Here is a 57,671-nt window from a genome sequence, read left to right on the forward strand (position 1 = left end):
AACCAAATTAATCGTTAAAGGAGATTTAGCCGTAACATAATTACCTAAATAACCATCTATGATAATCGCTTTTTCTACTTTACCCGTGCCTGCAGTCCAAACATTATTAGATTCATTATTATCAGGGAAAGCATGATCAGGATCCAAAATAATACTTTCAATTTCTTCTGTAGAATTATGTTTAAATGACCAGCTGTTATTACGTTGCCAGATTTCTACTGGTAGATTAACTCTCGTCACTTTTCCGCTTTTTGTTTTCACATCTAAAACAATTGGCATTGGCATTTTATCAAAATTCTCAACTGTAATAATCACTCCTTTTGAAGGGTCATTTTTTACATATTTAATTGAATTGATTCCTTGATCGAATCTCCAATTATTTACATACCAGCTTCTCCAGAACCAGCTTAAATCTTCACCAGCAACATTTTCCATCGTTCTAAAGAAATCATCAGGTTGAGGATGTTTATAAGCCCAACGCTCAATATAAGTTCTAAAAGCAGTATCGAAACGTTCTTTTCCTAAAACCTGCTCTCTTAAAAGAACAAGACCAGCACTTGGCTTAAAATAACACAACATGCCAATATTCTTTTCTTTCATGTTATCAGGAGAACTCATGATAGTCTCTAAATCTGGACGCGTGAAAGATTCTGCTTCTTGGTGTAAATCTGTTGGCTGTTCTTTGTACTCACCGTTATTAAATGCAGCAGTACTTAATGAATTAATAAATGTGTTGAATCCTTCGTCCATCCAAGCAAATAATCTTTCGTTTGACCCCACAATCATTGGAAACCAGATATGTCCAAATTCGTGATCTGTAACTCCCCAAAGATCTTGTCCTTTAGATTTCCATCCGCAGAAAACAATTCCAGGATATTCCATTCCTCCTTCATTTCCAGCTACGTTTGTAGCTGCTGGATAAGGATATTCAAACCATTGTTTAGAATAGTGCTCAATTGAAGCTTTTACATATTCTGTAGAACGGCCATAAGCACCTTGCCCATCGCTTTCAACAGGATAAGCAGACAATGCTAAAGATTTTTTACCGCTTGGAAGGTTAATTTTTGCACCATCCAAAATGAACGCAGGAGATGATGCCCAAGAAAAATCACGTGCATTTTTAATTTTATAATGCCATGTTTTTTCACTTCCTGAATTATTGTTTGCTGTTGCGTTAACCTCATCAGCAGTACGAATCATGACTGTTTTATCGCTATTAGCTGCATCTTTATATCTTTTTAATTGTTCGGCAGAAAACACTTCCTGACCGTTCAACAATTCTCCAGAAGCTACAACATAGTGATTTGCTGGTACAGTAAGTTTCACATCAAAATCACCGTATTCTAAATAAAACTCAGAAGCACCTAAATATGGAGCAGTATTCCAACCTCTCACATCATCGTACACACACATACGCGGGTACCATTGTGCAATTGTGAAGATTTTTCCGTTTTTAGTTTCTAAAACCCCCATTCTATCAGATCCTTCGAAAGGCGCGATGAAAGAGAATTCGATCTTAATTTTTACAGAACCTCCTTTTGCCGCTAATTCCTGAGGAAGAAAAACCTGCATTCTTGTATCTGTAACTATGTATTTAGCAATTGTCTCTGTTTTAGTTTTTCCTCCAGAAATCACTTTTACAGATTTAATTTTGTTTCCGCCATCAAAAACTTGTCCTTGCGCTCCGTTACGGCTTCCTGTCAAAGGCACAACAGCGTTTCCTCTAGAATCATCTTTAAATAAGTTTTGATCTAAATTCAGCCAAAGAAACCCCAGTTTTTCGGGACTATTATTAGTATAAGTAATTTCATCTGTACCTACAATCTCGTTTGTAGTTGCATTTAATTTTGCCGTAATCTGATAATCGGCTCTGTTTTGCCAATATTCTGCTCCCGGTTGACCGCTAGCAGTACGAGTTGTCGTACCATTTTTTGTATAAAAATGAGGACCAAAGGCATCATGATAATTGTAATTGTTTACCGGATTTGTTGTTGTCGCCTGCGTAGTTTGCTGCGCCCAAACTGAAGAAATCCCAAAAAATAAAGCCGCGGTTAAAATGGCTTTTGCAGATTGCTTTTTCATATTTTTTAGCTGTTTATGTAGCAAATTAATGAAAAAAAAAGCTATTTACAGAGAAATTTTAAAACATAAATTTAATTTTAGCAAAATTTTATCAATAAAATAATTTAAGCCTTTTTCTTAAAAAACTAGATTTTATAAAATATATTTACATCTCTAGAAAAATCATTCATTTTATATTCAACATTGTGACTACAACTATTTCAAATTCAATATTAAAAGCTTCGATCAATCATGCTGGAGCGGAATTATTCTCTATAAAGGACAAACAAGACAATGAATATATCTGGGAAGGCAATCCAGATTTTTGGGGCAAACACTCCCCTGTTCTTTTTCCAATTGTGGGAACTTTAAAAAACAATACTTACAAAATCAACGGAAAAGAATATCATTTGCCTCGTCATGGCTTTGCAAGAGATATGGAATTTTCTTTAATTGAAAAAACTGAAAACAAGGCAATTTTCTCTCTTAAATCTTCCGAAGAAACATTAGAAAAATATCCTTTTGAATTTGAATTACAGCTTATTTACACACTAAAGGAAAGCGCATTAGAACTAGAATACAAAGTAATCAATTGCAGCAAAGAAAAAATGCCTTTTTCGATTGGTGCACATCCTGCAATTGCACTTCCAAACAATTTTGAAGATTATGCTTTTCAATTCGAAAAAGAAGAAAACTTAAAATACTATCTTCTTGAAAACGATTTGATTTCATCTAAAACTAAAGTTTTAGAACCAAAAAACAATTTAGTTGCTTTAAATTATGAGCTATTTAAAAATGATGCTTTGATATTTAAAACTTTAGAATCAAAATCGCTAACTATTTTGAATAATTCAAAACCTTATGTAAAAGTTGATTATAAAGATTTTCCAAGCTTAGGAATCTGGACAAAAGAAAATGCACCGTTTATCTGTATTGAACCTTGGTTAGGCTATTCTGATACCGAGGAAAATACAGGCGATTTATACGAAAAAGAAGGAATTTTGACATTGAATACAAATAAAGATTTCAGTGCAAAATTTAGTATTACCATATTATAATAAACAAAATGTTAGATTTTAACTTTACGCCATTTCCAATAATAGAAACTGAGCGTATAATTCTAGATAGAATTACCGACAAAGATGTAAAAGAAGTTTTTGAACTGCGTTCTAATCCTGAAACCATGAAATATATTCCGAGACCTTTAGTAAAAAACCACGAAGATGCCTTGGAACACATCCAGATGATTAATGAAAAAATCGAAAGCAATATTGGAATAAATTGGGGAATCAGACTTAAAAACGATCCTAAATTATTAGGAATTATTGGTTATTACAGAATACAACCCGAAAATTACCGAGCTGAAATAGGTTATATGCTTTCACCAGATCATCATGGAAAAGGAATTATACCGGAAGCCGTTAATCAACTTATAAAATATGGATTTGAAAATCTAAAACTCCACTCAATAGAAGCTGTTATTGATCCAGAAAATTATGCATCTGAAAAGGTCTTACAAAAATGTGGTTTTGTTAAAGAAGCTCATTTAAAAGAGTCAGAATTTTGGGAAGGAAAATTTCTTGACAAGGTAATCTATTCATTACTAGAAAAGTAGAATTTTATTCTTGTTAAAATAATCTTAATACAATTGTACTCAAGCATTATACGTTATATTTGCGCTCGAAAATTAGCTACAATAGCTATTTGAATTCCAAAAACTTTATGAAAAAAATACCTGCCCTACTTGTTCTTTTAGTCAGCATTCAATTACAAAGTCAAACATTTGTAAAATTTAACGGAGCTACTGCATTACTTGCAATTCCAAATATTGGTATAGAAACTAGTATTGGAGAAAAAACCACTTTTAGCGCCGATGTAATGGCTTCTTTCTGGGAATCATTCAACGGAAACAACCCAATGAAATTTGTTACTATTACCCCAGAAATCCGTTATCATTTTAAAGAAAAATATAATGGTTTTTATGTTGGAGCACATATTGGAGCCGATAAATACAAATTACAAAAATGGGATTATTGGGACACTAATAAGTACGAAGATGGTTTCGGTTATAGAATTGGAGCTACAGTTGGTTACAATTTAAAACTAAGTGATAAATTTTTACTTGACTTTTTTGTTGGCGGTGGATGGCACCAAGGATTTTATAAAGGATACTATAACGACGGAACTCCAGGAAGATACGAAAAAGCACCTCATTGGAATAAAAGTGGAGAGTGGCTTCCGTACCGCGGAGGTGTAATGATTTCTTACAAATTATAAAACTCAGCTTAATTTAGGAAGTGTTTTAATGTAAAGTTCTTCTACTTTTTTACGAGCCCAATCTGTTTTTCTTAAAAAAGTAAGACTTGATTTCACACTCGGATTTAAGGTAAAGCATTTAACAGGAATTAATTCTCCTAAAGTATCAAAACCATAATAATCTACTAGAGTTTCGACAATTTTTTGAAGTGTAATTCCGTGTAATGGATCTTTAGATTGGTTTTGCATTTTTATACTTTTTTTTAAATAATATCAAAAGACCGTACTTTTCAGTACGGTCTTCTTTTTTTGCAAAATTACTAAAATAGAATTTTACGTTAATCAAATAAAGAATAAATTAGAATATGAATTTAAATCCTACAGAAATTGGAGATGTCAAGTTTGGATTACTTCCACCTAATGCTGTATTGTAGTAAGAGTCAACATTAGCTACATGAGCTAATCCAAAATTTGTGACCGTTGTTTTCTCTCCATTCTCTGGTTTTAAAGTTGTAGAAGTAAAGTTTGCTAAATCATAAGAAAACTCAACAGAGAAATTCTTAGTAACAAAATAATCAAAACCTCCTGATACAGATACACCAATTTGATTTACCTTTAAGTCACTTTCCTTTTCTTTACCCGTAATAACCGGTATTGCTGCCTGTCCGAAGAAATACAACGAACCAGCTACATTCCAATATTTTCTAACTAAAGGCTGAAAAACAAATAAATCTGTCTTGGCTAGTGTTTTAACATCTGGACTATTATTTTCATATCCATCAGATTTAATATTAATAAAACCAATTCCAGCTCCAACTGCAACAGATGGGGTAACAAATGTACCAACTATTGGCAATACAGATATACTTGTCCCTTTAACATCTCCACTTTTAGTTTGCTGGTAACCAAACTGAGAAGTAGCAAACCAAGCCCCTTTTAACCCTTGAGACGAATCTTGAGCTTTAGCAGTTAAACCAATTAACACCATACTCACTAATGTTACAATTTTTTTCATTTTATTTCGTTTTTTTTTTAATTACAGGACAAACTTATGGGTAAGCTTTTTGCTCAAGACTGATTTAAATCATAGATTAAAAAAAAACTTTAATTATATTTAACTGCCACATTTTTTTCAATTTTGTCTTACATTTGCAATCATGATAAAGTCAGTCAATATACTTAACAAAAGAGCCCGATTCGATTACGAAATAATCGATACTTATACTGCTGGAATTGTTTTGGCAGGAACAGAAATTAAATCTATACGTCTAGGAAAAGCAAATATTACCGAAAGCTTCTGCGAATTTAGCGGGATGGAACTTTTTGCTATTAATACATATATTGAAGAATATTCTTTTGGAAATCAATTCAATCATAAATCGAGAAGCGAAAGAAAATTACTTTTAAATAAAAAAGAATTAAAAACACTTCATAAAAGCGTACAAGCAAAAGGATTAACTATTATTCCTTTGAAATTATTTACAAATGAAAAAGGGTTAGCCAAATTGCAAATTGGCCTTTGCAAAGGAAAGAAGAACTACGACAAGCGTGAATCTCTAAAAGAGCAAGATACTAAGCGAGACTTAGACCGTATTAAAAAAGCTTATAACTAAAAGAAAATTAATTTCCTTATAATGACCTTTTTACAATATTTTATCGTTATTTTTATTACAAAATAATTTAACTGTAAAATATGAAAAAGTACTTCGTTTTGTTTTTCGCTATTTTGGCATTTTCAAGTTGTGGCAGTAATACTTCTATTGTAAACAGCTGGAGAGATCCTGATGTAACCATTACTCAGGAACATTTCAAGAAAGTTTTGGTTGTAGCTTTGGTCAAGGACGAAGCTTCGAGACGAATTACAGAAAATAGAATTGCAGCAAGCAATCCAATATTTAAGACTTCTTATCAATACTTAGATGCAACTTCTCAATTATCACAAGAACAGAAACTAAAGGTTTTACAAGATGAAGGTTTTGATGGCGTAATCAGTATGCGATTAGTCAGCAAAGAAAAAGAAGTTAATTATGTTCCTGGCACTTACACTGGAATGTATTATGGTGGATTTGACGGAATGTACACAGGAATGTATGGTTATGGATTTGGGAATTGGTACGGAATGTACTCGCCTAATTTCTACGATCCTGGATATTATCAAGAAACTACATCTTATATGGTAGAAACCAATGTATTTTCATTAAAACAAAACAAGCTAATCTGGACAGGAACAACAGAATCTCAATATGTTACCGATTTGGGACAAACCGTTGACGCCATAATGCAAGTAGTTGTAAAAGAAATGCGAAAAGACGGCTCACTTCCTCCAAAATAAAATATCAAAAAAGCAGTATTCTAAAATACTGCTTTTTTTTTATTTAAAAAATTGACTATTTTTGTCAAGACTAAATTTTTCATTAAATGAAATCGCTTTTAAAAAATGCTAGAGAACAAAAAGGATTAAAAACTCGCGAGTTAGCACAGCTTGCCGGTATTGATCAGGCCTTGATCAGCAAATTTGAATCTGGCACTCGAAAACCCACCAAAGATCAGATAATCAAACTTTCCCAGCTACTAGAAATTGATTACGAAACTTTAATGATTGCGTGGCTTAAAGAAAAGATTCTTTATGAAATTGGTGATGATGATCTTGCTTTGAAAGCATTAAAAGTCGCAGAAGATGAAATCAAATACAATAAAACGGTTTCGAATCTTAAATTATCTACTTCGTTAGAGAAAATCCTAAAAGAAATTGATTTTTTAAAAGAAAAACTAGACTCTTTTCGCCAATTTGACAGTTTTAAAATTAAACAAGCTCTCGAATTAGAATATACTTTTGAAAGTAATAGAATTGAAGGAAATACAATGACTCTTCGTGAAACCGATATGGTTATCAATGAAGGTTTGACAATTTCTGGAAAAAGTATGCGGGAACATTTGGAAGCCATTAATCATCAAGAAGCTATTGGTTTTATAAAAGAATTAATGAGTAAAAGCAATTCGTTAAATGAGCGTGATCTTTTGTCTATTCATAATTTAATACTTCGAGGAATTATCCCAGAAGGCGCTGGACGTTACAGAAAAGTTCAGGTCATGATACAAGGAAGTACTCATATGCCTCCCCAAGCGTTAATGGTTCCTCAAGAAATGGAGGAATACTTTATTTGGTACGAAATCAATAAAAATAAATTGCATCCTGTTATCCTTGCTGCCGAAATGCATGAACGTTTAATTACTATCCATCCTTTTATTGATGGAAATGGCCGAACTTCGAGATTAATAATGAATTTAATTCTAATGCAAAAAGGTTATCCGATAGCCAACATTAAAGGAGATTATGAAAATCGAATGCAGTATTATCAAGCCTTAGAAATAGCGCAAACTAAAAAAGACAAGGAAGACTTCTTTCTCTTTATTGCTCAAAGAGAAAAAGAAAGCCTAGAAAGATACATTTCAATTCTTACTCAATAGAAAAAGCCCGTTTAAAAACGGGCTTCTTATTAATTTTTATCTTCTAATAAAGGAACAAATCTAAATTCTCCAAATTCATGTTTTTCGAATTGAGTTTCATTTTTCCTGATTAATAAGGTCATAATCTGAACATCTTCTCCAAGCGGAATAACAAGTCTTCCTCCTATTTTTAATTGAGCCATTAACGGCTGAGGAATAAATGGTGCACCCGCCGTAACTATAATACTGTCAAACGGAGCAAAATTTGGAAGCCCTTTATATCCATCTCCAAAAGTAACGTGCTTTGGACGAATATTTAATTTTGGAAAAAGATTCGATGTTGTCTTAAATAATTCGCTTTGCCTTTCAACTGTATAAACTTTAGCGCCAAGCATAAACAAAACAGCCGTTTGGTAACCAGAACCAGTACCAATTTCTAAAACTTTGTGATCTCTTTTTACTTCTAATAGCTGTGATTGAAAAGCAACCGTATACGGCTGTGAGATAGTTTGACCCGCTCCAATAGGAAAAGCCTTATCTTGATAAGCATAATCTTCAAAACTTGAATTCAAAAAAAGGTGTCTCGGGATTTTTTTTATCGCATCAAGCACTGCTTTATCAGTAATTCCTTTTTGCTCTAAAGTAGTTACTAATTGATTACGAAGTCCTTGATGTTTGGCAGTATCTTTCAAAATGAGTAGGTTTTATTTTCGCAAAAATAAGAAAACAAATTATCAAAAGTCAACTACTTTTTTATGATTTAATTTCTATTTTTGATTTATGCACTAACCTAAAATGAAATCTAATCTTTTATGAAAAAAGCTTTACTCGTTTTATCTTTCTTTTTTTCCCTAATTGGAATTTTATCTACTTTTTTTCTTGTGTTTTTTAAAATCGAATACCTTAATGACTTTACAGGAATTATTTTGAGCTTAAAACCTCATTATTTTTCCGGACTTAATACTTATTTGGAAACAGAACGTCGAAGCGATAATTCAACAAGCGGAATAATTTTACCGCTTTTAAACCTATTTTTTTACCTCACTCTTCTTTCAGGTTCCATAATATATTATATTTCAAAATATAAAGAAACAAGGTTATTGAGTTTTAATTATAGTATAGCAATCATTAATGGGCTTGTAGGTTTATCGTTTTTTGCTTTAGTAGATACGAATAAAACTTCTCCATATTTACTTTATAAAGTAGTCGGCATAGTAATTACCATTATAATAATTTTTATATCCTATTATATTATTAAAAAACCTCTAAATGAAACTATTAGCGCCACCGAAATTACAGATGATATTACTTTAGAAAATTCGTCAAATTACAAACGTTTCCTAAATTTAATCATTGATACAATATTAATACTTAGCATTACTTATGGTTATTTTGAATTTTCAGAAAGAAGTACTACCCTAACAACCTTTTACGAAAAATTACATACCGCTTTTGGAACAGAGTTCTCTATTTTACTATATATATACATAATCAAATTTATATACTACCTAGTTTATGAATCTCTATTTAAATCAACGCCTGCAAAATTTTTAACTGGATGTTATATTACAGATGAAAATGGAAATCAGCCAGATTTTTCAATGATTTTAAAAAGGACACTATGTCGATTTATTCCTTTCGAAAGTTTTTCTTTTCTAATGGGTAAAAACCTACATGATGATTACTCAGACACTTATGTTGTAAACAAAAAAACAGACGCACATATTGAAAAACGCTATTTATTAGTTTTAGGAATCAGCTTCTGCATCATGTTAATATACTATTATTTTAATAGATATTAATACTTTTTTTGTCTTTAGCAAATCTAAATTAAAACTCAAAATATTGACTTTAAATTGAGATCTCGCTAAATCTTTACTACATACATTTTCACGTTCAACAAATAAATTATATTTTTGTTTAAAATACATTCTCATGTTAAAAGTAGGAGTTTTAGGTGCTGGTCATCTTGGTAAAATACATTTACGCTTATTACAACAATCTGACAAATACGAATTAGTTGGATTTTACGACGAAAATCAAGAAAATGCCGAAAGAATCTCAAAAGAGTTTGGCTATAAAAACTTCAGCACAATTGCAAAACTTATTCACGCTGTCGACGTGATTGATATTGTTACTCCAACACTTTCGCATTACAAATGTGCAAAGGTTGCGATCAAATCTGGAAAACATATCTTTATTGAAAAACCAATTGCCAATACTGTAGAAGAAGCTGAAGAAATTATTGCTTTAGCAAAAGAATACAATGTAAAAGGACAAGTTGGTCACGTAGAGCGTTTTAATCCCGCTTTTATTGCTACAAAAAACATGATCGAAAATCCGATGTTTATAGAAACGCATCGTTTGGCCGAATTTAACCCACGTGGTACAGATGTTCCTGTTGTTTTAGATTTAATGATTCATGATATAGATGCAATTTTAAGTGTAGTTAATTCAAAAGTAAAAGACATTCATGCAAGTGGAGTTTCTGTAATTAGCGATACTCCAGATATTGCCAACGCTAGAATCGAATTCGAAAATGGATGCGTTGCAAATTTAACTGCCAGTAGAATTTCATTAAAAAACATGCGCAAATCACGTTTCTTTCAAAAAGATGCTTACATTTCTGTTGACTTTTTAGAAAAGAAATGCGAAGTAGTTCGTATGAAAGATGCGCCAGAAGTTCCTGGAGATTTTGATATGATTCTTCAAAATGCTGAAGGCGTTAAAAAACAAATTTATTTCACTAATCCAGATGTAGAACAAAACAATGCAATTCTGGACGAATTAGAATCTTTTGCAAATGCAATCAATACAGATACTACACCAGTTGTAACATTGGAGCAAGCGACAGATGCATTGCGAGTGGCGTATCAAATTATTGACTGTTTCGACAAATAATTTAAAGAATTTTAAAAATAAAATTAGCCACGAAATTCACGATAACATTGTGAATTCGTGGCTAAATCGTAAAATATAATATCAAAAGTAATATGAAAACAATAGCTGTAATTGGAGCAGGTACAATGGGTAACGGAATTGCGCATACTTTTGCGCAAAGCGGATTTACTGTAAAATTAATCGATGTTTCTGAAAAATCATTAGATAAAGGAATGGCAACTATTGCTGCTAACTTAGATCGTATGCTTTCTAAAGGAACAATTACGCAAGAAGATGTTGCTAAAACAATCACCAATATTATTACTTATACAGATATAAAAGACGGTGTTGTTGGTGTTGATTTAGTAGTTGAAGCTGCAACTGAAAATGTTGAATTAAAACTAAACATCTTCAAACAATTAAACGAATATTGCTCACACAATACAATCTTAGCTACCAATACTTCTTCAATTTCAATTACACAAATTGGAGCTGTTGTAGCGCATCCAGAACGTGTCATCGGAATGCATTTCATGAATCCGGTGCCGATTATGAAATTGGTTGAAATCATCCGCGGATATAATACAAGCGATGAAGTAACTAAAATCATCATGACTTTATCTGAAAAATTAGGTAAAGTTCCTGTTGAAGTTAATGATTATCCAGGTTTTGTAGCAAACAGAATTTTAATGCCTATGCTAAACGAAGCAATCGAAACGTTATACAATAAAGTGGCTGGAGTTTATGAAATCGATACGGTAATGAAATTAGGAATGGGACACCCTATGGGGCCACTTCAGTTAGCTGATTTTATTGGTCTTGACGTTTGTCTCGCAATTTTAAATGTAATGTACGATGGATTTAAAAACCCAAAATATGCTCCTTGCCCACTTTTAGTAAATATGGTAAGAGCTGGTAAACTTGGAGTTAAATCTGGAGAAGGTTTTTACGATTATAGCGAAAGTAAAAAAGCAGAGAAAATCTCTAAGCAGTTTATTCTTTCATAAAAAAGAAATATCATGTCGATTCAATCGAATTTAAATACAATTAAAGCAACATTACCTGATCACGTAACTCTAGTTGCCGTTTCAAAAACAAAACCTGTTTCTGACTTGATGCAGGCTTACGAAGCTGGACAACGCATATTTGGAGAAAACAAAATTCAGGAAATGACTGAAAAATGGGAACAAATGCCAAAAGATATTCAATGGCATATGATAGGTCATGTTCAGTCAAATAAAGTCAAGTTTATGGCACCGTATGTCACTTTAATTCATGGTGTTGACAGTTTGAAATTATTACAAGAAATAAATAAACAAGCTTTAAAAAACAATAGAATTATAGATTGTCTTCTTCAAATTTATATTGCAGAAGAAGAATCTAAGTTTGGCTTGGACGAAAATGAATTAAATGAACTTTTAACTTCTTCAGAGTTCAAAGAGTTGAAAAATATTCGTATCTTAGGTTTAATGGGAATGGCCACTTTCACCGAAGACCAAAACCAAATAAAAAAAGAATTCACACATTTAAAATCTATTTTTGATTCCATCCAAAAACTGCAGATTGTTGATTTAAAAACAATTTCAATGGGGATGTCTGGAGATTATCAATTAGCCATAGAATGCGGAAGCACAATGGTAAGAATTGGAAGCAGCATTTTTGGCGGACGCTAAACATAAATCATAGATTTTAACTGATTACTAAAACTGAGACTGAGCAATTAATTTGTACGCAATACTTGACATAGAGACCACTGGAGGACAATTTAATGAAGAGGGAATTACTGAAATCGCCATCTATAAATTTGATGGACATGAAGTAGTAGACCAATTCATCAGTCTTGTTAATCCCGAAATTCCGATTCAGCCGTTTGTAGTAAAACTGACTGGAATTAATAACGCTATGTTACAGTCGGCGCCAAAGTTCTATGAAGTTGCCAAACGTATTATTGAAATTACTTCAGATTGCGTAATTGTGGCTCACAATGCTTCTTTTGACTACAGAATCCTTCGTACTGAATTCCGTCGTTTAGGCTACGATTTCGAGGCTAAAACACTTTGCACAGTAGAATTAGCTAAAAAACTAATTCCAGAACAGCCTTCTTACAGTTTAGGCAAATTGGTGCGTGCTCTTGGAATTCCAATGGCAGATAGACATCGTGCGAGCGGAGATGCTATGGCAACAACAAAGCTGTTCAAAATGCTTTTAGAAAAAGACACAGAGAAAACAATCGTAAAAGATTTTATAAAACTCGAAGTCGAAAAAGGGATTTCTCCTAAATTTTTAGACATATTAAATCAGATGCCAACCAAAACTGGGGTTTATTATATTTATAATGAAAGTGGTACTTTGATTTATATCGGCAAAAGCCAAAATATCAAAAAGAGAGTCAATCAGCACTTTACAGGAGTTACAACTAAAAGCAAAAAAATTCAGGCAGAAGTCTTCACCATAACTTATGACGAAACCGGAAGCGAGCTAGTTGCGCTTTTAAAAGAAAGCCAGGAAGTAAAAATAAATCGTCCGAAATACAATCGTTCGCAAAAGAAAACTGTTTTTCCTTTCGCCTTATATGCAGAAAAAGATGCAAACGGATATATAAACCTAAAACTTGAAAAAGCAGACGGACGTAAAAAAGAAATTACATCTTTTGCCTCTTTGCAAGAAGGTAAAAATGCCCTTTTTAAATTTACGGCAAAATATCATTTATGCCAGAAATTGACAGGTTTATACCAAACCAAAAAAGAGTGTTTTCAATATAAAATAAAAGAGTGTGACGGGGCTTGTATTGGCGAAGTGACGCCCGAAGTCTACAATTTAAGAGTACAGCAGTTTATTTCAGAAAACAGTTTCGAAAATAAAAGCATGATCATAATCGACAGGGGGCGAAATGTAAACGAAAGAAGTGCTATTTTGATAGAAAATGGAATATACCAAGGTTATGCTTATTACGATTTGAACTATCAAATCACAAATATTGATATTCTTAAAAACATTCTAATCCCAATGCAGCATAATCGTGACGTAAAACACATTATTCAGAGCTACATTCGCAAAAGCAAGTCATTAAAAATCATGCATTTTTAAGACGATAAACTTTACGTATCTTAGTGATATATGACAAAATACAAATCAAAATACGAGATTTTTAGAGAAAAAATCAAAATCATTCTCTACGGAACAAATACCATTTTGGGCAGAATGTTCGATTTGGTTCTCTTAGGACTCATATTATTAAGCGTATTATTGGTAATGCTCGATACGGTAGAAGGCATTAATCATAAATACCATCACCAACTCCTTATCTGCGAATGGATTATTACCGTTTTCTTTACCATAGAGTATATTTTAAGGATTATTGCTATACAAAAACCTATAAAATATGTTTTTAGCTTTTACGGAATTATAGATTTGATGGCGATTCTACCAATGTATTTGTCAATCTTTTTTCCTGCAACAAATGTTTTGACAATTGTCCGTATACTGCGTTTTTTCAGATTATTCAAAATTCTGCATATTCCGCAAATTTCGCATCAATCTTACCAGTTAAAAGAAGCATTACAAGCCAGCAAAGAAAAAATACTCGTTTTTATATATTTCGTAATCATCAGCGCCATTATTATAGGTGCATTAATGTACGTTGTCGAAGGCAAAGAAAGTGGTTTTACCAGTATTCCAGTTAGCATTTATTGGTCAATTGTAACACTTACTACAGTGGGTTATGGAGATATTTCGCCAATAACACCGCTTGGGCAATTTCTCGCATCACTTGTTATGATTATGGGTTACGGAATTATAGCAGTTCCTACAGGTATTGTAACAGCAGAATTTGCCAAAGCAAGTTTCCGAAACAACTCCGTAAATGGCAAAAGAACCTGCTCGCAATGCAATGCCCAACTACATTTTGATAATGCAAAATATTGTTATCAATGCGGAAAAACATTGCCTAGTAATTAATTTATCAAGCTAATCTAGCTGTACATTACAACTCCTCCTTATCTTTGTTGTTTTTTAAAGTCGTAAAAATAGCTTCCGTTGGTCGCTCTTTTATTCCCTAAAAACTAACAAATATAAGTCTGAGGTTTTCATTACCTTCTGGCTAAAAAATATGAAATACCTAATAACAATCGTCGGACCAACAGCTATCGGGAAAACAGCCCTAAGCATCGCCTTGGCACAACATTTTAAATGCGAAATTGTTTCGTGTGACAGCCGCCAGTTTTTTAAAGAAATGACGATCGGAACTGCCGTTCCAAATCAGGAAGAATTAAAGGCTGCCAAGCATCATTTCATTCAAAACAAATCGATTTTCGAAAATTACACCGTTGGCGATTACGAAAAAGAGGCACTTTTAAAACTAGAAGAATTATATCAAAATAATGATTTTGCAATTTTAATTGGCGGATCAGGTTTATATGTAGATGCCGTTTTAAAAGGTTTTGACAAATTTCCAGAAATCGATCCAGAAATACGTACAGTAGTAAATTTAAACTACGAAAAACTCGGAATTGAATATCTTCAGGAACAATTACAAAATCTCGATCCAGATTACTATCAGAAAATAACAATCGAAAATCCGCAGACCTTACAAAATCCACAGAGGATGATGCGTTTTGTGGAAGTTTGCATTGGATCGCAAAAACCATATTCTTCATTTTTAAATTTGAAGAAAAACAACCGAAACTTCACTCCTATTTTAATTGGTTTAGATGCAGATAGAGAAGTAATTTACAGCCGAATTAACCAGCGTGTTGACATCATGATGAATGAAGGTTTGCTTAAAGAAGCAGAAACGCTTTATCCTAACAAAGAGTTAAATGCTTTACAAACGGTCGGTTATAGAGAATTATTTAGTTATTTTGACGGAGAATTCACTCTGCCATTCGCAATTGAAGAAATAAAAAAGAACACCCGCAGATTTTCGAAAAGACAATTAACGTGGTTTAAACGAAATGAAAATACCAAATGGTTTGATTATTCGACCGATAGAAATGAGATTATTCATTACATCGAAGAAAATCTAAAATCATCAATCTAAAATCTAAAATTAGCAATGCCAATATCTCCAAATTTCACATCAGTTTTAAGTAAAGACTGGGAAATTAATTTTACACAATGTACGCCAAACGGCTACTTAAAATATACTGATTTATGCAATCTTTTACAGCTTACCGCCGCTGCTCATTCAGAAGTAGGCGGAATCAGTTTTACAGATATGCAGGAATTTGATCAGGCGTGGGTTTTGAGTCGCATGCGTGTAGAAATAACCGCTTTACCAAAATGGCAAGATATTGTCACTGTAAAAACTTGGATTAATAGCCTTGAAAATTCACGTTCTGTTCGTGCACTTGAGATGTATGTAAACGGAAAAAAAATTGTTGGAAGCGAAACCTATTGGGCTGTTTTCAACACCAAAGCACGTCGTCCAGAAGCTTTGGCTTTACCTTTTGAACATTTCGAACTTTACCCAGATAACAGAGCTACTGTTGAAGGATTTTCGCGAATCAACATTAATCCCGAAAAAGAATCGGTTTTCGAAAAAACAGTTTATTTATCTGATTTAGATATTGTAAATCATGCTAATAATGTAAAATATTTAGAATGGTGCCTAGATCATGTCGATGCCAAAAGAATTCTAAAACAAGAAGTTAAAAGCTTCGAAATGAATTTCCTAAAAGAACTTTCTCTAAACGATCAAGTTATTATTCATGAAAATGACAACGAAGATCATTCAGCAACAACATTCAGCATTACAAAAGGCGATAAAAATTGTTTTGCATTAGAATTACACTGGAAATAAAATTCTCTTCTATCTATTCCCACAATCTTGTCATTTCGACGAAGGAGAAATCTCCACGAGTAGCTCCGCATCGAGAATCCAATCTTTATGGAGTTACTTGCGAAGATTTCTCCTTCGTCGAAATGACAAACTTTGTGTATTTATCACTTGAAAACAAAAAACGATGCAAAATTGCATCGTTTTTTGTTTAAAATCATTTTGATTTCTTTTTAGATTTTTTCTTCTTTTCCAACAAATCAATTTTATCTTTAATTCGTTTTTCTACTTCACTAATTCCAGAATCATAATCATGTTGAATAGAATATAATTTTGCCTGTTTAATTTCTTTTAAAGCATCTTTGAATTTATGTTGCACTTCCAATAAAACAGCTTTCTTTACAAAAATCATCGCTTTATTTATTCCCTTAATTGTCAAAGCAAAGTCAATTAATTTTTGAGCTTCTTCATAATCTCCATTCACAATCAACGTTTGCAAATAATACGGATAAACTTCAAGAGCATGAATATTAATAGCTAAAGCTTCCTGAAAATACGATTTTGCTTCCTCGTAATTCATAAGTTGCTCTGCCTGAATTCTTCCGTATAAACACAAAACCATTGTGTTTTTTGAATCATAAGAAAAAGCATAATCTAAAGATTCTATGGTTTCTTCAAGCGAATAAGGATAATTATCCAAAGCTTGAAATAGGTATTTATCAATTGTTTTCATTTCGTAAATCGTTTTTTAGTTTCTGACGAGTTCCTTTGTAACTTTTCTCTACTTTATTCTTTTTAAAATCACTTCCAGTAAAAACCCTAACAGGATTTCCACGTTGTACATTCAGCTGGTTTTCCCATTGTTTTCCTACGTGATTTTTTAGTTGGAGCCATTTCTCGTCTTCTAATTTTTTAATTAATCGTTCTGTTGCCAATTTTTTATTCTGATGTTGCGATCGGCTGTCCATTGACACGACGGCAATTCCTGTTGGAATATGAGTCGCTCTAATTGCAGAACTCACTTTATTTACATGCTGTCCTCCTGCTCCAGAGCTCCTCATGGCTTGATACTGAATATCATTTTCAGAAAACAAATTATTTTTCTGTTGTTCAATTTCAAAAATGCCGATAAACCAGTTTTTGCGTTTATGCATTTTCCTAAACTGACTTTGGCCAATCCATTGAATTGTTCCTATCCAGGAATTCACAAACTGATCTGCATTTTTTCCTCTTACGGCAATCGATGCCGTTTCTACAGTTCCATTTTCACTGCCCGCCTCTCGCTGAAGCAAAACAGTTTCTAAATTTTGATCCTGCGCTTCTTCTAAAACTTTTTTAAGCACTTGGGCAACAACCCAAGTGCATTCTGCAGGTCCGCGACCCGCTGTTATTTGAATTATTCTTTCCATTTCTTTAAAATTTTAAGCAGCTTTTCTCTGTTTTTTGCTGCCTTAACAAATTGCGGCAAACGAGCCACTAAACTTGAAGTGTAATTTGCTTCTGAATTACGTTCTCTTAAACCAGCTTGAATATATCTTTCCAGATAATTAATATGATCAAGATTGTATGCCCAAAAAACATTGTCATCAACTTCTTTTTGAAACCAAAGCTGTAAATTATGCCAAGGCTCCCTTACTAAACCATCTTTTTGCAGTTCTCTTCTAATTCTCAAAATCGCTGGTTTTATTTCTTCGTAAAAACTGCAATACGGGCATTTAACCTTATATTTTTCAGGTATTTCTTTGAAAACCTGAGATTCATAATCAAATTTTTGAAAACATTTACCACAATAATGCTTTCCTACTGCTTTGTATTGATAAACTGGTTCGTATATCGTACAAAAGCAGGATTTACATACAAAAGTCATTGTAGTGCATTTACCGCATTCACAATTTTTAGAAACTTTTTTCACAATTCCTTTAGATTCACATTTTGGACATTTCACAAAAATCTCATTTGCAAAATGTCCTAGCCATTTATTTTCATCTTGAAACCTCTCCATGATCTTTACTTTTTTTTTTAGCGATCCATTCTAACAATTCTAGGCGTAAATGTTCCTAAAACTTCAACTAAATCTGTTTGGTTTGCCATTACTTTTTCGATGTCATTGTAAGCCATTGGAGCTTCGTCAATATTACCGCCAATCAAAGTCACAGCATGTTTCTTCAACTCTTTATTAATCTGACTTTGCGTAAAACTGCTTTTGCATTTTGCTCTCGAAAACAAACGTCCAGCACCATGTGAAGCTGAGTTTAAACTTTCTGCATTTCCTTTGCCTTTTACAATAAAACCTGGCGCTGTCATTGAACCCGGAATAATTCCCAATTGTCCTTCACCCGCAGGTGTTGCTCCTTTTCTATGCACAATGCACTCCTGACCGTTTACAATCTCTTTCCATGCAAAATTGTGATGGTTTTCAATAGTTACTACTACTCTTTTTCCAATCGCTTTGGCAATTCTTCTATGAATATCATCATGACAAGCTTTTGCATATTCTCCAGCTAAATTCATTGCCAACCAATATTCCTGACCATCGTGCGTATTCAAATCTAACCAAGCTAAATGCTGCACATTCTTTGGCAACGGACATTGTTTTGTTGCTAAATATGTATAATGTTTTGCAATGTTAGCACCCAAGCCGCGAGAACCACTGTGTGACAACACAGCAAAATATTCTCCTTTTTCAAGCCTCCATTCGTTTTCTGGATTATCAATTTTTGCAATTCCGAATTCTACAAAATGATTTCCTCCACCCGAACTTCCCAATTGCTTGTAAGCTTTTGGCAAAAGATTCTTTAACAAAGGAATATCTTGAAATTCGCTTTTATAAAAAACCTCATGATCGACTCTTGAAGCATGCGTTTCATACATTCCGAATTTTGTATTGTCTTTTAGAATAGCTTCTAATTGATGCTCTCTGCCTTTGAAATGAGACGCTGGTAAATCAAAAATTGAAAGGCTCATTCTACATCCAATATCAACTCCAACTCCATATGGAATAATTGCATTATTAGTTGCTAATACGCCACCAATTGGCAGTCCATAACCAGAATGTGCATCTGGCATTAAAGCTCCTGCAACCGAAACTGGTAATTTCAATGAATCGTATAATTGAAATTTTGCTTGCTGATCGATTTCATTCTCTCCAAAAATGGTAAAAGGCGATCTCGTTGTTTTAAGCTGATGCATTCTTACTTGAACAGGTTTTATCAAACCTTCGGCAACTTTGCCCCATGTTCCGTTTCCTTCATATTTTTCAGGATTTAACAATACATCTTTCGCTTCCGTTAGAATAGATTCTTTTTTTTCTCTTTTTCTATATCTGTTTATCTGCCCTAAGGCAATGTTTATTGAATTGTTCTTTGGAAAACCTAATTTAATCAGGTCTTTTCCAGATAATTTATTTCCCATGATTTTCTATCATATCATCTGCATATTTCTGATACAATGCATGCAGACTTTTATTTTTAATTGGACTTATCTCTTTTGGATTTTCTTTTTCATAGTAACTCCATTTACGAGAACTGCCGTGTATTAATCTGTTTATTTTATCTCTCAGATCGTAATTAACAATATAATTATCAATAAGCTGAATTTGGCTTTCTAAATCTGAATCGACCATTTTTGTATGCGTTATCATATAAGGGCTAACTCGAAGAACATATCGCCAAGGTTCATTAAATACATAATGAATTTTGTATCGTTTGCAATTGCTGCACCATCTTTCCCTTTTATAAAAATGAGCTTTTTCTTTTTCGGTCAATTCTAATTTTGAACTTTTCCATTCCCATTCCGAAAATTCTTTTACTGTTTGGAATTTTTCAACATAAACATTTCTTCTTTTTTTCTTTTTCTTTCGTTTAAAAGATTTTTCGGGAGAAAACTGCCATGTATTTATTTTTTCCAATAATTCTCTGTAAAATGAAGCATCACTCGATCTGGCAATATCATCTCTTAATTTAAAATTACGTTGCCAGCCTTTTTGATAAGGAATTTCTAAAGGAACCAATGGTAAGTCTTTTTGCTTTTTCCAAAGTTCAATTTCAAGCTTTCTTAATTGAATTAATTGTTTTTCAAAATCTTCTTTTACTAATCTTTTCTTTTTTCTTTTGCTTTTAAAACGGGCGCATAAAGCATACTCGTCTACCGCATAATTTTCCATAAAAAATTATCGTACATTAAATTAACAGCCAAAAAGGCTAAACCATTTATCCTGATGGATAAATTCTAAAAATCGATTTTCGGGAAAATTTTGAAGAGTCTAGAATAAAAAAAAGCCCGAAACTTATTGTCTTCGGGCTTTTTTATATATCTAAAATTGTATTTCTAAGATTGAAATAAGCCACGAAGAACTGCTTCACCAAATCTGTTTGGTGTAAAGCTTTGAGATGTCAATGTAAGTACAAACATTTTTTCTTCGTTTTTAAAGGGTTATTAAGTTTTTCGTGTGCAAATATTCATAATAGTTTTTTGATTTTCCAAATTTATTTAAAGAAAATTCTTCAAAATAAATTCTACAACTATTTTTAGAGCCTAAAAAACATTTTCTACAACTCTAAAAATCAAACAATTAAAACAAAACTCAAATCACAGAAATAAATCCAAAATATTTTAATTTAATGCACAAAAAAAGCCCCGATTTCTCAGGGCTTTATATTTTGTTGATGAATTTAATTATTCAGAAACTTTGCTTTTTATCACTAATCTGAAACCTTCTCCGTGAATGTTTAAGATTTCAACATCTTCATCTGCTTTTAGATATTTTCTTAATTTAGCGATGTAAACGTCCATACTTCTTGATGTAAAGTAGTTGTCGTCTCTCCAGATTTTTGTTAAAGCTAATTCTCTCGGCATTAAATCATTTTCATGAAGAATAAGCATTTTAAGCAATTCATTTTCTTTTGGAGATAACTTAATTGGTTCTTCATCTTGGAAAGTCAAGAATCTTAATTTCGAATTTAAGTGGAATTTACCAATATTAAATTCAAACTGAACTTGTTCCGCTTTTGTATCAGCCGATTTTCTTTGAATGATTGCTTTAATTTTCATTAAAAGAACTTCAGAATCAAAAGGTTTATTTAAATAGTCATCTGCACCAGCTTTATAACCTTTTAACACATCTTCTTTCATAGATTTTGCTGTTAAAAAGATAATTGGCACTTCACTGTTCTTCTCTCTAATTTCTTTGGCCAAAGTGTAACCATCTTTATAAGGCATCATTACATCAAGAATACACAAATCATATACATCCTTCTTGAATTTTTCGAAACCTTCCATACCGTTTTTAGCTAAAGTAACTTCAAAGTCATTTAACATTAGATAATCTTTAAGAACTGCCCCAAAATTTAGGTCATCTTCTACTAAAAGTATTCTTTTGTTAGTATTTTCCATATTTTAATTTATTAATGGTATTTTTATTATAAAGGTGCTACCCTTTCCTTTTTCACTTTCTACATATACTTGACCATTGTGATCCTCTACTATTCTTTTTACGTAAGCAAGCCCTAATCCGTGTCCTTTTACATTATGAAGATCACCTGTGTGCTCTCTGTAAAATTTCTCAAACACTCGTTTTTGAGCTATCTTACTCATTCCCAACCCATGATCTCTCACTTTTATCAAAATCATATCTTTAATATTTTCAGTAAAGATTTCAATCTCTGGTTCATCTGGAGAATATTTTATGGCATTTTCCAAAATATTAACCAGCACGTTTGTAAAGTGAACTTCGTTTATCAAACAGGTTGTTCTTGCTGCATTATAATGCTTTACTACAGTACCTTTTCTATCTTCTAGAATAAGATTTACGTGCTCAATAGCATCGTCAATTATATCTGTCACAACAGTAGGTTCTTTGGTTATGTCTAGTTCTCTTTTTTCTAATTTTGAAATACGAAGAACGTTCTCAACCTGCGCATGCATTCTTTTATTTTCGTCTCGAATCATTTGAAGATAACGATAAACCTTTTCTTTATCTTCAATAACTTTCGGACTTCTTATAGCATCTAATGCTAGATTTATAGTTGCAATTGGAGTTTTAAACTCATGCGTCATATTATTTATAAAATCGGTCTTGATTTCAGAAATATGCTTCTGACGCAATAATTGATTTAACGCACTTGTGTACGCAACTATTATAATTAATGTAAAAACTATCGATAAAATAGTAATACTTAGTAATTCAGATAATAAGAATTTCTTTTTATGCGGGAAAGTAACTGATAATTCGTATCTGCTATTTCCTTCATTATCTGTATAAATTGGAATATTATATGTAGATTCTTTATCAAAATGAAATCCGTCAGACTTAATCTTTGTTGGAACTCCACTGCTGTATATTCCGAATTCAAATTTGGTTTTCACACCATATTCTTCTAGTTCTTTTTTCAATAATTTAAAGAGCTTGTCTTTTGTAATTCTCCCTTCAATAGGAGTTAATGAAGCAATATCTTTATATTGAATTTGCTGTTGAACTTTATTTAAAATATCTAAACTTCCTGACTTTTCTATTTTAAGATCAGGAATAATACTCTGCCCTAAACTATTATTGTCAATTCCACTATTATTATTGTAAACTTCTGTTACTCTCTTAGAACTAAAATTCTTAAAACGTTCACTACTGAATTTTTTGTTAAAAACAGAACCATTGATATCATAATCTTCAGATGTCAATGTATTTGAATAAACAATTGTTTTATTCGTTTTCGTGTTTCTCTGTACGTAAAGTACTTCTAGTAAATCTTCTTTTTTTGGAATTTTACCCGTACTATCTTTTATACGGTTGTATTTGTCGTAGAAACTGTACTCTTCTTGTTGTTCCAGTTTATCTGCAACATTTCCAATTACTTGAGTAACGTGGTATTTAAATTGTTCTTCATTATTTTTGAACGAAGAATTGAACCAAAATACTTGTACCAGAATAATCCCTATTAAGGACAAACTCATCAGTAAAACAAGTATTCTAAAAAATAATTTATTCATCGAAACAAAATTAATATTTTAACAATATACTAAATAATACATTAACCAAATATTAACATTTAAGACTGTTTTTGTTTTATATTTAAAATTTTAAGAATTTTAACAACTTCTTCTTTAGCATTTTTAAGATTATTGTTATTAATCACGAAATTGCTCTTAGAAATTCGTTTTTCGTCATTCCATTGCATTTTCATTCTACTTAAAACTTGTTCTCGGGTAGTTTTATCTCGTTTTATAACTCGTTCAATTCTCACTTCTTCAGGAGCTGTTACTGTTATAATTACGTCACAATCTTTATATCGTCCACTTTCAAATAGAATAGCGGCTTCATACATTACATAATCATAATTTTTGTGTTCTTTTACCCATTGCTCAAAATCTAATTTCACTGCCGGATGAACAATTCCATTTAATTTTACCAACTGTTCCTTATCGTTAAAAACAACTTGCGCTAATTTGGCACGATTTAAAACTTCATTATCAAAAATACTGCCACCAAAAGCAGATTTAACCTCTGCGAGAATATTTTTTGACTGCATTACTCTTTTCGCACCGTCATCAGCAATATAAACAGGAACTCCCATTTCTTGAAAATAGTTTGCAACAGTAGTTTTCCCACTGCCTATTCCTCCTGTAAGACCAATAACTTTTGTCATTCTTATAATTTAAAAAACATACGCGGAAAAGCCTCTTGTGGTTTTTTCTTTAGTAAAATTACTTTCACATATGATTTTAAAAATCCTGTTCCATAACCATAAAACTGTTTCCACACTGCTATTACAGATAGATATCCAATTTTAATACTTTTATTTTGAACACTAGCTGTAAGAAAAATTATAACGAAATATACAAAATATAATTGTAATAAAATATCGATATTGAAAATTAACAATAAAAAAGCTAATAATAAACCGAGAATAAAGAATGTCGGAAAGAAAAAAGTTAGCTTATTATGTTCCGGATACCAACTATTTAAAATTGGTCTAGCAATTCCAAATTTGTTTACTTGAATAGAGAATTTTTCCCAATCAATTCTTCTTTTATGGTACACATAAGCTTCTTTAAACAATCTGGTTTCAAAGCCTAAATTCCACAAACGAATTGATAAGTCAGGATCTTCACCTGGATGTATATTTCCAAAACCTTTTGAAGCTTCAAAAGCTTTTTTAGAAATACCCATATTAAAACTACGTGGCTGAAACTTGTTTATCTTTTCAGAACCACCTCTAATTCCTCCTGTAGTCAAGAAAGAAGTCATGGCAAAATTGATCGCTTTTTGAATATCCGAAAAGCTATCTAAAGCTTTGTCCGGACCTCCAAAACAGTCTACATACTTTTCATCTAGTTCTTTGCGAACTTCTGTTAAATATTGCGAAGGAATGATACAATCTGAATCAAAAATGATAAAATAGTCTCCTCTAGCCCTCTGCATTCCGAAATTTCTAGAATCTCCTGGCCCTGAATTTTCTTTAAAATAATATGATATATTTAATTTTCCTTGATAATTCATCACCACATCTCGACATGGAATGGATGATCCATCTTCGACAAGAACAATTTCAAAAGCTTCATTATAATCAGATTTTGAGAGACTTTCCAAAAGCTCATCAACTTCATCTGGACGATTATACACGGGTATAATTAAAGAAAAAATCATAGCAGAATGCGCGTTATTAAAGGGTAAATTTTTATTGTTTTAAAATTTTAACAAAGATATGGTATATTAACAAAAAAACCATCAACTTTTGGTTGATGGTTTTTGGTTTTACTTAGTAAAAATGTATTATTTGATGCTTTCTATATTAACAACTTCGTTAGTATCTGCATTGTAATCAACACCAGCCACTTCGAATCCGAATAAATTCAAGAAATCACTTCTATATCCAGCTAAATCACCAATTTCTGGCAATGTTTCAGTTGTAGCTTCTAACCAAAGTTTTGCTACTTTTTCCTGAACATCTTCACGCATTTCCCAGTCATCAATTCTGATTCTTCCTTTTTCATCAACAGGAACTTCAGAACCAGTGTATAATCTGTCTTGGAATAAACGCTGAATTTGCTCAATACAACCTTCATGAATTCCTTCTTCTTTCATGATTTTGTACAAAAGAGAAATGTATAATGGAATTACTGGAATTGCAGAACTTGCTTGTGTAACTAATGCTTTATTTACAGAAACATACGCTTTTCCTCCTATAGACTCTAAAGAATCTGAAATAGTAAACGCCGTAGCTTCTAAATGATCTTTTGCACGACCAATAGTTCCTTTTCTGTAAACAGCTTCAGTTAATGATGGTCCAATATAAGAATAAGCAACAGTTGTAGCACCTTCAGCTAATAAATTTTCAGCTTTTAAAGCGTCAATCCACATTGCCCAGTCTTCTCCACCCATAACGGCAACAGTGTTTTCAATATCTTCCTCGTTTGCAGGAGCAATAGAAACATCTGAAACTTTTCCTGTATGGAAATCAACTGTTTTATTTGTAAATGTTTGTCCAATTGGTTTTAAAACTGAACGATGTGTAACTCCTGTATTTGGATTTGTACGTACTGGAGAAGCTAAACTATAAATTACAAGATCTACTTGTCCTAAATCTGCTTTAATTAAATCTAGAGTTTCTCTTTTGATTTCGTTTGAGAACGCATCACCGTTGATACTTTTTGCATATAAACCTGCTTTATGAGCTTCTTTTTCGAATGCTGCAGAATTATACCATCCTGGAGAAGCGGTTTTTCCTTCAACTGGCGGTTTTTCGAAAAACACTCCAATTGTTGATGCACCAGAACCAAAAGCACTAGTAATTCTTGAAGCTAATCCGAAACCTGTAGAAGCACCAATAACTAAAACTTTTTTAGCACCAGCAATTTCGCCTTTAGATTTTACGTATTCGATTTGATTTTTTACATTTTGTTCAGCTCCCGTTGGATGGGCGGTCAAACAAATAAATCCTCTCATTCTAGGTTCTATAATCATCTTGCAATTATTTTTTTTGTATTATTTCAATTTCAGTTTTAATTTTTCAAAAATAGACATTTTATCCTTAACCCTTTTCATATTAGCCTTCATATTGTCAATAAAATTTGGGTTTAATGCATTTTTCTTAGCCTCTTTATAATAACAATAAGCTGCCGTATATTGGTTTTCGTACTCCGCCATCCTTCCTAATTCACTGTTATATGAAGAGTTATCTGCGGTTTCTAAATTTGCTATTGTAAATGCAATATGCTCTTTTGCTTCGGCATAACGGCCAATATCAATGAGTAAATAAGTGTAATTTAAGTATGGAGCTGAATATTTAGGATCAAATTTAATAGCTAATTTATAGTGAAAAATTCCTTTTTCGTAATCACTTAGTTTGTTATAATAAATCCATCCCAAATGATTGTGCGCTTTACCAAAATCAGGATATTGCGATAAAATTTCTTCTAGTAATTCTTTTGCTTCTGCTGAATTTCCTTCAGAAATTAACGAATCTGCTTTTATAAACTGATTTTCGTAAAAACTCAAACTCTCCATTTCTATATCTTAATTCAATAATTCTTTGGCGTGGTTTAAAGCCGAATCAGAAATATTTGCTCCTGATAGCATTTGAGCAATTTCTATAATTCGATTTTCTTGCGATAAAAGCTTCAATTCAGATAATGTATCATCACCAACTGTAGATTTAGAAACTTTAAAATGAGAATCTCCTTTTGCTGCAATTTGCGGTAAATGTGTAATTGCAAATATTTGCATTGTCGAACTCATTTCTTTCATGATCTCTCCCATTCTAATGGCAATTTCTCCAGAAACTCCTGTATCAATTTCGTCAAAAATCAATGTTGGCAATTTTGAATATTTTGCCAAAATCGCTTTCACCGCCAACATAATACGAGACATCTCTCCTCCTGAAGCCACTTTCTTTAACAAACCAAAATCGGTTCCTTTATTGGCAGAAAATAAAAATTGCAATTCATCTTTTCCGTTTTGGAAATAAGTTTCAGACGACTGCAATTCCATATTAAAACGAGCATTCGGCATTCCTAATGTTTCTAAAATCGACACTAACTGCGCTGATAATTTCGGAATCGCATTTACTCTATTTTCGTGTATTTTTGAAGCGTGAATATCTAATTCTGTTGCTTTTTCTTCAATACTTTTAGTCAATAAAGCTATTTCTTCATCCATATTATCCAGTTCCAGCAAAGAATTTCCTAAATCTGATTGAATTTGAAGCAACTCATCGACAGAACTTACCTGATGTTTTTTCTGCAAATTATAAATCGACTGCAGTTTTTGATTGATTAATTCTAATTGTGCTGGATCATTCAATAATTTCTCCGAACAATTTTCTAATTCTTTAGAAACATCATCAAACTCAATAGTTAAGCTTGTTATTCTTTCAAACAATTTTTGATATTCTACAGAGAAAGGCGCGACTTTCTGCAATGCATTTTTAATTTCATTTAAATTATGAAAAACACCAAATTGCTCTTCATTTGCGATTGCCAAAGATTTATCTAGAGATTCTTTAATAATTTCAACATTATTCAGCTTTTCATAATCTGCTTCTAATTCTTCCTGTTCACCAGATTTTAACTGAGCTGCAACCAATTCATTCAACAAAAATGTATGATATTCTTGCTCTTTTCCTGCATCACTTTGCTTTTTAAGCAAAGCATTTAATTTTGATCTATCTGATTTATATGATTTCAGCAGTTTTTGATATTCAGCAATTACTTCAGCATTGTTTGCAATGGCATCAATAATTTTAAACTGAACATTTTCATCTGATAATTCTTGAGTTTGCTGTTGTGAATGAATATCAATCAAATACAAACTCAAATCTTGCAGTTCCTGAAGATTTACGGGACTGTCATTTATAAAAGCGCGAGATTTACCAGAAGGCAAAATTTCTCTTCTAATAATCGTATCATCTTCGTAATCTAAATCATTAGCTTCAAAAAATTCTCTTAAATTGTATTTTCCAATTTCGAATTGTGCCTCAATAACACATTTTTCTTCTTTATTTTTTAATGAGGTAAGATCTGCTCTTTTACCCAAAACAAGACCAATAGCTCCTAAAATAATAGATTTTCCTGCACCTGTCTCACCTGTAATTATAGAAAAACCTTTAGAGAAATCTATGGCTAGTTTTTCGATAAGAGCATAATTTTTAATTGACAGTGATGTAATCATAGGGCAGTTTTTGTAAAATGTAAAAAAGTTAACTAAGATAGAAAAATGAAAAACGAGATTAATATTTAATCTGCGACCATTTTGTGGAATTTAACGGAGAAACTTTATTTAAGACATCGGTTAAATCTGTAATTGTGATACTAGGCCCTCCAGAAAAAATCGAAACAATTTCGTCTGATTTTGCATCAAAGAAAACTCGAGTTATAAAAGCATTTGGTTTAACCGAGTTTAATTTACCAATAAGCATTAACGCATTTTTGATTTTTTCTTTAGCCGCTTTAGTATCCAATGTCATTGCATCCAATCCTGTGTGATAGGCATAAGTAACCTGACGCAAATCACTATAAGTTGGCGCAATCATATCATTGATTAAGTAGTAGCGATTCTGAAGTCCGTCAGATTGATTCCATCCTTTAAAACCTCCTTGTTGTGCAACATTGGCAATATTCTGTGCAGTTTGAAGATAAGGATTTCCTGCACCCATTTGAAAAGTATCGGCATCCATTCCTAAAATCATGTAACAGTAAAAAGATATAACAGAAACCAAATTTGAATCGTAAGTACTTGGATTAAAAAGCAATGGTTCGTATTCTGTATATCTGAAATTAAAATCTTTATCGTTGTAATTTAAAACTGGCGAAGAATATGTAGAATTAAAAATCAATCTCGAAGATTGGACTTGAATTGTTCCAGTAAATTGATCTGAACTATTAGATGATAATGTAATATACATCGAACAGTTTATTCTCTCGTTTTGTTTTAAAACAGAACCTGTCCAGTCTGTTTTATTAACAAACTCAGCCAAAGAAGTCTGAAGTGTTTTAAAAACCTGATTATTTGGATTTGTTAGACGTTCTGTATTAATAGTTACTGTACAATTTAGCTGTTGAGCTTGTACAAAACCAAAGCTTAAAAAAACTAATAGCATAACTATCTTATTCATAATCGTCTAGATATTTAATTTTACAAAACATAAAATGGCTTCCAAATTATGCTTTCGGCGTATATTTTAAATTTATGATTTTGAAAAATGCAAAATAACTTTATTCAAAATATCAGCCGCAACAGATTCTTTTGACTTTAATTCCATTGGTTCAATTTCAAAATTTTTATCAATAAAAGTTACTTTATTGGTTTCTTTTTTAAAACCTGCACCTTGATCTTGTAAGGAATTTAAAACAATCAAATCTAAGTTTTTTTTCTGAATTTTCAGCTTAGCATTTTCAATTTCATTTTCAGTTTCTAATGCAAATCCAATCAAAAACTGTTTTTTTTTGATCGCTCCTAAAGAAGATAGTATATCTTTTGTTTTCTCGAGTTCTATCGAAAATTCTACAGTATTTTTCTTAATCTTCTGATCTGCAACAAATTTAGGTCTGTAATCTGCAACAGCTGCTGCTGCGATTGCCGCATCAACTTCATTGAAATACATATGGCAGGCATCGTACATTTCTTGAGCTGAAATCACATCTACTACTTTTATAAGACTGTTTTTAGCTTTCAAATGAGTTGGTCCAGCAATTAAGAACACTTCTGCTCCTAAGCTTGCCGCTTCATTCGCAATATCAAATCCCATTTTTCCTGACGAATGATTTCCAATAAAACGCACAGGGTCTATTGCTTCGTATGTTGGTCCTGCTGTAACAAGTATTTTTTTTCCTTTTAAAGGTAGTTTACTTTCCAAATCAGCTTCTAGAAATGCAACAATATTCTCAGGTTCAGCCATTCGACCTTCACCAGACAAACCACTTGCCAATTCTCCGCTTTCAGCAGGAATCATAATGTTTCCGTACTGTTTTAATGCAGCAAAGCTCGATAAAGTCGATGGGTGTTTGTACATATCCAAATCCATTGCAGGTGCAAAATAGACTGGACATTTTGCCGATAAATATGCCGCAATTAAAAGATTATCACAGTTTCCTGTCGCCATTTTAGACAACGTATTTGCAGTAGCAGGCGCAATCAGCATTAAATCGGCCCAAAGCCCTAATTCAACGTGATTGTTCCAAACTTCATCTTCGTCATCTTGATTAAAGAAACTTGAATGTACAGGATTTTTTGATAAGGTTGATAATGTAAGTGGGGTTACAAAATCCTTAGAAGCAGGTGTCATTATCACTTGGACATGTGCACCTGCTTTTATAAAAAGTCGTACTAAAGTGGCTGTTTTATACGCTGCGACTCCACCAGAAACACCCAGTAAAATCTTTTTCCCGTTTAAAACTGACATTGTACTATTATTTGTTTGAACTTCTGTGGTAAGTTTTACCGTCTAACCATTCTTGAACAGCTAAAGCGTGTGGTTTTGGTAATTTTTCGTAAAATTTAGAAACTTCAATTTGTTCTTTATTTTCAAAAACTTCTTCTAGACTATCATTGTAAGTCGCAAACTCTTCTAATTTTTCAGTCAATTCTTTTTTAATCTCTGAATTAATTTGATTTGCTCTTTTAGCCATAATGGTAATTGCCTCATACACATTTCCTGTTGGCTCTTCAATAACTGTTTTATTATAAGTTATTGTGTTTACAGGAGCATTCGTCTTTTTTAAATCCATGACTTTATTTTATTTAGTAAATTTTTGTAAATCTGTTTCAACTCTGGCATTCATTTCGTCTGCCTCTTTCTTATATTTTGTATCGCTTTTAAACTTCACTAAATTAGCATAGCATGTTTGCGCAACCTTTAAACGCTCTTCCATTTTTGCAGGAATACTGTTAATTGCCAATTTGTATGCTGAATCGTATTTATAAAACAATGCATCTTCTTTAAAAGGCGTTCCAGGAAAATCAGCAATAAAGTTATCAAAAGCGATCAAAGCCGATTTATAATCTGAAATTGTATTGTATCCTTTAGCATTTTCGTATGCTTTTTTCTCTAATTTGCCATTTAACTTTTGAACAGCCTCATTTGCTTGAGGAATATATTCAGAGTTTGGATAATTATCAATAAAGGTTTGCAATTTTTCTAATGCTTTTACAGTATCAGATTGATCTAAACTGTAAACTGGCGATAATTTAGAATAGCTATATGCTCCTAAAAAAGCAGCTTCTTGAACTTTTTCACTTCGTGGATATCCTGAAACAAAAGCTTCAAACTGATAACCAGCTAAATAATATTGCTTTGTTTTATAATATGACTGCGAAAACATATAAAACAGTTTTTCTGCCTGAGGTTTACCTCTATATGAAGTTGCTAATTGCTCAAAAAGACGAATCGCTTTTGTGTATTTACCAGCATCATACATTTTTGTTGCCATTTCAAATTTTGCTGCAACATCTTCATTTTTCAACGCTTTTTGATATTCTCCACAAGAATAAAAAAGAGTTACAACAATTAAAAGCAATAGTGTTTTTTTCATTTTCTTACTGTTATTACAATCTCTCAGACAATTTTATGCCAAAGTGAAATTGCACCGAAGTTTCGGTGGCAAATTTAGTTATTAATTTAGCTACTGCAAAATAATTTTTTAGTATCTTAAAATACTAGCACTTTAACAATTATTTAATGCTGTTTTTTACAAAGTCATTTAGTCTTGTTGCTAACGAATCATCAACAGAAACTAATGGAAGACGAACTGTATTCTCAGCAATTCCAAGGGCTTGAAAGATTTGTTTGATTCCGGCTGGATTTCCCTGCTCAAAAATCATATCGATACTGTCTGATAAAAAATAATGTGTTTTAAACGCGTCAAATGCTTTTTTATTTAATCCTAAACGAATCATTTCTGAAAATTCTTTCGGAAAACCTTGTCCAATTACAGAAATAACTCCTGCTCCACCTGCCAAAACGATCGGCAATGCCAACATATCATCTCCAGAAATTACCAAGAAATCTTTTGGTGCGTTTTTAATAATTTGCATTGCCTGAGCCATATCCCCAGCAGCTTCTTTAATGGCCACAACATTTTTAAAATCGTTAGCCAATCGCACCACTGTAGAAGGAAGCATGTTGCTTGAAGTTCTTCCTGGAACATTATATAGAATTACAGGAACCGGAGAAGCTTCAGCGATTGCTTTAAAATGCTGATAAATCCCTTCCTGAGTTGGTTTGTTATAATATGGAGAAACAGATAATATCGCTTCAAAAGCAGAAAAATCTCTTGTTTTTAATTCCTCAACAATCTGCATAGTATTATTACCTCCAACTCCTAAAACTAGAGGCAATCTTCCTTTGTTTACATCGATTACAGTCTTTATAACCAACTCTTTCTCATCTGCTGTAAGGGTCGCATTTTCTGCTGTTGTTCCCATCACAACAAGATATTCCACTCCACCATCTATAGAGAAGTTTACGATTCGCTGTAAAGCTTCAATATCAACTGAAAAATCTTTTTTAAATGGCGTCACAAGTGCAACACCAGTTCCTATCAATGATTGCATATTATTAATTAATTTATTTTATATTTTTTAAATACCTAAACAATTCTGAAACGAAAAGTTTATAGTTTCCTAATTCCGTACTAATCATCAAGCGGTTTAATCTTTGATCTACAGCAGAAAATCCAATTTTGAATTTAGCTTTTGACTTGCTCGTAATCAACATCAAAATATTGTTTTCGACATTGTAATAACTTAGCAAAAGATCAAATTTTGAATTCACAAACTCATTTAAAAAAGCTTCCGTTATTTCTCCCTTCCAATTGATGTGTTTTTCACTAAAAGTCGGGCGAGAATAGACTTCTTTTTCCTTGAATTTTCCTTTGTATGCAACAACTTTTATATTTTCTGAAGCTATTCCGTGGAGTGTCAACTCCTTTATTAGTGCTTCTGAATATTCAAAATTGCTCTCATCTATCAATAAACCAATCGTTTGAACGTTTTTAATAAATACTTCGCTTTTTTCATTATTTAAATTAACATTTAATGATTTTTTTACAAAAAACTCCTTTATATAATTCAAAAACATAGTACTTTTACCAGATTACAAAATTAATTATTTAAGTTGCATTTAAAATGGTAAAACTAAAAAAGTATAACGGATTTTTAAAACTTTTTGTTATATTCTTAACACTTTTTTTAATCTCTTCATGTAGTAAGAATAACTACAATTTAACAAAAATTGAAGGGAAACAGGTTCCAGTTACTGAAAACGCTGGAGAAACTTCTGAAATTGAAAACTTTATTAAACCTTATCGCGATCATATCAATCAGGATTTGGATAATGTTTTGGCTTATTGCCCAGAAACACTTGACAAAAGCACAGGGAAATGGCAAACTGGCATTGGGAGCTTGATGGCAGATGTTTGTGTACAAAGAGGAAACATTGTTTTTAATGCTAGAGAAAAGAAAGATATTGACCTATGTCTTTTAAATCATGGTGGTATTCGCGCTATTCTTCCAAAAGGAAATGTTACAACAAGATCGGCTTTCGAAATTATGCCTTTTGAAAACAGCTTGGTTGTTATGGCTTTAAAAGGTGAACAAATATTAGAAATTGCGGCTTATATTATTAAGGAGAAAAAACCTCAACCATTGTCTGGAATGACTTTTACAATTACAAAAGACAACAAGGCAAAAAATATCATGATACAAGGCAAGCCATTAGACCTAAACAAAACGTATTACGTTGCCACAAACGATTATTTGGCAAATGGAGGAGACAGCATGACTTTCTTTGCAAAAAGCACTCAAAAGTTTGACTTAAATTACAAACTTAGAGATGTACTAATTGATTATTTTAAAGAAGTAGACACGGTTGTTGCTCCAAAAAATATCAGAATTACAGAAGAATAAAAAGGGTTCGCCACGAATTACACAAATTCGCACAAATTAAAAAAATCCTTAAAAAATAATTTGTGTTAATTAGCGAAATTAGTGGCTAAAAAAAAAATAAACTACATAGCCTCTGGCAAAAAATATATAAAATGAAAAGAAGAGAGTTTATCGAAAAAACAGCAGCAAGTACTGCCCTATTGAGTTTAGGATTGTCTTTGAGCAGTTTTGAAAGTAACGATATTAAACATTTAACAATTCTACATACTAATGATGTGCATAGTCACATTGACCCTTTTCCTGCTGATGATCCGCGTAATCCTAACAAAGGCGGGGTGTCTCGTCGTGCGGCATTGATTGAAACGATTCGAAGAGAAAATCCGAATGTACTCTTATTGGATGCTGGAGATATTTTTCAGGGAACTCCATATTTTAATTATTATGGAGGTGAGTTGGAGTTCAAATTAATGAGTATGATGAAATATGATGCTTCTACAATTGGAAACCACGATTTTGATAATGGTCTTGACGGATTATATGCTCAGCTTCCGCATGCAACGTTCGACTTTATCAACTCTAACTACGATTTTAAAAATACGGTTATGGACGGACATGTAAAACCGTACAAAATCTTTAACAAAAACGGAATTAAAATTGGTGTTTTTGGTGTTGGAATCGAATTGCAAGGTTTAGTAGACAAAAAGTTATACTTGGAAACAGTTTACAACAACCCGGTGGAAGTTGCTCAAGATATGACAAAGCTTTTGAAAAAGGAGCAAAAATGTGATTTGGTAATTTGCCTTTCGCATTTAGGTTATAAATACAAAGATGATCCAACAAAAATTAGCGATTTGACATTTGCTGAACAAACACAAGATATTGACTTAATTATTGGAGGACATACTCATACTTTCTTAGACAAACCTACAATTGTAAAAAATAAGGATGGAAAAGATGTTTTGGTAAATCAAGTTGGATGCTACGGAATTAATTTAGGTCGTATCGATTTCTATTTTGACAAAAACAAAGCACATACCAACCAAAGTGCAACTATTGTTGTATAGTCTTTCTTTGAATTCTAGCTTTTTCTAAAAAGTATTCTACCATAAAGAAATAAGCTAGAATTTGAGTTGTATCTCGTATTAAAACTAAGACAACCGAATACGAGAAATATTCATTAAAAATATAAAAGATATCGGAAAAAATGTAGCTTATTGCCATAAGGGACATTAGCAATGCTATGTGTGTTCCTTTGGTAATATAACTAACAAAGCAGAAATAGCTTAGTAAACTCAGAACGATTCCGTATACGGTGTATATCATTATAAATTTTCTCATGCTGTCGAGCTGCAGGCTCAAAACAGAGATTAATAAATAAACGATAAAAACAACTACAATAGAAATGGGTAGAATATCTCTTCTGGTTAACTTTATTCGTTCGTGTTCCCGAATAAATATTACGACGATTAAAATGTAAACAATTAAAAAGCTGAGAACACCTCCAATTTCGGAACTTTCAACATCCATTAAATCATAAACTTGTCCAACAAAACAAAAGAAGAAAATTAAACTTTCTATTTTTCCGATTTTGAACTCACTGCTAATTAAATAATAGATAAAAATAGCAGGGAGAACAATCGCTTTTGCATATGTTGCAAAAAAGTCTTGTTCTGTCCAATCAAAAATGATTGTACACAACAAGCCAAAAAAGAACAAAATTAATGACGGTTTGTTAGGCTTCATTTAATTTGTTTATAAAATCTTCTTCTGATAATATGGTAATGTTCAACTTTGTTGCTTTCTCCAATTTTGCTGGTCCCATATTATCTCCCGCCACTACAAAATCTGTTTTTGCAGAAATTGAGCTTCCTACTTTTCCTCCGTTATCTTCAATAGTTTTCTTTAATTCGTCTCTAGAAAATTGACTAAAGACACCAGAAACTACAAAAGTTTTTCCAACAAATTTATCAGTAGCATTTGGGTTTATTTTTTCTTCAATTTCAAATTGAATTCCATAACTTTTTAAACGTTCAATAATTTTTCTATTCTCCTCGTTTTCAAAAAATTCAATAACACTTTTAGCAATTCTTTCTCCAATCTCATCAACCAAAATTAAGTCCATTAAAGAAGCTTGAGCCAAAGCATCTATATTTTTATAATGTTTTGCCAGTTTTTTGGCAACTGTTTCTCCAACAAAACGAATTCCTAATGCAAATAATACGCTTTCGAACGGAATTTCTTTTGATTTCTGAACTCCATTTACCAGGTTCTCAGCTGATTTTTGAGCCATTCTTTCTAAATGCAGAATATCTTCTACTTTTAATTCATACAAATCGGCATAATTATGAACTAAATTATTTTTGAAAAGCAGCGCCACTGTTTCTCCTCCAAGGCCTTCAATATCCATTGCTTTTCTTGAAATATAATGTTGAATTCTTCCAATAATCTGAGGGGGACAACCATAAAAATTAGGACAATAATGATTCGCTTCTCCTTCGTTTCTAACCAATTCGGTTTGACATTCTGGGCAATGTGTAATATAATGTGTCTTTTCTGAATCTTCTGGTCGTTTCTCTAAATCTACTGCAATGATTTTTGGAATAATTTCTCCTCCTTTTTCAACAAAAACGGTGTCATTTATTCTAATGTCTAATTTTTCAATTTGATCGGCATTATGAAGAGAAGCTCTTTTTACAATTGTTCCAGCTAACTGAACAGGTTCTAAATTGGCAACAGGCGTTATTGCTCCGGTTCTTCCAACTTGGTATGAAATTGATTTTAATTTGGTTGAAACTTGTTCTGATTTAAATTTGTATGCAATTGCCCAACGTGGCGATTTTGCTGTATAACCTAATTCTTCCTGATGCTGAATACTGTTAACTTTTACAACAACGCCATCAGTTTCATAAGGCAAATTATGACGGTGCACATCCCAATAATCAATAAAATCAAAAACTTCGTGCATGCTGTTGACTAATTTTGCTTCTTTAGGAACTTTGAATCCCCAGCTTCTAGCAGATTCTAATCCTTCATATTGAGTTTTGAATGGAAGATTGTTTCCTATTACAAAATAAAGCAAGCATTCTAGCGGACGTTTGGCAACCTCAGCGCTATCTTGCAACTTTAAACTTCCCGAAGCTGTATTTCTTGGATTTGAATATGGAGTTTCTCCAATTTCTATTAATTCTTGGTTCATTTTCTCAAAACCAGCAAATGGAAGAATAATTTCTCCACGAATATCAAATTTATCAGGATAGTTTCCTTTTAAATGCAACGGAACTGATTTTATAGTTTTGATATTACTTGTTACTTCATCACCTTGAAAACCGTCCCCGCGTGTTAGGGCTTGAACTAGTTTTCCGTTTTCGTACGTAATGCTTATTGAGGCTCCATCGTATTTTAATTCGCAAGTGTATTGCAAGTTTACGTTTCCTAAAACTTTTTGAATGCGGTTTTCCCAATCTAAAAGATCTTCTTTAGAATAAGAATTATCCAAAGAATACATTCTGTATTGGTGAGCGATTGTTTTGAAATTTTTAGTAACGGTTCCTCCCACTCTTTGTGTTGGTGAATTTTCGTCAAAAAACTCTGGATGTTTATTCTCTAAATCTTGAAGTTCTTTCAATTTAATGTCAAAATCATAATCTGAAATTGTAGCATTGTCTAACACATAATAATTATAGTTGTGCTGATTAAGTTCATTTCGTAATGTTTGAATGGTCTCTTGAATGCTCATAAATAGTAAAATATTGCAGATTATAATAATGAAAAACTGAATATCAAAATTAGAATTTATTTTTGTTCAAATGCAGAAAAAATAAAAGTTTTAAAAAATCAAAAATCAGACTGCAAATTCATGCAGTCTGATTCTCTCCTTGTCCATTATTCTTAAAAAAGAATTTAAAAAACCAACTTCCAAATGGTTTCGACGTTTTATATTTTAAACTGAAAATCAATACTTTACAGCGAAAATATAAAATTATTTTTGAATAATGATAAAATCTGAACGTCTATTTTGCGCATGCTCTTCTTCAGAACATTTTACACCATTTTTACATCTATTGACTAATCGAGTTTCTCCATACCCAATTGCGCTTTCGATTCTAGAGGCATCTATACCTTGCGAAAGAATATAATCACGAGTTGATTTTGCTCTATTGTCTGAAAGTTTTAAATTATAAGCATCTTTTCCGCGTGAATCTGTATGAGATTCAATTTTGATTCTAATGTTTGGAAATTTCTGCATGACAAAGACAACTTTAGACAATTCTTCAACTGCTTTTGGAGTGATATTGTACTTGTTATAATCAAAATAAATTGGATTTACATCGACTTTTTCAACTCCTTGTTTTTTAACAACCAAATCATCATAATTGCTCAATTCAAAATTTACATCTTTTATTTCGCCCCCATTTTCTGAAGTGGTTTCTACAGTTTTATCGTCACTGCTGTAATTTGGTTTTGCCGCAATCATTTTGACAACTTTGTTGCAAGGCACTTCGATAGCATATTTTCCATCAAAATTTGTTTTGGTTTCACCTAAAATTTCGCTAAAAGAATTGTAAGCCATTATTGTAACATCTGTTAAAGGCTTTTTCGTTTTGTGATCTATAGCCATTCCAGAAATACTTTGATTGCAAACAGGTTTTCCTTTTACAAAAGAATAAATGTCATCATCACCTTTTCCTCCCTCTCTATTTGAAGAAAAATAGCCGTAAGAATCTGTCTTATCAATTATAAAAGAAAAGTCGTCTTTATTACTATTTATAGGTGCTCCAAGGTTTTTTGGTGTAGAAAAAGTTCCATCTGGCAGAAGTTTACTTTCGTAAACATCCAAATCTCCCCATCCATAATGTCCATCAGAAGAAAAATATAAGACTCCGTTTTGGAAGAATGGAAAAACCTCATTACCAATAGTGTTAATATTTGTTCCTAGATTCTGAGGCGAACTCATTGTACCATCTGCTGCGATTTTTACCATATAAAGATCGGTTTCGCCTTGTCCTCCTGGCATATCTGAAGCAAAGAAGAGAAATTGTCCATCTTCGCTTAATGCAGGATGTCCAACAGAGTAATCGTTGCTGTCAAAAAATACTTTCTGCGGATTTTCTAGTTTATTGTTAACAATTGATCCTTTGATAATTTGAAAATTATTGACTTTTGCTTCATCAACGACTAGTTTGTTTTTCTTAACAATATTGGTTGAATAATACATTGTTTTTCCTTCGCTATCAAAACTAGCTGTTGCCTCATGGTATTTAGTCATGACGTTTGGAATAAAAACTGTTTCGTTAAATAAACTTCCATCTGCCGGATTTCTCTCAGCAACGTACAAATTAAGAAAAGGCTGATTGTTCCAAGTATACAATTTTTCGCTGAACTTTGTCGTGTCTCTGGCAGATGTAAATACTATATTGTCTTTAAAAAATGTGGCTCCAAAATCTGATTTGCTAGTATTAATATCAAGATTTTTAATCGTATAAAGAGGTTTTGCTTTTGCAACGCTGTCCATGTATTTTTTTTGGGCAACGTATCTATTAATCTCTGCTTTATCACCTTTTTTATCTAAATATTCTTTTGTGATTTTATCGGCTTCGTCATAATCCATAACGGCTTTCATAGATTGAATATAGCGTAGGTAATAAATATCAGTAAGATTATTTCCTTGAACTTCATACAATTTTCTATACCATTTAAGGGCGTTTCTAGAATCAGAAATAAAATAATAGGAATCTGCCGCATTCTTCAAAGTCTGTGCTGATGGATCTTTTATATTTTGCAAACATTCTTCGTAAGCTTTTGAGGCATCTAAGTACGAGAAGTTTCTAAACAAAGCATCAGCTTTCTTCAAATTAGTTTTTTGAGCGAAACTAAATGTAACGCTCAAAATTAAACATAGGATATATAGTTTTCTCATAAGTTTTGTTTTTAGAAGAATCGAGGAGATTTAATTTTGCTTTGGTTTTTCACAAATTGATAACGCAAGATGAATTCATGCGAACCATCATTGTATTTGTTCAATTGGCTTACAGTATAATCAAAAGCATATCCAAGATAGAAACTTGGTGATATTTGAAAACCTGCCAATATGCTTATCGAATCATCTGTTCGATATGCTCCTCCTATAACAAACTTTTCCTGAATCATGAAATTTGCTGATATATCTGCGGTAAGTGGTGCTCCGCTGACTGCTTTAACTAAAAATGCTGGTTTAAATTTCAAATTTGGATTCAAATCAAAAACATAACCTCCCATTAAATAGTAGTGCAAACGATCATAATCTATAGATTCTTTTACATCGTCATAGTAATCATTCTGAATAAAACTTGGAATAGAGAATCCCACATACCATTTTTGTGTGTAATAGTAAACACCTGCCCCTACTGCTAATTTCATCTGATTGTTAATGTTCTGATTTAACAAAACGTCGTCATCATCATAGTATCTTCCTTTGGACCAATCGATGTTTAAGACTCTCGTACCAGCTTTTATACCAAAAGCCAATCTTTTTTCATACCCAAGAGGGATTGAATAAGAGAAATTTCCATCAAGATACAATTCGTTGGAAGGTCCAATTTTATCATTAACAACACTCAAACCTAATCCTAATTTTTCATTTCTAAGAGGAGAATGAATCGAGAAAGATTGTGTTTCTGGCGCACCTGGCATTCCTACCCATTGAGAACGATATAAAAGAGCTGCTTCTATGGTTCCGGTAGACCCAGCATAAGCTGGGTTTACCGCCATAGTATTATACATATACTGGGTATATTCCGGATCTTGTTGTGCCGAAGCACAAACCGTGATAAAAGAACATATTAAAATTAAATACGTTTCTAATGATTTTATATATAGTTTCATAACGATACTTATTTAGTTTAATTAATTAGATGATTAATAGAAGTGGATTATCTCATAATAGATAACCAGCCTTTTTTAACCGTTCCATCTCCAATGGTTATCACATAAAAATAAGTACCTGTTGGCAACATATCTCCTCTATTAACAACTCCGGATACATTTGCTGTACCATCCCAATCATTCTCATAGTGTGTTTTACTATACACTAACGCTCCATATCTATTAAACACTTTAAGTTCGTTATTTGGATGAGACTCGATACAATCAATTCTGAACAAATCATTTTTACCATCATTATTCGGAGTAAACTCATTGTAAACTGTCAAACAAATTGGCACTAATGTTACTGAAGCTGAGTTGTTTGATGTATCAACATCTAAAGGAGTCGAAATTTCGATGTTTGCGACACTTGTATAGTTTCCGCTTGGCAACACTTCTGCAACCACTGTTAGTACTACACTTTGTCCAGCATTTAATGATGGAATTGTCCAAACCTGTGTTGCTGGATCGTATGTTCCTGCTGTTGCAGATGAACTTACTAATTGCAGACCACTTGGAAGTAAATCACTAACGATCGTATTTATAAAATCGCCTTCGCCCACATTATTTACCGTTATTGTAAATGTTACCTGATCTCCAAAATTCGGAGTTGGATTATCTACAGTGTGAGTAATTGTTAAATCTGAACAACTAGCAACAGTAACATTTAAAGTCTTAATTGTTCTTTCGTCACAATTATTAACATAAGCTACCGTTACTGTTCCAGGACCAATATCTGACCAAGAAACTGTTACAGATCCGTCGTTTGTACCTCCACCTGAAACAATTGTACCACCGTTAATCGTCCATACGTAATTAGACTTACCATTTGCAATTGAATAAGTTACACCTTTGAAAACACATGGAGTATCATCTGTAGATGTGATTTGAACTGCAGCATCGTTTTCGAATGCAATTGTAACACCTAATCTCGGTCCGTTATCACAGCCATTAAACGTGTTAGCCAATGCTCCCGCATAATAAGTTGTCGCAGTAAGCTGAGTAGTATTTGCTAATGGTGTTCCTCCAGTCGCAGAGGCATACCAAACTACATTTGCTTCATTTACAAAAATATTCGCTAAAGTTGGTATAGCAGATAAACAGAATGTTTGCGTTGTTCTTGGTGTTGTTATTACACTTGGAGAATTCACATTTACAATTACTGCTAATCTTACAGGATTCTCACAACCATTAACGCTTGAAACTGCACCATAGTAAGTACCTGTTGCTAAAGCTGTTGTTGGTGGAAGTGCTGTTCCGCCTGTCGCTGTACTATACCACACAACATTTGCTTCGTTAACTTGGATATTTGCAACTGTTGGCGAATTTAATGTACAGAAGTTTTGAGTTGTATCATTTGTAGTTGGTGTTGAACTTGGATTGTTTACTGTAACCGTTACCTGTAAACGAGTTGAGCTTTCACAACCAGACGGATCAACAATATTTCCGTAATAAATTCCAGAAGCAAGTAATGTCCCTGCTAGTATTGCCGTTCCTCCTGTTGCAGCAGTAAACCATGTTACATTGCTTTCGTTAACTTGTATACTTTCAACAGTTGGCCCATTTACAGAACAGAAAGTTTGTGCTGTATTATTTGTTGTTGGATTTAATGTATTACCAACTGTTACAGCTACTTGTAATCTTACACTGCTTTCACATCCTGTTGTTGGATCTTTTATTGCTCCAAAATAAGTTCTTGTAGTTAATGCATCTGTTGAAGCAAAAGCCGTTCCTCCAGTTTGTGTAGCATACCAAACTACATTGCTTTCATTCACTTGAATATTGGCAACTGTTGGATTTGTTCCCGTACAGAAAGTCTGCGCTGCAGCATTTGTCGTTGGCGTTGCAGGATCAGTAACATTGACTGCAACTGGAAGTCTTGTAGCACTTTCGCAGTTTGTAGCCGCGTCTTTAATAGCCGCATAATATGTACCAGTGGTTAAAGCCGTCGTAGAAGGAATCAATGTTCCGCCTGTTAAAGCCGTGTACCAAACAATATTCGATTCATTAAACTGAACGCTTGCAAATGTTGGCGCATTAACTGTACAGAAATTTTGCGTTCCCGCTGTCACCAATGTTGGAGTTCCCGGATCGTTTACATTTACTGTAACCGCCAATCTTACTGAACTTTCGCAGTCTGTAACCGGATCTTTAATTGCACCATAGTAGATTCTGCCTGTTAATGCATCTGTTGAAGCAAATGCTGTTCCTCCTGTAGCTGCATCATACCAAACTACATTGCTTTCATTCACTTGGATATTGGCAACTGTTGCAGCAGCAGATAGACAGAAATTCTGAGTACTCTGTGTAGTTGTTGGCGTTGCTGGATCTGTTACAATAATATCAACTGGAAGTCTTCTTGCACTTTCGCAGTTTGTTGTAAGATCTTTAATTGCAGCATAATATGTACCGCTGGTTAAAGCCGTAGCAGAAGAAATCAATGTTCCGCCTGTTAGAGCTGTATACCATACAATATTCGATTCATTAAACTGAACACTTGCAAAAGTAGGTCCATTAACCTTACAGAAGTTTTGTGTTCCAGTTGTAACTAAAGTCGGCGTTCCTGGATCGTTTAAGTTTACTGTCACTGCCAATCTCACTAGACTCTCACAGTCTGTAACCGGATCTTTAATTGCACCATAGTAGATTCTGCCTGTTAATAGATCTGTTGTAGCAAATGCTGTTCCTCCTGTAGCCGCGTCATACCAAACCACATTGCTTTCATTCACTTGGATATTGGCAACTGTTGCAGCAGCAGACAGACAGAAATCCTGAGTAGTATCTGTCGTTGTTGGCGTTGCGGGATCAGTCACAATTACATCAACTGGAAGTCTTGTAGCGCTTTCGCAGTTTGTTGTAAGATCATTAATTGCCGCATAATATGTACCGCTGGTTAAAGCTGTTGTCGGAGCTATTAATGTTCCGCCTGTTGCAGCTGTATACCATACAATATTCGATTCATTAAACTGAATGCTTGCAAAAGTTGGCGCGTTAACTGTACAGAAGTTTTGTGTTCCTGCAGTCACTAATGTTGGAGTTCCCGGATCGTTTACAATTACTGTAACTGCCAATCTCACTGAACTCTCGCATCCTGTAACTGGATCTTTTACTGCTCCATAATAGATTCTGCTTACCAATGCATCTGTTGATGCAAAAAGGTTTCCTGCCGTAGCCGCATCGTACCAAACCACATTGCTTTCATTCACCTGGATATTGGCAACTGTTGGTGCAGCAGACAGACAGAAATTCTGAGTGCTTTGTGTAGTTGTTGGAGTTGCAGGATCTGTAACATTGACTGCAACTGGAAGTCTTGTAGCACTTTCGCAGTTTGTAGCCGCGTCTTTAATAGCCGCATAATATGTACCAGTGGTTAAAGCCGTCGTAGAAGGAATCAATGTTCCGCCCGTTAAAGCAGTGTACCAAACAATATTCGCCTCATTAAACTGAACGCTAGCAAATGTTGGCGCATTAACTGTACAGAAATTCTGTACTCCTGCAGTCACTAATGTTGGAGTTCCTGGATCGTTTACATTTACTGTAACCACCAATCTCACTGAACTCTCGCAGTCTGTAACCGGATCTTTAATTGCGCCATAGTAGATTCTGCCTGTTAATGCATCTGTTGAAGCAAATGCTGTTCCTCCTGTAGCTGCATCATACCAAACTACATTGCTTTCATTCACTTGGATATTGGCAACTGTTACAGCAGCAGATAGACAGAAATTCTGAGTACTCTGTGTAGTTGTTGGCGTTGCTGGATCTGTTACAATAATATCAACTGGAAGTCTTGTCGCACTTTCGCAGTTTGTTGTAAGATCTTTAATTGCAGCATAATATGTACCGCTGGTTAAAGCCGTAGCAGATGAAATCAATGTTCCGCCTGTTAGAGCTGTATACCATACAATATTCAATTCATTAAACTGAACACTTGCAAATGTTGGCGCATTAACTGTACAGAAATTTTGCGTTCCAGTTGTAACTAAAGTCGGCGTTCCTGGATCGTTTAAGTTTACTGTCACTGCCAATCTCACTAAACTCTCACAGTCTGTAACCGGATCTTTAATTGCACCATAGTAGATTCTGTCTGTTAATAGATCTGTTGAAGCAAATGCTGTTCCTCCTGTAGCCGCGTCATACCAAACCACATTGTTTTCATTTACTTGAATATTGGCAACTGTTGCAGCAGCAGACAGACAGAAATCCTGAGTAGTATCTGTCGTTGTTGGCGTTGCAGGATCAGTCACAATTACATCAACTGGAAGTCTTGTAGCGCTTTCGCAGTTTGTTGTAAGATCATTAATTGCCGCATAATATGTACCGCTGGTTAAAGCTGTTGTCGGAGCTATTAATGTTCCGCCTGTTGCAGCTGTATACCATACAATATTCGATTCATTAAACTGAATGCTTGCAAAAGTTGGCGCGTTAACTGTACAGAAGTTTTGTGTTCCCGCAGTCACTAATGTTGGAGTTCCAGGATCGTTTACAATTACTGTAACTTCTAATCTCACTGAACTCTCGCAGTCTGTAATTGGATCTTTAATTGCTCCATAGTAGATTCTGCTTACCAATGCATCCGTTGATGCAAAAAGGTTTCCTCCTGTATCCGCATCGTACCAAACCACATTGCTTTCATTCACTTGGATATTGGCAACTGTTGAAGCAGAAGACAGACAGAAATTCTGAGTGCTTTGTGTAGTTGTTGGAGTTGCCGGATCGGTAACATTGACTGCAACTGGAAGTCTTGTATTGCTTTCGCAGTTTGTAGTCGCGTCCTTAATAGCCGCATAATATGTACCGGTGGTTAAAGCCGTCGTAGAAGGAATCAATGTTCCGCCTGTTAAAGCCGTGTACCAAACAATATTCGATTCATTAAACTGAACGCTAGCAAATGTTGGCGCATTAGCTGTACAGAAATTTTGCGTTCCTGCTGTCACTAATGTTGGAGTTCCTGGATCGTTTACATTTACTGTAACTGCCAATCTTACTGAACTTTCGCAACTTGTTAGTGCATCTGTAGCGGCTCCATAGTAGATTCTGCTTGTTAATAGATCTGTTGATGCAAATGCATTTCCTCCTGTAGCTGCATCATACCAAATTACATTACTTTCATTCACTTGGATATTAGCAACCGTCGATGCACTAGACAAACAGAAATTCTGAGTCATATTTGTCGTTGTTGGTGTATTTGGGTCACTAACTATAATTGCTGCATGTTGCAATGTTCCTGCTAAATTTTCGCAAGTATTAGTGCTTGACACAGCAACATAATATGTTATTGGACTTACTGCTTTTGTCAAACCTGCGGCAGTCAAAATACCTGCAGCATTTATTGTATAAGTAACTCCCGCTATAACAGCTCCATTTGTAATAGGCTGTGTTTTATTTGCATCTAAATACCAAGTAAATAAAGGGCTTGATAATGTAGGTGCTGTTGGAGTTAATGATGCTGATAAGCCTGGACAAACCGTTACATCATCTACTAAAATATCGTTTACTGTTGATGGAGGTAAAATTGTAAATGTGATTTGTTTTCTATCTGCAGCTGCAGTTTCACACAATTCATCTGAACTCACTCCAACAAAATAAGTATAAGTTCCTGGAATTAATCCATTAACTATCAACTGAGCAGTTGTTTCACCTGTAACTAAGTCAGTTGTTGAACCATTTAATTTATACCAATGATAAACAGGATTCGTTAAAGCAGGTGTTCCTGTTAAACCCGTTGCTAAAGTTACAGATCCTGAAGCTGAACAAATTGAAGTTGCAGTTCCTCCATTTAATGTAATATTAGCCAAAGCATTTACTGGAGCAGTACCTTTTACTTCAACAGTAACTTCTCCTCTTGCATAACTTTCACAGCCATAACGTACTGGCTGCACGTAATATCTGTAAATACCTGCAGTTAAATTATCCGGCACTGTGAAAGTTGGCCCGCTTGCAACTAAGTTTCCACCTGTCTGTGCATCGTACCATCGATAAGTAGAACAATCCACTTCAGGTATCTGGAGCGTAATATCGGTTCCTGGACAGACCGTAATCTTATTTTGAGGATCTGCTCCAATGACAGTTGTATTGGCTGTTCTTTCTACAGTATGAACTCTTAAGAAATCTAACACTCCTACGACACCACCTAAACGAATTCTAACTCTATCGTAAATTTCTGTTGGAGAAGATACCAATACCATTGCCAAAGAATTTCCTGGCAATAGCTTTATACTTAATAATTGACTCGTATTTTGGATTGGAGCACCAACCGCTACATTTCCTAAATAACGTTGAACTGAGAATCCTGTAAGTAGATTAACCGTTAAAAGAGCACCAGGTTTAGAAACTACAATTCGTAATGTATCACTAAGAACAGAAGGTGTTTTAAATTGCACCGTCAAATCTGCAGCTGCCGCAACCCCAACTCCACTATACATTGTAGCAAAAGTTGTTACGTCATTATCAGCAACATTCCAAGCATCACTTACTCCTATTAAAGCAGTTGCTGCGCCCACAGGAAGGTTTATATCTGTTGCACCGTAAAAAATATCCTGAATATCTCCTGGAGTACAAGTTACAGAGGTAACTGGTTTATTATAATGAGCATCAAAGACTTTTGTACTTTGAGCAACACTTAAAACTGAAGAAGATACAATACGAATACCATCATAATCTTGTGGACCAGATGCATCTGAAGGAACAAATGTAAACTCATAAGTATTATCTCCTGAGATTAAGTTTAATAATGATCCTGATACTGGCTGCATTGCCCCAATAAGATTGCCATTTTTTGTCCCCACTACTGATAAATTCTGACCAACAGCCAATAAACTATATTCAGAACCTAATTTAACTGTAACTGGAGTACCTTTAGCTATAGTAGAAGGCCAAGTTAGATTTTGCCATGTTGTCCCAACACCTAAAAGCCCTAAACCTGTCGTAATTGTTGAAAATGTCTGAGGGTTTCCATCGACTGCATTTGGTCCATTTGTAACATCCCCTGTAATTATAGAACCTTTAGTTTGTGCTGTAGCATAAACTCGTTCTGTTAAATTTTGACAGCTTGTAAGATCAATCACATTGATTATCTTAGTTGCAGTTGTAGTACAAGTTCCAATAGTCGCAACAGCAGTATAAGTATAAACTCCTGGAACGTTCAACGGGCCAGTTGTAAACGGAGGACCTGTAAGGGCAACTCCTTGTGGATTAAACCATGTAACAGTTCCTGTAGAAGTAGCATTTAAGGCAACATCAGTTCCAACATTTACAGATTCTTGCGGATTGGTCACCACTAAAGTTGGCACTTGATTAATTGTTACCGTAACAGACTGTTTCGCTGACGGACAAGTGCTTGTAGTACTCTGTGCTTGTATAGAATAAGTACCACTTACTGTTACATTTGCAGCAGCGTCGGCTGTCATTACATTATTTGAAGGATCATAAAAAGTATAAGTAACAGTTGAATCAAAATTAGTAATTGCATTAGCCAAATTAGCACTACCACAAGCTTGCAGTGGCGTAGGAATAACAGTCAAAGGTGTGACTGAAGGCAAGTTAACAGTCACTAACTTCAAATCTCCAGTACCATTTTCACACGTACCGCCATTTACTGCAGAGATATAATAATTGTGCGTAGTACCAGTTAAACCTGAAATCGTAAGTACTCCATTAGCATCTTTAGCAAAAGTTGCGGTTCCAATTGTAGTTCCATTTACAATTTCTTGAGCTTTAGTCTGATCTGTATAATATTTAAATGTAGCTCCAGCAATTGTTGTTGTAGGAGCTATTACTGCCGCTCCTGCACAAGTTGCTTCAATAGGAGTAGCAATATTAATGTTTGCACCTGTTGGAATTGGCAATACATTAACAGTAACTGCTTGACGTAAACTGTTTACACAAGTTCCTCCACGTGTAGCTTCTAAATAGTATGTCGTTGTTGTTGTTAATGGAGCTGTTGGAGCTACACTTACAATATTGCCTCCTGTAGAAGCGTCATACCAAACAAAAGTTTCTCCCCCTGTTGACGAAGCTGACAACGAAGCTGTCTGTCCTGCACAGATTGGCGTTGCTGCTCCTGTAATGGTAGCATTTGCAAATCTGTAAGAAGCATCATATATATCTAAAGAAGAAAGTGCAGTTAATAGTCCTGTTAAGCGAACCTGAACACTTGTAAATGCTCCAGCCGCAACAAGACTTGCTCTAAAACGATTACCTCCTAAAAGCTGTACATTTAATAATGAGCTAATATTAGTCTGATCACCATTTGGATTCCCTCCATTAAAACTTTCTAAGCTAATATTAGAAAGTGCGCTAATATCAAGTAATCCTGTAGGAATACCTAATTCCACATCAATAATATCACCTGCTTGTCCTGAAGAAGTAAAAGTCAATGTCTGTTGAATATAATCAACTACGCCTAAAGGCACTGAAAGCGTAGCTGCTGTAGTGTTGTCACTATCAATAGAATTTCCGTCATTCACCGAACCACATGATAAACAGCCCGTTAAACCGCCTTTTGTTACCACTTGAGAATTGGCTCTAAGACAGTTGCTTATTGCATTGATTACAGTAACATTTATAATTCCTCTAACTGGGTTTGCGCAATCTGTTAACACATTCGAAGCTTCAACATAATAAGTTTTGTTAGCAATTAAAGCTGGACTCGGAGTAAAGCTAGTTGTATTAAAAGCTACAGAAGCACCTCCTGTTGCTGCATCATACCAATTGTATCGAACACCTCCAACTGGATTTTGAACCTGCAAGGTAACTGTTTGCCCTGACTGAATAAGAACATCTGAAGATGCAAAAGTAGGTGTTGCTGGCAAAGGATTAACTGTCAGTGGCACAGCAGTACGCGTTGTAGTCGAACAACTGCCAATAACTGCTTCAACATGGTATGTAACATCTGCAGTTAAAGCTGGTGTTGTAAACGTAGTTCCTGTAAATACTAAATTGCCGCCTGTTGGAGCATCGTACCAATTATAATCAGTACCTGCAACTGGAGCATCTACGGATAATGTTGTGGATTGCCCACTGCAAATAGTTGAAGGCGATGCTGTAATAGTAGGTAAAACAGGGTTATCAATTAATACTTGAACCGAAGATCTTACGCTATTTACACAACCGTTTCTTGTAACCTCAAGATAATAAGTCGTTGGTGCAGTTAAAGCTGGTGTTGTAAATGCAGCTGTAGAGGCTAAAGAAGTACCACCTGTAGCAACATTATACCACTTAACTGTTTCACCCACTGCAAGTGCTGCAGTTAATGTTGTTGTTGTTCCGCTACAAATAGCCGTATTTCCTGTAACAACTGGTGCTTTGTAACGATATGTTGCCTGATAAATATTTAATGTAGACAAAACTGTTGCCACAGCTCCCAATCGAATCTCTACGCGATCAAAATTAGCTCCTGCAGTTACACTTGCTCTAAAGCGATTTCCTGACAATAATTGTAAATTAATTAAAGGATTTGTTATGGCTACTCTATCATTATTATATATTGTACCATTATAAGTTGCCAAGCTCACAGCTCCTAATAAAGAGAGATCAGCGAGACCTCCAGGTAATTCCAAATCGACATCAACAATATCGCCCGCTTTCCCTGGATTAGTAAATTGTAATGTTTGCTGAATTGATGCAGCAACTCCAACTGGAACACTTAAACTTGCTGCAGTTCCAGGATTACCATCTACAGAATTACTCAAATTAGTTGCACTACACAATAAACATATCCCGACTTGACTAGTTACTTGACTGCTAGCTTCAAGACATCCTCCTAATGCTGCAGGCTGAACCGTAACTGTAACAGGAACTCTCGTTGCGCTAACACAATTTCCGTTAGCACTTTGCGCTTCAACATAGTAGGTTTTGGTAGCCGTTAAAATTGGTGTAGTAAAAGTTGATGTATTCGTTGCAACAGCTGTTCCGCCAGTTGCAGTTTCGTACCAATTTAATTGTGTTCCCACATCTCCTGTGGCGCTTAAAGTTGCATTTTGGCCAGATTGTATCGTTACACTTTGTGTAAGAATTGTAGGTGTAGCAGGTATCGCTGTAGAAGTGACACTAACCGAAGTACGTGAACTAACACAACTGCCAATAGCAGCCTCCACAAAGAATTGAGTCGTTCCTAAAGGTACTGTTGGAGAGTAAGTAGTTCCGCTAGCTAAAGCAGGACCACCAGTTGCTGAAGAGTACCAGTTGTAAGTTGTTCCAGGGGCAGCATTTACAACCGATAAAGTCGTTTGCTGAGTTGCACCTGTCGAACAAACCGTTGTTCCAACATTACTAACTGCTGGAATTATTGGATTAGAAACATTCAAAACCACAGGCACACGAACATTTCCTTCGCAACCTGCAGCTCTAGTTATTCCTATATAATATGTCGTATTTGCTGTTAAGGCAGGAGTCGTATAAGTATTTCCTACTGCCAAAGCAGTTGTTGAAAATTCAGAACTATACCAAGCTAGCGTAGTACCCACAGCTGGTGTTGCTGTAAGAGTTGTTGGAACTCCCGCACAAATAGTCTGTGATAAACCACCAGATACAGTTGGTTGCGCAAATTCAAGCCTAACATCGTAAACTCTCAAGGTTGCTAAAAGAGCTACCAAACCACCTCCAACTTGAATTTGAATCTGGTTGGTATCACCTGTAATAGGAAATTTGGCAACCGCAACAGTATTACCGCTTAATAAGTTTAAATTTAAAAGCGGACTGTTTAAAGCTACACTTGAACCTACATTAGCTCCAGAATTTTTAGCTTGAACCGTTGCATTTGATAACAAAGTTAAATCAAGCAATCCGTTCCCGGTACCAAAGTATATTGCAACTTGATCACCGGCTCGGGCCGTTTGGTTTAAAGTCATTGTTTCTTCTGCAAAACACCCAGCCACTGCAACACCATTTGATAAGGTTGCATAAGTGGATAAGCCAGCGCTATCAAAAGCATTGGCGGGACTATTAACATCTACTCCTATACACAAAAGTCCTCCTCCCGTACTATTTGTTTGAGACACTGGTCTACAAATAGTCTGAGAGAATGCATTAGTGCATACTAAGAATAAAGTTAAAAGTCCTAATAATCTCATTTGAGGATTGAGACTACAAAAAGTAAATTTTTTTTTCATAATTTGGAAGATTAGAAAATGGACAATAAAACACCTCTCGCAGTAAGTGCAAGCACCTACGCAATTAAACAATCAATTAAAAATGAAACAGTTAAAACAAAAAATAGTCAGCCCTATAATGAGCTTAAAAACTTTGTTTTATTAAAAAAAATTATGTTGAATTCGGTATACCAAAATATACCAGAGAACAAATTCTATCTCCGAGAGACAAAATAAGTTCCGTTTTTTGTAGGAAAAAATGATTATAATCAATTTCCCTGAGGAGTGATTTGTTGCAGGTCTAATTTTCATAATGAAAATTTTTAGTTGAAATAGAACTGGGGATTCTCTCTATATATAGTCAATTCATTTATTTAAGAAAGTTGATTAGTCCGTCCTTAAAATTATCGTACTAAAAAAGTCGATTTTGAATCTGGTTATATTCAATAAAATTTTTGCTCCTTATAAACAACCCTTCGAATAGGAAAATAATAAGACAGCAAACTAAAATGTAAACCTTTAAAAAAGAAATTAAATATTGAGTAACGATTAAATTTATCGTTGAAATGTAGTAAGCTTAATAAAATAAAAAATAAAGCTAGAATAAAGTAAACAACTAAGGTAAATTTGATAAAGAAAGTAATTGTCAATTCCATACGCAGATTTATTAGGTTATTTTATAATTTTTCAATTTTCAATCTTAACAACATGGCAAATAAATTTATAACCAATATGTCTTGAAAACCAGAAGAAAAACTTTGTTTAACTTTTGTTACCTAAAATTAGGAAAAACAAAAACATAAAACAAGCATAAAATTCTTATAATTTATTCTTAAAACGTCCATTTCAAAATTATAGACCCTACAAAACATCAGAAAAAACGCTACTTTTAACATAAATACGTATCGATTTTCTAATTAAGCAAAACATTAAACAAAATATGTTAAATTGATTTAAAATAAGTTTAATCTTACATTTAAAATAAAAAAATCGATAAAATTATCCGTAATTAAGACCAAATGCAGAAAAATTATTTCACAGAATGTAAGATTTAGGAAATTTTAGAAAATTCTAAAAAAACAAGTAGAAGTACGGGGTTGAAATTCTTAAAAAAATTAAACAAAAGTTAAAAAAAAGCATAAAGCGGGCAATTATAGAATAATTGCCCGCTTTATTACAAACTTAAAAACTTACTTTAAGATTCTATAATTGTATTAATTTGATTAAATAACTGTCCATCGCTCAAAAAAGCACCTTGTTTAATCAATTCAAAAATCGAAGAATTTCGTTCATCTGTAAATACTTTTTTCCCTACTTTCATTTCGATATTTTCTGTAAACATATTATCGCTTAACCATTGAAGCCCATCTTTTGTCAAAAAGTCAACCTCTGGAGAAAATGTTTTCAAAACAATTGACTTAATGTAAGTATCGAAACAATGAAATAGAAAAATATGGTTCTTAGAAAAATGTTCTAAATATTCGGCTCTCGACAAAACACCTTCCCAAATCAGATCTGAAAAAACATCAAGTTCCTGTTCTGCAACTTCTGGTTTATTGATCTTAAGCTCTTCCCACTCTTTTCTATCTATTGCTTGTGTTGCCAAAAAACTTGCAAATTCTGCATGTAATTCGTCAAACTGCTCTTTTGTTAATCTTGCGTACTTCATTTTTAATTGCTGCTTTATACATTACTATTATGAGCTTTAAACAAACTTTTGAGCTCAATAATATTGCTTCTATATTTATTAAACAAAAAAATCCCGATTTTCATCGGGATTTTTGTATAGATTTAAAAACTATTACTTTTCAGCAACAATTTCGTAAGCTAATTCAACGATTACATCTCTGTGTAAACGAACTGTAGCATTGTATTTACCTAAACGTTTTACAACACCGCTAGTGATGAATTTTCTATCGATAGCGTTACCAGATTTCTCTAAAGCTTCAGCGATATCGATGTTAGTGATAGAACCAAAAAGTTTCTCTCCACCAGCTTTTGCAGATAATTTAATTTCAAGAGCTTTTAATGTTTCAGCTAATGCTTTAGCATCAGCAACAATTTTAGCTTCTTTATGTGCTCTTTGTTTTAGGTTTTCAGCTAAAACTTTTTTAGCAGAAGGAGTAGCTAAAGTAGCGAATCCTTGAGGAATTAAAAAGTTACGTCCGTAACCAGGTTTTACAGATACTACATCATCTTTAAATCCTAAGTTCTGTACGTCTTGTTTTAAAATAATTTCCATGTTGTTGTCCTTAAATTTTAGAAGTTAGGTTCTGCATAACAGAAACCAGCGACTAGAGTTTTTATACTATTTTAATAAATCGGCCACGTATGGCATTAAAGCTAAGTGACGAGCTCTTTTTACAGCTACAGAAACTTTTCTTTGGTATTTTAATGAAGTTCCAGTTAAACGACGAGGAAGAATTTTTCCTTGCTCATTAACGAATTTCAATAAGAAATCAGCATCTTTATAATCGATGTATTTGATTCCTGATTTTTTGAAACGGCAATACTTTTTAGTTTTGTTAGTTTCAATGTTTAAAGGCGTTAAATATCTGATATCTCCGTCTTTTTTTCCTTTTGCAGATTGTTCGATTGTAGACATAATAATTACGCTTTAGTAGATTTTAATTTTGCTCTTCTTCTCTCAGCCCATGAAATAGCATGTTTATCTAAACTTACAGTTAAGAAACGCATAACTCTTTCATCACGTCTGAATTCAGTTTCAAAAGCTAAAAGAACTTCTCCAGCTACTTTGAATTCGAATAAATGGTAAAAACCACTTTTTTTGTTTTGGATTTCGTAAGCCATTTTTTTAAGACCCCAATCCTCTTTCGATACCATTTCAGCTCCTCTACTAGTAAGAAATTCTTCAAATTTCGTTACTGTTTCCTTCACCTGAACCTCAGATAAAACGGGATTTAAAATGAAAACAGTTTCATAATGATTCATAAATAAAAAATTTATTTGTTAAAATTGGGTGCAAAAGTAAGCATTAAATTCATATATCCAACATTTTTTTTCTTTTATTCGTCATAATACAAAAAAGATGCCTCAACCTTAGTTTTTTTTACAAAAAAATAATACATTTACTACTGCTATCCTGAATTTATTCTAAATTTAAATGTTATGAAACTAAACTGTGTTGTTGTAGATGATAGTTCTATACAAAGGACAATTATTGCCAAATTGGTAAATAATCACCCAGGCTTGCATTTAATCGGGGATTTTTCTAATGCAATTGAAGCAAAAAGTTGTATCTCATTAAATAACATCGACTTAATTTTTCTTGATATAGAAATGCCAGTTATTAACGGATTTGATTTTCTTGACGGATTAAAATCAAAACCGCAAATTATATTTATTACTTCTAAAGCCGAATATGCCCTTAAAGCTTTCGACTACGACGCTACCGACTATCTTCAAAAACCAATTGCAGTTGACCGTTTTAACGCCTCTGTAAAAAGGGCAATCGATATGCATTTGCTAAAAAAGGATATCAAAGAAGAAGAAGGCGAACATATTTTCATCAAAAGTAATCTAAAAAAACTAAAAATCTTCACTTCAAAAATAAAATGGATTGAAGCTTTTGGAGATTACGTAAGAGTAGTAACCGAAGACGACAGCAATCTGGTTCTATCTACTATGAAATCTTTCGAAAATGATTTATCGAAAGACAAATTTATCCGTGTTCATAAATCGTACATCATCAATATAGATAAGGTAGAACGCTTTAACAGCAAATTTGCCGAAATTGGAATCACAAAAATACCTTTAAGCCGTAATAAAAAAGAAGACCTTGTAAAAGCACTTTCAACCTCTTCTTAAATTACTGTTTTAATAAAAATCTACATTAATCACAACTTTTATAGCTCTGTATTGAGCCACAGCTTCAAAACTATTCAGCATTTTCTGAATAGTTTTTTTTGTGTTTCCTAAATGATGTTCTTGCGGAATTTTAACTAAAATAGTTCTAATGTATTCGTTTCGAATTCTACTTATTGCAGGCTCTTCTGGACCTAAAACTGGCATCCCTAAGTTTTGACTTAAAACCTGATACAGCCACATAGCTCCTTCTTTCAATTTATCAAAATCTTTGTGCTTTAGCGTAAGCTTAATAATCCTAAAATAAGGCGGATATCTATAGATTTGCCTATCATACAATTGTTCTTTATACATACCCATATAATTATGATTTGTAACTTGTTGAATTGTATTATGATTCGGATTATATGTTTGAATTACAACCTTTCCTTGTTTTTCCGATCTTCCTGCTCTTCCTGCAACTTGTGTCATCATTTGAAAACTGCGCTCAAAAGCTCTAAAATCTGGATGGTGAAGCATGTTATCGGCATTCATAATTCCCACCAAACCTACATTATCAAAATCAAGTCCTTTGGCTAACATTTGTGTGCCTACCAAAATATCGATTTCACGATTTTTAAACGTATCAATTATCTTTTCAAAACCAAATTTACCTCTAGTAGTATCTTGATCCATTCTAGAAGTTTTTGCTTTTGGAAAAAGAGAAGCCAACTCCTGCTCTATTTGCTCGGTTCCAAATCCTTTTGTCGTTAAATCTATACTAGAGCAACTATGGCAATTTGTAGGCTTTGCAATTGAGTAGCCGCAATAATGACATCGCAACTGATTTTTATGCTTATGATAAGTCAAACTTACATCGCACTGCTGGCAATGCGGAACATGACCGCAAGTCATACACTCTATTATTGGCGAATATCCTCTTCTATTTTGAAATAAAATAACCTGCTCGCCCAATGACAAAGATTCTGCAATTTCTTCAATTAAAAGATCGCTAAAATGCCCTGTCATTTTTTTTCTGAAATGCTTGTCTTTTAAATCGACTAAAAGCACTTCAGGCAAACGTACATTTTTATAACGTTCAGAAAGCGTTACCAATCCGTATTTATCGTTTTGCGTATTAAAATAGGTTTCAATACTTGGAGTCGCAGAACCTAACAACACTTTAGCTTTATGGAAATTAGCTAAAACAATTGCAGCGTCTCTAGCATGGTATCTTGGCGCAGGATCAGTTTGTTTAAAAGTCTGTTCATGCTCTTCGTCAACAATCAGTAATCCTAATTCATTAAAAGGTAAAAACAAAGCAGATCTTGCACCTATCACAATTTGCGCTTTTGGCGAATTCTCGAGCGTTTGCCTCCAAACCTCTACTCTTTCATTATTGCTATATTTAGAATGAAAAACAGCTACTTTATCTCCAAAATGAAGACGCAATCTAGAAACCAACTGAGTAGTAAGTGCAATTTCTGGAAGCAGATATAAAACCTGTTTATCAGTATGCAAATACTCTTCTATCAGCTTAATATAAATCTCTGTTTTTCCACTTGAAGTCACACCATGAAGCAAACAG

49 protein-coding genes (2 of these 49 only partly in view) are annotated in these 57,671 nt (G+C 33.5%); 17 read left to right on the forward strand and 32 right to left on the reverse strand.

The annotated features are described in order from the left end of the window. A protein-coding gene (locus JC605_RS10200) for a M1 family metallopeptidase (RefSeq protein WP_198856071.1) crosses the window boundary here: on the reverse strand, positions 1–2,082 show its 5' portion. It extends 189 nt beyond the left edge of the window; only the first 2,082 of its 2,271 coding nucleotides appear in the window; its start codon is at positions 2,080–2,082; its stop codon lies beyond the left edge, outside the window. Positions 2,083–2,267: 185 nt separating this feature from the next. Here JC605_RS10200 and JC605_RS10205 point away from each other — a divergent pair, with 185 nt between their 5' ends. From JC605_RS10205 to JC605_RS10215, 3 genes are all read left to right on the forward strand, one after another. Further along, the gene (locus JC605_RS10205) at positions 2,268–3,119 is read left to right on the forward strand and encodes an aldose 1-epimerase family protein (protein ID WP_198856072.1); all 852 of its coding nucleotides are present in this window, start codon (positions 2,268–2,270) and stop codon (positions 3,117–3,119) included. Between the two features lie 8 nt (positions 3,120–3,127). Further along, on the forward strand, positions 3,128–3,676 hold the full coding sequence (locus JC605_RS10210) for a GNAT family N-acetyltransferase (RefSeq protein WP_198856073.1): 549 nt from the start codon (positions 3,128–3,130) through the stop codon (positions 3,674–3,676). Between the two features lie 107 nt (positions 3,677–3,783). Next, positions 3,784–4,338 (forward strand): DUF3575 domain-containing protein, encoded by a 555-nt coding sequence (locus tag JC605_RS10215; protein ID WP_198856074.1) that lies wholly within the window; start codon positions 3,784–3,786, stop codon positions 4,336–4,338. Between the two features lie 3 nt (positions 4,339–4,341). On the opposite strand, the gene JC605_RS10220 is transcribed toward JC605_RS10215, so the two are convergent. Together JC605_RS10220 and JC605_RS10225 are read right to left on the reverse strand one after the other, a co-directional pair. Further along, on the reverse strand, positions 4,342–4,566 hold the full coding sequence (locus tag JC605_RS10220) for a VF530 family DNA-binding protein (RefSeq protein WP_198856075.1): 225 nt from the start codon (positions 4,564–4,566) through the stop codon (positions 4,342–4,344). A 109-nt stretch (positions 4,567–4,675) separates the two neighbouring features. Next, a complete protein-coding gene (locus JC605_RS10225) occupies positions 4,676–5,332 on the reverse strand; it encodes an outer membrane beta-barrel protein (RefSeq protein WP_198856076.1) in 657 nt (218 codons plus the stop codon). Between the two features lie 142 nt (positions 5,333–5,474). Between JC605_RS10225 and smpB the strand changes: the two genes are divergently transcribed. From smpB to JC605_RS10240, 3 genes are all read left to right on the forward strand, one after another. Further along, on the forward strand, positions 5,475–5,930 hold the full coding sequence (gene smpB, locus JC605_RS10230) for an SsrA-binding protein SmpB (RefSeq protein WP_095927676.1): 456 nt from the start codon (positions 5,475–5,477) through the stop codon (positions 5,928–5,930). 80 nt (positions 5,931–6,010) lie between these two features. Next, positions 6,011–6,649 (forward strand): hypothetical protein, encoded by a 639-nt coding sequence (locus tag JC605_RS10235; RefSeq protein WP_198856077.1) that lies wholly within the window; start codon positions 6,011–6,013, stop codon positions 6,647–6,649. 86 nt (positions 6,650–6,735) lie between these two features. Next, positions 6,736–7,785 carry a Fic family protein gene (locus tag JC605_RS10240; protein WP_198856078.1) on the forward strand — a complete coding sequence of 350 codons (1,050 nt, stop codon included), beginning with the start codon at positions 6,736–6,738 and terminating at the stop codon, positions 7,783–7,785. A gap of 29 nt (positions 7,786–7,814) precedes the next feature. Here the strand turns inward: JC605_RS10240 and JC605_RS10245 are convergent, their stop codons facing one another. Then, complete coding sequence (locus tag JC605_RS10245) at positions 7,815–8,456, reverse strand: protein-L-isoaspartate(D-aspartate) O-methyltransferase (protein ID WP_177209989.1); 642 nt, start codon at positions 8,454–8,456, stop codon at positions 7,815–7,817. A 120-nt stretch (positions 8,457–8,576) separates the two neighbouring features. On the opposite strand from JC605_RS10245, the gene JC605_RS10250 reads away from it, so the two are divergent. The 8 genes from JC605_RS10250 to JC605_RS10285 all read left to right on the forward strand — a co-directional run bounded on the left by JC605_RS10250 (position 8,577) and on the right by JC605_RS10285 (position 16,444). After that, positions 8,577–9,566: an RDD family protein gene (locus JC605_RS10250; protein ID WP_198856079.1), complete on the forward strand. Its 990-nt coding sequence runs from the start codon at positions 8,577–8,579 to the stop codon at positions 9,564–9,566. Between the two features lie 133 nt (positions 9,567–9,699). Then, entirely contained in the window at positions 9,700–10,665 is a 966-nt protein-coding gene (locus JC605_RS10255) for a Gfo/Idh/MocA family protein (protein ID WP_095927680.1), read from the forward strand. A 92-nt stretch (positions 10,666–10,757) separates the two neighbouring features. After that, positions 10,758–11,651, forward strand: coding sequence for a 3-hydroxyacyl-CoA dehydrogenase family protein (locus JC605_RS10260; protein ID WP_198856080.1), 894 nt, complete (start codon positions 10,758–10,760; stop codon positions 11,649–11,651). A gap of 12 nt (positions 11,652–11,663) precedes the next feature. Beyond that, a complete protein-coding gene (locus JC605_RS10265; protein ID WP_198856081.1) occupies positions 11,664–12,317 on the forward strand; it encodes a YggS family pyridoxal phosphate-dependent enzyme in 654 nt (217 codons plus the stop codon). A gap of 52 nt (positions 12,318–12,369) precedes the next feature. After that, a complete protein-coding gene (locus JC605_RS10270) occupies positions 12,370–13,731 on the forward strand; it encodes an exonuclease domain-containing protein (protein ID WP_198856082.1) in 1,362 nt (453 codons plus the stop codon). Positions 13,732–13,761: 30 nt separating this feature from the next. Next, positions 13,762–14,601, forward strand: a complete 840-nt coding sequence (locus JC605_RS10275; protein ID WP_198856083.1) for an ion transporter — start codon at positions 13,762–13,764, stop codon at positions 14,599–14,601. A 151-nt stretch (positions 14,602–14,752) separates the two neighbouring features. Beyond that, the gene (miaA, locus tag JC605_RS10280; protein ID WP_198856084.1) at positions 14,753–15,682 is read left to right on the forward strand and encodes a tRNA (adenosine(37)-N6)-dimethylallyltransferase MiaA; all 930 of its coding nucleotides are present in this window, start codon (positions 14,753–14,755) and stop codon (positions 15,680–15,682) included. A 15-nt stretch (positions 15,683–15,697) separates the two neighbouring features. Further along, entirely contained in the window at positions 15,698–16,444 is a 747-nt protein-coding gene (locus JC605_RS10285) for an acyl-[acyl-carrier-protein] thioesterase (protein ID WP_198856085.1), read from the forward strand. Positions 16,445–16,637: 193 nt separating this feature from the next. Here the strand turns inward: JC605_RS10285 and JC605_RS10290 are convergent, their stop codons facing one another. From JC605_RS10290 to JC605_RS10375, 18 genes are all read right to left on the reverse strand, one after another. Next, on the reverse strand, positions 16,638–17,153 hold the full coding sequence (locus JC605_RS10290) for a hypothetical protein (protein ID WP_198856086.1): 516 nt from the start codon (positions 17,151–17,153) through the stop codon (positions 16,638–16,640). After that, complete coding sequence (gene prfH, locus JC605_RS10295) at positions 17,140–17,829, reverse strand: peptide chain release factor H (RefSeq protein ID WP_198856087.1); 690 nt, start codon at positions 17,827–17,829, stop codon at positions 17,140–17,142. Before prfH ends, JC605_RS10290 begins: the two co-directional genes overlap by 14 nt. Then, positions 17,817–18,422, reverse strand: coding sequence for a hypothetical protein (locus tag JC605_RS10300; protein WP_198856088.1), 606 nt, complete (start codon positions 18,420–18,422; stop codon positions 17,817–17,819). The genes prfH and JC605_RS10300 overlap by 13 nt, the downstream gene beginning before the upstream one ends. Before the next feature lie 17 nt (positions 18,423–18,439). Beyond that, positions 18,440–19,831 (reverse strand): RtcB family protein, encoded by a 1,392-nt coding sequence (locus tag JC605_RS10305; protein ID WP_198856089.1) that lies wholly within the window; start codon positions 19,829–19,831, stop codon positions 18,440–18,442. Continuing rightward, positions 19,821–20,582 (reverse strand): hypothetical protein, encoded by a 762-nt coding sequence (locus JC605_RS10310; protein WP_198856090.1) that lies wholly within the window; start codon positions 20,580–20,582, stop codon positions 19,821–19,823. The genes JC605_RS10305 and JC605_RS10310 overlap by 11 nt, the downstream gene beginning before the upstream one ends. 512 nt (positions 20,583–21,094) lie before the next feature. Next, on the reverse strand, positions 21,095–21,811 hold the full coding sequence (locus tag JC605_RS10315; protein WP_095927693.1) for a response regulator transcription factor: 717 nt from the start codon (positions 21,809–21,811) through the stop codon (positions 21,095–21,097). A gap of 3 nt (positions 21,812–21,814) precedes the next feature. Then, positions 21,815–23,401 carry a sensor histidine kinase KdpD gene (locus JC605_RS10320; RefSeq protein WP_198856091.1) on the reverse strand — a complete coding sequence of 529 codons (1,587 nt, stop codon included), beginning with the start codon at positions 23,399–23,401 and terminating at the stop codon, positions 21,815–21,817. Between the two features lie 59 nt (positions 23,402–23,460). Next, the gene (coaE, locus tag JC605_RS10325; RefSeq protein WP_198856092.1) at positions 23,461–24,057 is read right to left on the reverse strand and encodes a dephospho-CoA kinase; all 597 of its coding nucleotides are present in this window, start codon (positions 24,055–24,057) and stop codon (positions 23,461–23,463) included. Positions 24,058–24,059: 2 nt separating this feature from the next. Next, positions 24,060–25,058: a glycosyltransferase family 2 protein gene (locus tag JC605_RS10330; RefSeq protein WP_198856093.1), complete on the reverse strand. Its 999-nt coding sequence runs from the start codon at positions 25,056–25,058 to the stop codon at positions 24,060–24,062. A gap of 126 nt (positions 25,059–25,184) precedes the next feature. Beyond that, positions 25,185–26,375 carry an enoyl-ACP reductase FabV gene (fabV, locus tag JC605_RS10335; protein ID WP_198856094.1) on the reverse strand — a complete coding sequence of 397 codons (1,191 nt, stop codon included), beginning with the start codon at positions 26,373–26,375 and terminating at the stop codon, positions 25,185–25,187. Positions 26,376–26,396: 21 nt separating this feature from the next. After that, positions 26,397–26,918 (reverse strand): tetratricopeptide repeat protein, encoded by a 522-nt coding sequence (locus JC605_RS10340; RefSeq protein WP_198856095.1) that lies wholly within the window; start codon positions 26,916–26,918, stop codon positions 26,397–26,399. Between the two features lie 9 nt (positions 26,919–26,927). Continuing rightward, positions 26,928–28,580, reverse strand: coding sequence for a DNA repair protein RecN (gene recN / locus JC605_RS10345; RefSeq protein ID WP_198856096.1), 1,653 nt, complete (start codon positions 28,578–28,580; stop codon positions 26,928–26,930). Positions 28,581–28,638: 58 nt separating this feature from the next. Beyond that, on the reverse strand, positions 28,639–29,523 hold the full coding sequence (locus JC605_RS10350) for a DUF4835 family protein (protein WP_198856097.1): 885 nt from the start codon (positions 29,521–29,523) through the stop codon (positions 28,639–28,641). A gap of 72 nt (positions 29,524–29,595) precedes the next feature. Continuing rightward, entirely contained in the window at positions 29,596–30,810 is a 1,215-nt protein-coding gene (gene coaBC, locus JC605_RS10355; protein ID WP_198856098.1) for a bifunctional phosphopantothenoylcysteine decarboxylase/phosphopantothenate--cysteine ligase CoaBC, read from the reverse strand. A 7-nt stretch (positions 30,811–30,817) separates the two neighbouring features. After that, on the reverse strand, positions 30,818–31,135 hold the full coding sequence (locus JC605_RS10360; protein WP_008463064.1) for a DNA-directed RNA polymerase subunit omega: 318 nt from the start codon (positions 31,133–31,135) through the stop codon (positions 30,818–30,820). 9 nt (positions 31,136–31,144) lie between these two features. Continuing rightward, positions 31,145–31,939: an outer membrane protein assembly factor BamD gene (locus JC605_RS10365; RefSeq protein ID WP_198856099.1), complete on the reverse strand. Its 795-nt coding sequence runs from the start codon at positions 31,937–31,939 to the stop codon at positions 31,145–31,147. A 139-nt stretch (positions 31,940–32,078) separates the two neighbouring features. Further along, positions 32,079–32,960 (reverse strand): 4-hydroxy-tetrahydrodipicolinate synthase, encoded by an 882-nt coding sequence (gene dapA, locus JC605_RS10370; RefSeq protein ID WP_198856100.1) that lies wholly within the window; start codon positions 32,958–32,960, stop codon positions 32,079–32,081. 13 nt (positions 32,961–32,973) lie between these two features. Next, complete coding sequence (locus JC605_RS10375; RefSeq protein ID WP_198856101.1) at positions 32,974–33,486, reverse strand: hypothetical protein; 513 nt, start codon at positions 33,484–33,486, stop codon at positions 32,974–32,976. Between the two features lie 47 nt (positions 33,487–33,533). On the opposite strand from JC605_RS10375, the gene JC605_RS10380 reads away from it, so the two are divergent. Both JC605_RS10380 and JC605_RS10385 read left to right on the forward strand, forming a co-directional pair. Next, positions 33,534–34,313, forward strand: a complete 780-nt coding sequence (locus JC605_RS10380; protein WP_198856102.1) for a 5'-nucleotidase C-terminal domain-containing protein — start codon at positions 33,534–33,536, stop codon at positions 34,311–34,313. A 131-nt stretch (positions 34,314–34,444) separates the two neighbouring features. Then, the gene (locus JC605_RS10385; RefSeq protein ID WP_198856103.1) at positions 34,445–35,356 is read left to right on the forward strand and encodes a bifunctional UDP-sugar hydrolase/5'-nucleotidase; all 912 of its coding nucleotides are present in this window, start codon (positions 34,445–34,447) and stop codon (positions 35,354–35,356) included. Here JC605_RS10385 and JC605_RS10390 read toward each other — a convergent pair. The 9 genes from JC605_RS10390 to rpsF form a co-directional block, all read right to left on the reverse strand. After that, entirely contained in the window at positions 35,343–36,035 is a 693-nt protein-coding gene (locus tag JC605_RS10390; protein ID WP_198856104.1) for a hypothetical protein, read from the reverse strand. The genes JC605_RS10385 and JC605_RS10390 overlap by 14 nt on opposite strands. Continuing rightward, positions 36,025–38,028 (reverse strand): NAD-dependent DNA ligase LigA, encoded by a 2,004-nt coding sequence (gene ligA / locus JC605_RS10395; protein WP_198856105.1) that lies wholly within the window; start codon positions 38,026–38,028, stop codon positions 36,025–36,027. The genes JC605_RS10390 and ligA overlap by 11 nt, the downstream gene beginning before the upstream one ends. A gap of 243 nt (positions 38,029–38,271) precedes the next feature. Continuing rightward, complete coding sequence (locus tag JC605_RS10400; protein ID WP_198856106.1) at positions 38,272–40,209, reverse strand: OmpA family protein; 1,938 nt, start codon at positions 40,207–40,209, stop codon at positions 38,272–38,274. A gap of 11 nt (positions 40,210–40,220) precedes the next feature. Continuing rightward, positions 40,221–41,153, reverse strand: coding sequence for a type IX secretion system membrane protein PorP/SprF (locus tag JC605_RS10405; RefSeq protein WP_198856107.1), 933 nt, complete (start codon positions 41,151–41,153; stop codon positions 40,221–40,223). A gap of 47 nt (positions 41,154–41,200) precedes the next feature. Next, positions 41,201–52,300 carry a gliding motility-associated C-terminal domain-containing protein gene (locus tag JC605_RS10410; RefSeq protein WP_198856108.1) on the reverse strand — a complete coding sequence of 3,700 codons (11,100 nt, stop codon included), beginning with the start codon at positions 52,298–52,300 and terminating at the stop codon, positions 41,201–41,203. A 1,174-nt stretch (positions 52,301–53,474) separates the two neighbouring features. Next, entirely contained in the window at positions 53,475–53,948 is a 474-nt protein-coding gene (locus tag JC605_RS10415; protein WP_198856109.1) for a DUF6495 family protein, read from the reverse strand. Between the two features lie 132 nt (positions 53,949–54,080). Beyond that, on the reverse strand, positions 54,081–54,521 hold the full coding sequence (rplI, locus tag JC605_RS10420) for a 50S ribosomal protein L9 (RefSeq protein WP_198856110.1): 441 nt from the start codon (positions 54,519–54,521) through the stop codon (positions 54,081–54,083). A gap of 66 nt (positions 54,522–54,587) precedes the next feature. Continuing rightward, entirely contained in the window at positions 54,588–54,884 is a 297-nt protein-coding gene (gene rpsR / locus JC605_RS10425; RefSeq protein WP_002987043.1) for a 30S ribosomal protein S18, read from the reverse strand. A 5-nt stretch (positions 54,885–54,889) separates the two neighbouring features. After that, positions 54,890–55,231, reverse strand: coding sequence for a 30S ribosomal protein S6 (gene rpsF, locus JC605_RS10430; RefSeq protein ID WP_068842999.1), 342 nt, complete (start codon positions 55,229–55,231; stop codon positions 54,890–54,892). Positions 55,232–55,408: 177 nt separating this feature from the next. On the opposite strand from rpsF, the gene JC605_RS10435 reads away from it, so the two are divergent. Then, on the forward strand, positions 55,409–56,107 hold the full coding sequence (locus JC605_RS10435; RefSeq protein WP_008463025.1) for a LytTR family DNA-binding domain-containing protein: 699 nt from the start codon (positions 55,409–55,411) through the stop codon (positions 56,105–56,107). 9 nt (positions 56,108–56,116) lie between these two features. Here the strand turns inward: JC605_RS10435 and priA are convergent, their stop codons facing one another. Then, positions 56,117–57,671: the 3' portion of a primosomal protein N' gene (priA, locus tag JC605_RS10440; protein ID WP_198856111.1), read on the reverse strand. The gene runs 896 nt beyond the window's last position; the window shows 1,555 of its 2,451 coding nt (coding positions 897–2,451); its start codon lies off the right edge, out of view; it ends in the stop codon at positions 56,117–56,119.

This window comes from Flavobacterium sp. IB48, from assembly GCF_016405855.1.
In the GTDB taxonomy this organism is placed as follows: Bacteria; Bacteroidota; Bacteroidia; order Flavobacteriales; family Flavobacteriaceae; genus Flavobacterium; species Flavobacterium ginsengisoli.

Coding starts and splice junctions, on each gene's coding strand:
- JC605_RS10215 (WP_198856074.1), top strand. CDS start 3,784: ATGAAAAAAATACCTGCCCTACTTGTTCTTTTAGTCAGCATTCAATTA.
- JC605_RS10315 (WP_095927693.1), bottom strand. CDS start 21,811: ATGGAAAATACTAACAAAAGAATACTTTTAGTAGAAGATGACCTAAAT.
- JC605_RS10255 (WP_095927680.1), top strand. CDS start 9,700: ATGTTAAAAGTAGGAGTTTTAGGTGCTGGTCATCTTGGTAAAATACAT.
- miaA (WP_198856084.1), top strand. CDS start 14,753: ATGAAATACCTAATAACAATCGTCGGACCAACAGCTATCGGGAAAACA.
- JC605_RS10340 (WP_198856095.1), bottom strand. CDS start 26,918: ATGGAGAGTTTGAGTTTTTACGAAAATCAGTTTATAAAAGCAGATTCG.
- coaBC (WP_198856098.1), bottom strand. CDS start 30,810: ATGTCAGTTTTAAACGGGAAAAAGATTTTACTGGGTGTTTCTGGTGGA.
- JC605_RS10250 (WP_198856079.1), top strand. CDS start 8,577: ATGAAAAAAGCTTTACTCGTTTTATCTTTCTTTTTTTCCCTAATTGGA.
- JC605_RS10375 (WP_198856101.1), bottom strand. CDS start 33,486: ATGTTTTTGAATTATATAAAGGAGTTTTTTGTAAAAAAATCATTAAAT.
- JC605_RS10360 (WP_008463064.1), bottom strand. CDS start 31,135: ATGGATTTAAAAAAGACGAATGCTCCTGTAAACACAATAACTTATAAT.
- JC605_RS10410 (WP_198856108.1), bottom strand. CDS start 52,300: ATGAAAAAAAAATTTACTTTTTGTAGTCTCAATCCTCAAATGAGATTA.
- JC605_RS10365 (WP_198856099.1), bottom strand. CDS start 31,939: ATGAAAAAAACACTATTGCTTTTAATTGTTGTAACTCTTTTTTATTCT.
- JC605_RS10305 (WP_198856089.1), bottom strand. CDS start 19,831: ATGGGAAATAAATTATCTGGAAAAGACCTGATTAAATTAGGTTTTCCA.
- JC605_RS10390 (WP_198856104.1), bottom strand. CDS start 36,035: ATGAAGCCTAACAAACCGTCATTAATTTTGTTCTTTTTTGGCTTGTTG.
- coaE (WP_198856092.1), bottom strand. CDS start 24,057: ATGACAAAAGTTATTGGTCTTACAGGAGGAATAGGCAGTGGGAAAACT.
- rpsF (WP_068842999.1), bottom strand. CDS start 55,231: ATGAATCATTATGAAACTGTTTTCATTTTAAATCCCGTTTTATCTGAG.
- smpB (WP_095927676.1), top strand. CDS start 5,475: ATGATAAAGTCAGTCAATATACTTAACAAAAGAGCCCGATTCGATTAC.
- JC605_RS10385 (WP_198856103.1), top strand. CDS start 34,445: ATGAAAAGAAGAGAGTTTATCGAAAAAACAGCAGCAAGTACTGCCCTA.
- JC605_RS10435 (WP_008463025.1), top strand. CDS start 55,409: ATGAAACTAAACTGTGTTGTTGTAGATGATAGTTCTATACAAAGGACA.
- JC605_RS10400 (WP_198856106.1), bottom strand. CDS start 40,209: ATGAGAAAACTATATATCCTATGTTTAATTTTGAGCGTTACATTTAGT.
- JC605_RS10380 (WP_198856102.1), top strand. CDS start 33,534: ATGGTAAAACTAAAAAAGTATAACGGATTTTTAAAACTTTTTGTTATA.
- JC605_RS10350 (WP_198856097.1), bottom strand. CDS start 29,523: ATGAATAAGATAGTTATGCTATTAGTTTTTTTAAGCTTTGGTTTTGTA.
- JC605_RS10225 (WP_198856076.1), bottom strand. CDS start 5,332: ATGAAAAAAATTGTAACATTAGTGAGTATGGTGTTAATTGGTTTAACT.
- JC605_RS10220 (WP_198856075.1), bottom strand. CDS start 4,566: ATGCAAAACCAATCTAAAGATCCATTACACGGAATTACACTTCAAAAA.
- JC605_RS10260 (WP_198856080.1), top strand. CDS start 10,758: ATGAAAACAATAGCTGTAATTGGAGCAGGTACAATGGGTAACGGAATT.
- JC605_RS10300 (WP_198856088.1), bottom strand. CDS start 18,422: ATGGAGAGGTTTCAAGATGAAAATAAATGGCTAGGACATTTTGCAAAT.
- fabV (WP_198856094.1), bottom strand. CDS start 26,375: ATGATTATAGAACCTAGAATGAGAGGATTTATTTGTTTGACCGCCCAT.
- JC605_RS10330 (WP_198856093.1), bottom strand. CDS start 25,058: ATGATTTTTTCTTTAATTATACCCGTGTATAATCGTCCAGATGAAGTT.
- rplI (WP_198856110.1), bottom strand. CDS start 54,521: ATGGAAATTATTTTAAAACAAGACGTACAGAACTTAGGATTTAAAGAT.
- JC605_RS10320 (WP_198856091.1), bottom strand. CDS start 23,401: ATGAATAAATTATTTTTTAGAATACTTGTTTTACTGATGAGTTTGTCC.
- JC605_RS10235 (WP_198856077.1), top strand. CDS start 6,011: ATGAAAAAGTACTTCGTTTTGTTTTTCGCTATTTTGGCATTTTCAAGT.
- JC605_RS10210 (WP_198856073.1), top strand. CDS start 3,128: ATGTTAGATTTTAACTTTACGCCATTTCCAATAATAGAAACTGAGCGT.
- JC605_RS10290 (WP_198856086.1), bottom strand. CDS start 17,153: ATGAAAACAATTGATAAATACCTATTTCAAGCTTTGGATAATTATCCT.
- prfH (WP_198856087.1), bottom strand. CDS start 17,829: ATGGAAAGAATAATTCAAATAACAGCGGGTCGCGGACCTGCAGAATGC.
- JC605_RS10285 (WP_198856085.1), top strand. CDS start 15,698: ATGCCAATATCTCCAAATTTCACATCAGTTTTAAGTAAAGACTGGGAA.
- recN (WP_198856096.1), bottom strand. CDS start 28,580: ATGATTACATCACTGTCAATTAAAAATTATGCTCTTATCGAAAAACTA.
- JC605_RS10240 (WP_198856078.1), top strand. CDS start 6,736: ATGAAATCGCTTTTAAAAAATGCTAGAGAACAAAAAGGATTAAAAACT.
- rpsR (WP_002987043.1), bottom strand. CDS start 54,884: ATGTCTACAATCGAACAATCTGCAAAAGGAAAAAAAGACGGAGATATC.
- JC605_RS10275 (WP_198856083.1), top strand. CDS start 13,762: ATGACAAAATACAAATCAAAATACGAGATTTTTAGAGAAAAAATCAAA.
- JC605_RS10310 (WP_198856090.1), bottom strand. CDS start 20,582: ATGGAAAATTATGCGGTAGACGAGTATGCTTTATGCGCCCGTTTTAAA.
- JC605_RS10265 (WP_198856081.1), top strand. CDS start 11,664: ATGTCGATTCAATCGAATTTAAATACAATTAAAGCAACATTACCTGAT.
- JC605_RS10405 (WP_198856107.1), bottom strand. CDS start 41,153: ATGAAACTATATATAAAATCATTAGAAACGTATTTAATTTTAATATGT.
- ligA (WP_198856105.1), bottom strand. CDS start 38,028: ATGAGCATTCAAGAGACCATTCAAACATTACGAAATGAACTTAATCAG.
- dapA (WP_198856100.1), bottom strand. CDS start 32,960: ATGCAATCATTGATAGGAACTGGTGTTGCACTTGTGACGCCATTTAAA.
- JC605_RS10415 (WP_198856109.1), bottom strand. CDS start 53,948: ATGAAGTACGCAAGATTAACAAAAGAGCAGTTTGACGAATTACATGCA.